General features: G+C 61.5%; 56 protein-coding genes, 1 tRNA gene, 2 pseudogenes and 1 riboswitch (1 of these 60 running past the window's edge). Of the genes and pseudogenes, 15 read left to right on the top strand and 44 right to left on the bottom strand.

What is annotated here, in order from left to right; all coding sequences use genetic code 11:
• Window positions 1-70: 70 nt before the first annotated feature.
• From FF80_RS05400 to FF80_RS20825, 11 genes are all read right to left on the bottom strand, one after another.
• On the bottom strand, window positions 71-679 hold the full coding sequence (locus FF80_RS05400; RefSeq protein WP_052153208.1) for an urea amidolyase associated protein UAAP2: 609 nt from the start codon (window positions 677-679) through the stop codon (window positions 71-73).
• A gap of 11 nt (window positions 680-690) precedes the next feature.
• Complete coding sequence (locus tag FF80_RS05405) at window positions 691-1,488, bottom strand: urea amidolyase associated protein UAAP1 (RefSeq protein ID WP_035098343.1); 798 nt, start codon at window positions 1,486-1,488, stop codon at window positions 691-693.
• Window positions 1,485-2,312 (bottom strand): ABC transporter ATP-binding protein, encoded by an 828-nt coding sequence (locus tag FF80_RS05410; protein ID WP_035098346.1) that lies wholly within the window; start codon window positions 2,310-2,312, stop codon window positions 1,485-1,487. Before FF80_RS05410 ends, FF80_RS05405 begins: the two co-directional genes overlap by 4 nt.
• On the bottom strand, window positions 2,312-3,127 hold the full coding sequence (locus tag FF80_RS05415; RefSeq protein WP_035098348.1) for an ABC transporter permease subunit: 816 nt from the start codon (window positions 3,125-3,127) through the stop codon (window positions 2,312-2,314). The genes FF80_RS05410 and FF80_RS05415 overlap by 1 nt, the downstream gene beginning before the upstream one ends.
• A gap of 47 nt (window positions 3,128-3,174) precedes the next feature.
• On the bottom strand, window positions 3,175-4,248 hold the full coding sequence (locus tag FF80_RS05420) for a putative urea ABC transporter substrate-binding protein (RefSeq protein ID WP_035098351.1): 1,074 nt from the start codon (window positions 4,246-4,248) through the stop codon (window positions 3,175-3,177).
• Between the two features lie 71 nt (window positions 4,249-4,319).
• Window positions 4,320-4,428: riboswitch (guanidine-I (ykkC/yxkD leader) on the bottom strand.
• Between the two features lie 172 nt (window positions 4,429-4,600).
• Window positions 4,601-5,047: a cytochrome c gene (locus FF80_RS05425; RefSeq protein ID WP_035098353.1), complete on the bottom strand. Its 447-nt coding sequence runs from the start codon at window positions 5,045-5,047 to the stop codon at window positions 4,601-4,603.
• Window positions 5,044-5,487: a cytochrome c gene (locus FF80_RS05430; protein WP_052153209.1), complete on the bottom strand. Its 444-nt coding sequence runs from the start codon at window positions 5,485-5,487 to the stop codon at window positions 5,044-5,046. Before FF80_RS05430 ends, FF80_RS05425 begins: the two co-directional genes overlap by 4 nt.
• The gene (locus FF80_RS05435; protein WP_035098356.1) at window positions 5,480-6,019 is read right to left on the bottom strand and encodes a methylamine dehydrogenase light chain; all 540 of its coding nucleotides are present in this window, start codon (window positions 6,017-6,019) and stop codon (window positions 5,480-5,482) included. The genes FF80_RS05430 and FF80_RS05435 overlap by 8 nt, the downstream gene beginning before the upstream one ends.
• A 20-nt stretch (window positions 6,020-6,039) precedes the next feature.
• Window positions 6,040-6,639, bottom strand: coding sequence for a methylamine dehydrogenase accessory protein MauD (gene mauD, locus FF80_RS05440; protein WP_035098358.1), 600 nt, complete (start codon window positions 6,637-6,639; stop codon window positions 6,040-6,042).
• A gap of 23 nt (window positions 6,640-6,662) precedes the next feature.
• Window positions 6,663-7,193 (bottom strand): MauE/DoxX family redox-associated membrane protein, encoded by a 531-nt coding sequence (locus FF80_RS05445; protein WP_052153210.1) that lies wholly within the window; start codon window positions 7,191-7,193, stop codon window positions 6,663-6,665.
• Window positions 7,193-8,347, bottom strand: coding sequence for an amine dehydrogenase large subunit (locus FF80_RS20825; protein WP_052153211.1), 1,155 nt, complete (start codon window positions 8,345-8,347; stop codon window positions 7,193-7,195). The genes FF80_RS05445 and FF80_RS20825 overlap by 1 nt, the downstream gene beginning before the upstream one ends.
• 157 nt (window positions 8,348-8,504) lie before the next feature.
• On the opposite strand from FF80_RS20825, the gene FF80_RS05455 reads away from it, so the two are divergent.
• Complete coding sequence (locus tag FF80_RS05455) at window positions 8,505-9,422, top strand: helix-turn-helix domain-containing protein (RefSeq protein WP_035098361.1); 918 nt, start codon at window positions 8,505-8,507, stop codon at window positions 9,420-9,422.
• Window positions 9,423-9,601: 179 nt separating this feature from the next.
• On the opposite strand, the gene FF80_RS05460 is transcribed toward FF80_RS05455, so the two are convergent.
• The 4 genes from FF80_RS05460 to FF80_RS05475 all read right to left on the bottom strand — a co-directional run bounded on the left by FF80_RS05460 (window position 9,602) and on the right by FF80_RS05475 (window position 13,926).
• Window positions 9,602-10,330, bottom strand: a complete 729-nt coding sequence (locus tag FF80_RS05460) for an ATP-binding cassette domain-containing protein (protein WP_035098363.1) — start codon at window positions 10,328-10,330, stop codon at window positions 9,602-9,604.
• Complete coding sequence (locus FF80_RS05465) at window positions 10,327-11,337, bottom strand: ABC transporter permease (protein ID WP_200877166.1); 1,011 nt, start codon at window positions 11,335-11,337, stop codon at window positions 10,327-10,329. Before FF80_RS05465 ends, FF80_RS05460 begins: the two co-directional genes overlap by 4 nt.
• A gap of 66 nt (window positions 11,338-11,403) precedes the next feature.
• Window positions 11,404-12,360, bottom strand: a complete 957-nt coding sequence (locus tag FF80_RS05470) for a substrate-binding domain-containing protein (RefSeq protein ID WP_035098365.1) — start codon at window positions 12,358-12,360, stop codon at window positions 11,404-11,406.
• A 114-nt stretch (window positions 12,361-12,474) separates the two neighbouring features.
• Window positions 12,475-13,926 carry an aldehyde dehydrogenase family protein gene (locus FF80_RS05475; RefSeq protein WP_081917283.1) on the bottom strand — a complete coding sequence of 484 codons (1,452 nt, stop codon included), beginning with the start codon at window positions 13,924-13,926 and terminating at the stop codon, window positions 12,475-12,477.
• Between the two features lie 209 nt (window positions 13,927-14,135).
• Between FF80_RS05475 and FF80_RS05480 the strand changes: the two genes are divergently transcribed.
• Window positions 14,136-14,819, top strand: a complete 684-nt coding sequence (locus FF80_RS05480) for a GntR family transcriptional regulator (RefSeq protein WP_081917268.1) — start codon at window positions 14,136-14,138, stop codon at window positions 14,817-14,819.
• A 30-nt stretch (window positions 14,820-14,849) separates the two neighbouring features.
• On the opposite strand, the gene ugpC is transcribed toward FF80_RS05480, so the two are convergent.
• From ugpC to FF80_RS05540, 12 genes and pseudogenes are all read right to left on the bottom strand, one after another.
• Window positions 14,850-15,917 carry a sn-glycerol-3-phosphate ABC transporter ATP-binding protein UgpC gene (ugpC, locus tag FF80_RS05485; RefSeq protein ID WP_035098372.1) on the bottom strand — a complete coding sequence of 356 codons (1,068 nt, stop codon included), beginning with the start codon at window positions 15,915-15,917 and terminating at the stop codon, window positions 14,850-14,852.
• 29 nt (window positions 15,918-15,946) lie between these two features.
• A complete protein-coding gene (locus FF80_RS05490) occupies window positions 15,947-16,849 on the bottom strand; it encodes a carbohydrate ABC transporter permease (protein ID WP_035098375.1) in 903 nt (300 codons plus the stop codon).
• A gap of 3 nt (window positions 16,850-16,852) precedes the next feature.
• On the bottom strand, window positions 16,853-17,752 hold the full coding sequence (locus FF80_RS05495; RefSeq protein ID WP_035098378.1) for a sugar ABC transporter permease: 900 nt from the start codon (window positions 17,750-17,752) through the stop codon (window positions 16,853-16,855).
• A 61-nt stretch (window positions 17,753-17,813) separates the two neighbouring features.
• The gene (locus FF80_RS05500; RefSeq protein WP_035098380.1) at window positions 17,814-19,103 is read right to left on the bottom strand and encodes an extracellular solute-binding protein; all 1,290 of its coding nucleotides are present in this window, start codon (window positions 19,101-19,103) and stop codon (window positions 17,814-17,816) included.
• A gap of 110 nt (window positions 19,104-19,213) precedes the next feature.
• The gene (locus tag FF80_RS05505; protein WP_052153212.1) at window positions 19,214-20,884 is read right to left on the bottom strand and encodes a hypothetical protein; all 1,671 of its coding nucleotides are present in this window, start codon (window positions 20,882-20,884) and stop codon (window positions 19,214-19,216) included.
• Window positions 20,885-21,266: 382 nt separating this feature from the next.
• Window positions 21,267-21,917 (bottom strand): annotated as a pseudogene (locus FF80_RS05510) (TatD family hydrolase); the annotation flags it as partial.
• Between the two features lie 253 nt (window positions 21,918-22,170).
• Window positions 22,171-22,935 carry an aspartate/glutamate racemase family protein gene (locus FF80_RS05515; RefSeq protein ID WP_035098382.1) on the bottom strand — a complete coding sequence of 255 codons (765 nt, stop codon included), beginning with the start codon at window positions 22,933-22,935 and terminating at the stop codon, window positions 22,171-22,173.
• A 47-nt stretch (window positions 22,936-22,982) separates the two neighbouring features.
• Window positions 22,983-23,510: a 2-oxo-4-hydroxy-4-carboxy-5-ureidoimidazoline decarboxylase gene (gene uraD, locus FF80_RS05520; protein ID WP_052153214.1), complete on the bottom strand. Its 528-nt coding sequence runs from the start codon at window positions 23,508-23,510 to the stop codon at window positions 22,983-22,985.
• Window positions 23,507-24,628, bottom strand: a complete 1,122-nt coding sequence (locus FF80_RS05525; RefSeq protein ID WP_244445713.1) for an ABC transporter ATP-binding protein — start codon at window positions 24,626-24,628, stop codon at window positions 23,507-23,509. The genes uraD and FF80_RS05525 overlap by 4 nt, the downstream gene beginning before the upstream one ends.
• A 29-nt stretch (window positions 24,629-24,657) precedes the next feature.
• Window positions 24,658-25,731, bottom strand: coding sequence for an extracellular solute-binding protein (locus FF80_RS05530; RefSeq protein WP_035098384.1), 1,074 nt, complete (start codon window positions 25,729-25,731; stop codon window positions 24,658-24,660).
• Window positions 25,732-25,759: 28 nt separating this feature from the next.
• A complete protein-coding gene (locus FF80_RS05535; RefSeq protein ID WP_052153215.1) occupies window positions 25,760-26,557 on the bottom strand; it encodes an ABC transporter permease in 798 nt (265 codons plus the stop codon).
• Window positions 26,554-27,477, bottom strand: coding sequence for an ABC transporter permease (locus tag FF80_RS05540; RefSeq protein WP_035098387.1), 924 nt, complete (start codon window positions 27,475-27,477; stop codon window positions 26,554-26,556). Before FF80_RS05540 ends, FF80_RS05535 begins: the two co-directional genes overlap by 4 nt.
• Window positions 27,478-27,622: 145 nt before the next feature.
• Between FF80_RS05540 and FF80_RS05545 the strand changes: the two genes are divergently transcribed.
• Window positions 27,623-28,564, top strand: coding sequence for a LysR family transcriptional regulator (locus FF80_RS05545; RefSeq protein ID WP_160172794.1), 942 nt, complete (start codon window positions 27,623-27,625; stop codon window positions 28,562-28,564).
• A gap of 348 nt (window positions 28,565-28,912) precedes the next feature.
• Here FF80_RS05545 and FF80_RS20830 read toward each other — a convergent pair whose 3' ends face one another.
• From FF80_RS20830 to FF80_RS05580, 7 genes are all read right to left on the bottom strand, one after another.
• Window positions 28,913-30,637, bottom strand: coding sequence for a formylglycine-generating enzyme family protein (locus FF80_RS20830; protein WP_052153217.1), 1,725 nt, complete (start codon window positions 30,635-30,637; stop codon window positions 28,913-28,915).
• A complete protein-coding gene (locus tag FF80_RS05555; protein WP_035098518.1) occupies window positions 30,634-31,017 on the bottom strand; it encodes a VOC family protein in 384 nt (127 codons plus the stop codon). Before FF80_RS05555 ends, FF80_RS20830 begins: the two co-directional genes overlap by 4 nt.
• A gap of 8 nt (window positions 31,018-31,025) precedes the next feature.
• Window positions 31,026-32,399 (bottom strand): ABC transporter substrate-binding protein, encoded by a 1,374-nt coding sequence (locus tag FF80_RS05560; protein ID WP_052153218.1) that lies wholly within the window; start codon window positions 32,397-32,399, stop codon window positions 31,026-31,028.
• Window positions 32,399-33,238, bottom strand: a complete 840-nt coding sequence (locus FF80_RS05565) for an ABC transporter permease (protein ID WP_035098388.1) — start codon at window positions 33,236-33,238, stop codon at window positions 32,399-32,401. The genes FF80_RS05560 and FF80_RS05565 overlap by 1 nt, the downstream gene beginning before the upstream one ends.
• Window positions 33,235-34,245, bottom strand: coding sequence for an ABC transporter permease (locus FF80_RS05570; RefSeq protein ID WP_035098389.1), 1,011 nt, complete (start codon window positions 34,243-34,245; stop codon window positions 33,235-33,237). Before FF80_RS05570 ends, FF80_RS05565 begins: the two co-directional genes overlap by 4 nt.
• A 75-nt stretch (window positions 34,246-34,320) precedes the next feature.
• Window positions 34,321-35,886, bottom strand: coding sequence for an ABC transporter substrate-binding protein (locus FF80_RS05575; RefSeq protein WP_035098390.1), 1,566 nt, complete (start codon window positions 35,884-35,886; stop codon window positions 34,321-34,323).
• A 238-nt stretch (window positions 35,887-36,124) separates the two neighbouring features.
• The gene (locus FF80_RS05580; protein ID WP_200877165.1) at window positions 36,125-36,982 is read right to left on the bottom strand and encodes a rhodanese-like domain-containing protein; all 858 of its coding nucleotides are present in this window, start codon (window positions 36,980-36,982) and stop codon (window positions 36,125-36,127) included.
• Between the two features lie 53 nt (window positions 36,983-37,035).
• On the opposite strand from FF80_RS05580, the gene FF80_RS05585 reads away from it, so the two are divergent.
• Window positions 37,036-38,898, top strand: coding sequence for an ABC transporter ATP-binding protein (locus tag FF80_RS05585; RefSeq protein WP_152558283.1), 1,863 nt, complete (start codon window positions 37,036-37,038; stop codon window positions 38,896-38,898).
• A gap of 1 nt (window position 38,899) precedes the next feature.
• Here the strand turns inward: FF80_RS05585 and FF80_RS05590 are convergent, their stop codons facing one another.
• Window positions 38,900-39,571: a GntR family transcriptional regulator gene (locus FF80_RS05590; RefSeq protein ID WP_052153219.1), complete on the bottom strand. Its 672-nt coding sequence runs from the start codon at window positions 39,569-39,571 to the stop codon at window positions 38,900-38,902.
• A 161-nt stretch (window positions 39,572-39,732) separates the two neighbouring features.
• Here FF80_RS05590 and FF80_RS05595 point away from each other — a divergent pair, with 161 nt between their 5' ends.
• From FF80_RS05595 to FF80_RS05625, 7 genes are all read left to right on the top strand, one after another.
• Window positions 39,733-40,395, top strand: a complete 663-nt coding sequence (locus FF80_RS05595) for an aspartate/glutamate racemase family protein (RefSeq protein ID WP_035098391.1) — start codon at window positions 39,733-39,735, stop codon at window positions 40,393-40,395.
• A 3-nt stretch (window positions 40,396-40,398) separates the two neighbouring features.
• The gene (locus tag FF80_RS05600; RefSeq protein ID WP_035098392.1) at window positions 40,399-41,754 is read left to right on the top strand and encodes an amidohydrolase family protein; all 1,356 of its coding nucleotides are present in this window, start codon (window positions 40,399-40,401) and stop codon (window positions 41,752-41,754) included.
• 11 nt (window positions 41,755-41,765) lie between these two features.
• Window positions 41,766-42,692 carry a dihydrodipicolinate synthase family protein gene (locus FF80_RS05605; RefSeq protein ID WP_035098393.1) on the top strand — a complete coding sequence of 309 codons (927 nt, stop codon included), beginning with the start codon at window positions 41,766-41,768 and terminating at the stop codon, window positions 42,690-42,692.
• Complete coding sequence (locus tag FF80_RS05610; RefSeq protein ID WP_035098394.1) at window positions 42,692-43,420, top strand: SDR family oxidoreductase; 729 nt, start codon at window positions 42,692-42,694, stop codon at window positions 43,418-43,420. Before FF80_RS05605 ends, FF80_RS05610 begins: the two co-directional genes overlap by 1 nt.
• Before the next feature lie 2 nt (window positions 43,421-43,422).
• Entirely contained in the window at window positions 43,423-44,550 is a 1,128-nt protein-coding gene (locus FF80_RS05615; protein WP_035098396.1) for a PatB family C-S lyase, read from the top strand.
• Window positions 44,551-44,582: 32 nt separating this feature from the next.
• The gene (locus FF80_RS05620; protein ID WP_035098528.1) at window positions 44,583-45,458 is read left to right on the top strand and encodes an MBL fold metallo-hydrolase; all 876 of its coding nucleotides are present in this window, start codon (window positions 44,583-44,585) and stop codon (window positions 45,456-45,458) included.
• A gap of 249 nt (window positions 45,459-45,707) precedes the next feature.
• Window positions 45,708-46,079, top strand: a complete 372-nt coding sequence (locus tag FF80_RS05625) for a nuclear transport factor 2 family protein (RefSeq protein ID WP_052153221.1) — start codon at window positions 45,708-45,710, stop codon at window positions 46,077-46,079.
• A 285-nt stretch (window positions 46,080-46,364) separates the two neighbouring features.
• Here FF80_RS05625 and FF80_RS05630 read toward each other — a convergent pair whose 3' ends face one another.
• The 5 genes from FF80_RS05630 to FF80_RS05650 form a co-directional block, all read right to left on the bottom strand.
• Window positions 46,365-46,964 (bottom strand): MBL fold metallo-hydrolase, encoded by a 600-nt coding sequence (locus tag FF80_RS05630; protein WP_035098397.1) that lies wholly within the window; start codon window positions 46,962-46,964, stop codon window positions 46,365-46,367.
• A 13-nt stretch (window positions 46,965-46,977) separates the two neighbouring features.
• A complete protein-coding gene (locus FF80_RS05635; protein ID WP_035098399.1) occupies window positions 46,978-47,379 on the bottom strand; it encodes a DoxX family protein in 402 nt (133 codons plus the stop codon).
• A 111-nt stretch (window positions 47,380-47,490) separates the two neighbouring features.
• Window positions 47,491-47,937, bottom strand: a complete 447-nt coding sequence (locus tag FF80_RS05640) for an SRPBCC domain-containing protein (RefSeq protein ID WP_035098401.1) — start codon at window positions 47,935-47,937, stop codon at window positions 47,491-47,493.
• On the bottom strand, window positions 47,934-48,263 hold the full coding sequence (locus tag FF80_RS05645; protein ID WP_035098531.1) for a metalloregulator ArsR/SmtB family transcription factor: 330 nt from the start codon (window positions 48,261-48,263) through the stop codon (window positions 47,934-47,936). Before FF80_RS05645 ends, FF80_RS05640 begins: the two co-directional genes overlap by 4 nt.
• A 178-nt stretch (window positions 48,264-48,441) precedes the next feature.
• A complete protein-coding gene (locus FF80_RS05650; RefSeq protein WP_035098402.1) occupies window positions 48,442-49,161 on the bottom strand; it encodes a WYL domain-containing protein in 720 nt (239 codons plus the stop codon).
• Between the two features lie 103 nt (window positions 49,162-49,264).
• Between FF80_RS05650 and FF80_RS05655 the strand changes: the two genes are divergently transcribed.
• Window positions 49,265-50,239: an alpha/beta hydrolase gene (locus FF80_RS05655; protein WP_052153222.1), complete on the top strand. Its 975-nt coding sequence runs from the start codon at window positions 49,265-49,267 to the stop codon at window positions 50,237-50,239.
• A gap of 51 nt (window positions 50,240-50,290) precedes the next feature.
• Window positions 50,291-51,016, top strand: a complete 726-nt coding sequence (locus tag FF80_RS22170) for a pentapeptide repeat-containing protein (protein ID WP_160172795.1) — start codon at window positions 50,291-50,293, stop codon at window positions 51,014-51,016.
• A gap of 37 nt (window positions 51,017-51,053) precedes the next feature.
• On the opposite strand, the pseudogene FF80_RS22175 reads toward FF80_RS22170, so the two are convergent.
• The 4 genes and pseudogenes from FF80_RS22175 to FF80_RS05675 all read right to left on the bottom strand — a co-directional run.
• Window positions 51,054-51,233: pseudogene (locus tag FF80_RS22175) on the bottom strand (nucleotidyltransferase); the annotation flags it as partial.
• Between the two features lie 5 nt (window positions 51,234-51,238).
• Window positions 51,239-51,622, bottom strand: a complete 384-nt coding sequence (locus FF80_RS05665) for an S-4TM family putative pore-forming effector (protein WP_280113891.1) — start codon at window positions 51,620-51,622, stop codon at window positions 51,239-51,241.
• A 646-nt stretch (window positions 51,623-52,268) separates the two neighbouring features.
• A tRNA-Arg gene (locus FF80_RS05670) sits at window positions 52,269-52,345 on the bottom strand.
• Window positions 52,346-52,409: 64 nt separating this feature from the next.
• Window positions 52,410-53,447 (bottom strand): LacI family DNA-binding transcriptional regulator, encoded by a 1,038-nt coding sequence (locus tag FF80_RS05675; RefSeq protein ID WP_035098407.1) that lies wholly within the window; start codon window positions 53,445-53,447, stop codon window positions 52,410-52,412.
• 225 nt (window positions 53,448-53,672) lie between these two features.
• Between FF80_RS05675 and FF80_RS05680 the strand changes: the two genes are divergently transcribed.
• Window positions 53,673-54,917, top strand: a complete 1,245-nt coding sequence (locus FF80_RS05680; RefSeq protein ID WP_035098411.1) for an ABC transporter substrate-binding protein — start codon at window positions 53,673-53,675, stop codon at window positions 54,915-54,917.
• 185 nt (window positions 54,918-55,102) lie between these two features.
• Window positions 55,103-55,769, top strand: partial view of a sugar ABC transporter permease gene (locus tag FF80_RS05685; RefSeq protein ID WP_244445719.1) — the 5' portion only. It continues 161 nt past the right edge of the window; 667 of the gene's 828 nt are visible here — the first part of the coding sequence; it begins with the start codon at window positions 55,103-55,105; the stop codon falls past the right edge of the window.

Here is a 55,769-nt window from a genome sequence, read left to right on the forward strand (position 1 = left end):
GCGCAGCACCCCCACCCTCGGTCCCTCCCCTCGAGGGGGAGGGAGGCGATGGGGCCGAGGGACACGTTGGTCATTCCGCATCCCCCGAAATAACCACCTTGATCGGCGTCGGGTTAAACCCGTTGCAGGGGTTGTTCACTTGCGGGCAGTTGGAGATGACGCAGAGGACGTCCATTTCGGCACGCAGTTCGACATGGTCGCCGGGGGCGGAGAGGCCATCGACGATGGTCATCGCTCCGGAGGGGTCGATGGGCACGTTCATGAAGAAGTTGATATTGGGGACGATGTCGCGCTTGCTCATGCCGTGCCTGGTGACTTCGAGCAGGAAATTGTCGCGGCAGGCGTGGAGATATCTGGTGTCGTGGCCGAAGCGGACAGTATTGCTTTCGCAGGAGCAGGCGCCTGCAGAAGTGTCATGGCGGCCGCAGCTATCGGCCGTCACCACCAGCATGACATTGCCCTCATTGCTGATGATGCGCGTGCCGATGCCGACATAGGCGCTGCCCTGGACACGCAAAGTGTCTTGCCCGCTATAGCGCTCGGAGAAATCACTGGCCTTGTAGAACAGGGTATCGACGGCCTGCTGGCCTTCGCTGTCGATGATGCGGATGGTCTGGCCCTTGCGGACAATGCCAGACCAGGGCTTTTCGGCGGGGATGAAGTGTTCCTGAGTGCTCATCGATGTTCCCCTCAAACCAGCTGCATGGCGTTGTTTTCAAAGCCGCGCGCGGCTTCGGCGGTGGCGGTGCGGCAGAGATCGTCGACAAGCAGGGGCAGGCGGAAGCGGGTGATGGTCACCGGATTGGGTTCATAGGCGGGGTTGGGATCGAGCGGGTGCGGGCAATTGGAGAGGGCGATCACCAGGTCCATCTCGGCGCGCAACTCGACATAGTCGCCGGGCTGGCGCATGTCCTCGCGCCAGACGAAGGTGCCGCCGGCATTGACGCGGACGGGGGCGAAGAAGGTGAGCGCCGAGGGAATGTCGCGACGGTCCAGCCCCAGCTTGCCGGCGACGAGGACGAAATTGTCGCGCGTATTGCGGGTGTCGCCGGGATAGCGGGCATTGGAGGTGGCGTTAGAGCCACCGACCAGGCCGTCATGGGCGGAGGAAGCGGCCTCGGTGACCGAGAACATGACGCGGCCCATGTCTGAGAACAGCACACGGCCCTTGGCGATGGCGGTGGTCCATTGCACTTTGACCGTATCGGGCAGGTTGAGGCGCTCGCTGGTGTCGGCAAGGCTCCAGGCGATCATGGCCACGGTCGACGGGCCCTGCTCCTGAGAGATGCGGATGGTCTCGCCGGCTTTCAGATTAGTGGACCAATACCAGCCGCCGGGAATGGTTTCGGCGTGGATGGGATTGGCAATCGGTGTTGCCGGAATTGCGCTGGGGGCGGGCAAAGCCTTGGGGGCATTCTGTAGGCCCTTGCGCTGGTGTTCTTCATAGCGCGCGCGGTCGGCGGCGATCTGGTCGGGCGTACGGCTCATGGAGTGTCTCCTTGCGTTGGCGCCAGGTCGTCCTGGACAAGACCCAAGGGCATGACCGGGTCGTCCCGGTCGGGTGCGAAAATGGAGGGCTCGCCGGCAATGCGCGGCGGCCAGATATCGATGTCGCGGCTGAGCAGGGCGCCGTAGCGCTCCCGCTCCTCGGGGCGGTCGCGCGGGCGCTCGAAGGCGATGACGCGGGTGCCCAGGGTAAAGGCCTCGCGCATGTCATGGGTAACCATGACGACGGTCAGCTCGGTTTCGTGCCAGAGGCGCTTCATCAGCACATGGATTTCGGCACGGATGCCGGGATCAAGCGCACCGAACGGCTCGTCGAGCAGCAGCACTTTGGGCTTCATGATCAGCGCCTGGGCGAGGGCGAGGCGCTGTTGCATGCCGCCGGAGAGCTGGGCAGGATATTTGTCTTCGGAACCGGCCAGGCCCACATCGGCGATGAGCTGGCGGGCTTCCTCGATGGCACTGCGCTTGCTGGCGCCGAACAGGCGGGCGGCGATCTTGGAGCCGGTAAAGGCCTTGCCGAGCAGCACATTGCCAAGCACGGTGAGGTGTGGGAACACCGAATAGCGCTGGAAGACGACGCCGCGATCGGGGCCGGGCTCGGCCACCAGCGGGACGCCATCGAGGGTGATGGTTCCGCGCGTGGGCGCTTCCTCGCCCAGCAGCAGTTTGAGGAAAGTGGTCTTGCCGCACCCGGAAGGGCCGACCAGGGCGACGAAGGCGCGGGAGGCAATGGTCAGGCTGACCTTTTCCAGTACGATCTGGTCGCCATATTCCTTCCAGACATTGTCGAGAACGATAGTGCTCATCACTGCCGCTCCAGATTGGACCAGGGGAAGATGGCGATGCGCAGCCGATCGAGCGCAAAATTCATGATGATGGCAAGCAGCGTGATCCAGGCCACATAGGGGAAGATCACGTCCATCGACAGATACCGGCGGACGAGGAAGATGCGGTAGCCGAGCCCGGAATCGGCCGAGATGGCTTCGGCGGCGATGAGGAACAGCCAAGCGGGTCCCAGTTGCAGGCGCAGGCAGGTGAACAGCCGCGGCAGGACCTGCGGTAGCACCACGCGCAGGGCGATCTGCCAGGACGAGCCGCCCAGCGTTTCGGCCTTGATGATCTGCTCGCGTGGCAGCTCGACCACCTTGAGGGCGAGGTCGCGGATCATGGCCGGGGCGACGCCGATGACGATCAGCGAGATCTTGGCGGCTTCGCCCAGGCCCAGCACGATGAAGAGAATGGGCAATAGCGCCAGCGGTGGCACCATGGAGATTGTGGCGATGAACGGGGCCAGTAGCGCTCGGACATAGGGGAACATGCCCACGATCATTCCGAAGAGCAGGGCGATGGCGGTGGAGATGCCCAGCGCCCAGAGCAGGCGGGAGAGGCTGGCCGTGGTATCGGCCCACATCAGATATTCGCCGGTCCGCGTATCGGGCGTGAAAGCCATGCGGTTGATGGCGTCGGTGAGGCTTGCCAGCGCGGGCAGCAATTTGTCGCTGGGATTGTCGGCCAGCCGCGCCGCCGAGCCCATGCCATAGGCAATGACCAGCAGCACGAAGGGCGCGAGCATGAGCATCAACCGTACGGCCGGCCCGGGTTTGGTATTGATCCAACGCATGGTGTGGGCTCCGTCTGTGGGCCGGCCAGAGGCCGGCCCGTTCCGGTTCAGAGGGCGCCGTCGGCGGCCATGCTCATGTAGCTGGCGGTGAATCGCAGTTTCACATTGGCGGCGTCGCCCAGCACGGTACCGTCGGGCAGTTCGATGCCGATGACGTCAGCCGAGGGGGCGCCGGAGCCGAGTAGGCCCTTGTCGAACAGGAAGGTGCGGACGCGCTCCATGGTGGTGGCAAGCTCGGGCGCGGTGGTGAAGGCGACGGCCTCTGCTGGCGTGGGGAACAGCTTGGTGGCGGCGAGCTGGGCCTCGAAACCGGCTTGGTCGGTGCCCGAGGCAACGCCCATAGCCTGCCGTGCGGCGGCGCCTTCCGGCGTGTCGGCGCTCATGACAGCCATGGTGTCATACCAGATGCCGACCAGCGCCTTGCCGAAATCGGGATTGGCCGCGAGCACGTCGGTATTGGCGACCATCAGGTCGATGATTTCGCCGGGAATGTCGGCGCTGTTGAACACATTAGTGGCGTCAGGCAAAGCGAGGATTTCGGAAACCATGGGGTTCCAGGTGACCATGGCGGTAACGTCCGGCGTCTGGAAGGCGCCGACCATGTCGGGGTCGGAAGTGTTGACCACGTTGACGTCGCGTTCGCTCATTCCGGCGCTTTCAAGTGCCCGGGCGAGCAGGTAATGCGATACGGAGAATTCGACGAGATTGACCGGCTGCCCCTTGATGGCGGCCAGCTCGGTCTCGTCCTTGAGGATGACGGCGTCATTGCCGTTGGAGAAGTCGCCGATAATGACTGCGGTGGTGTCGACGCCGCCGGCAGCAGGAATGGAGAGGCCATCCATATTGGTGAGGGTCACCGCGTCATAGGCGCCGGCGGTGTATTGGTTCATCGACTCCACATAGTCGTTGAACTGGGTCACCTCGATAGTGATGCCGTATTTGTCGGCCCATTTCTGCACGATGCCATTGTCGGCGGCGTAGCCCCAGGGCATCCAGCCGACATAGATCGACCAGGCGACCTTGAAATCGGTCTTGGCTTGAGCGAGAGCGGGCAGCGTTGCGCCGAAACCCAGTGTCGAAGCCAGCAATGCCGTAACGAGAAATTTGGACAGTTTCGTCATGTCAGATCCCCTTTGCGTAGTCACAAAAAGGGATCGGCAGAAACCATCGAGCCAATCCCTTGGCTTACGAGGTCTCCCGGGCTTTTGTCCCGCCGTGTCCGGCACGATTGCTCCCGTGCCGGCGGGTGGCTCTCGGACCAGACACGTCACCACGACGCCGGAACCCTAGCACCCAACTCGCCAGACATGATGCAAGGCACGTGCCAAGTGTTTCTGGCCTGATATTGGGGGATTCTGAGCCGGTTCTGCTGGTCTGGCGGCTAGAACATCGGCTTGCTGCACACCGATTGGGCAGGTGGTGTGCGGTCGGCGATATTCTTGGCAATAGTGTCGGCCCGCAACAATTGTCCTGCTAAGGCCAGGGATAGCCAGCCGTAGCAATGCCTTGTTGGGTGAGGGTTTCGACCAGTTTGCGCCTATAGGAGACGACGTCGCCAATGGACTTCGTGCGCAGCGTACTGACCTCGACCCCCGTGAAGGGCACGAAATCAGCAGGCACGGATGCGCCGCCCCAATTGTCCATGATGTAGTTGAGCACTGCCGCGATTTCGTTATCGGACAGGCTGGCGCCGATCACGCCGGGCACATGCATCAGATAGGTACGGCCGGTTTCATCGCGGGTAAAGGCGCCCACCAGGTTGCGAAAATCGGGGATGCCGCCCACCGGATGGCCCGATCCATCCATGGCATGGCACCCCGCGCAACGCAGGACGTAATTGGCATGGGGCGAGCGCTCCTGCCCGGCTGCGGGCGTCGCCGCCAGCAAGCCGAGCAAGGCAAGGGCGCGCAGAGATTTCATTGGCTACCCTTGCGCATCGCCCGCAATTCAGCGTGGCTGGGCACTGCCGCGCGTAGTTCGGCGACCAGCGCGGCATCGACCGAAGGCGGCAGGCCATTGATATCGGCCAGCAGATAATTGGCGATGGCGACGATTTCCTCATCGCCCAGCCAATTATGCGTCGGCATGGCAAGACCCACATAGGTCTGCCCGGCGGCTTCGATCTTGCCGGTGAGCCCGCTCAGGATCACCCCGGTCAGATAGCGCCCGCTTTGATCGCCCAGGGTCTGCCACAATGCCGCGTCGTTGAGCGGTGGCGCCAGCCCGGGCGAGCCGCTGCCATCGGCCATGTGGCAGGCGCCGCAGGTGTCGGCGAAGGCTGTCTGCCCCGCCGCATCCTGCCCATGGGCAGGCGCGGCGAGCAGTACAAGCGCCAGCGTCGCGACTAGGCCTTTACGCATCGGCAAGTCCGACCAGCACGGCTACCGTGCAGTGATAGCCCTTGGAATCATTGGCCATGCACCAGTTGATGTCGTTGTAGAGACCCATGCGATAGCCGGGGCGCTCGCCTTCGGAGGTGAAGCAGAACGAGCCGGCGCAGGTCGCCTTGCCGCAGCAATCATTGTAGGAGACGAGATAGTCCTTCTCGTCATTGGGATTGCGGCAGGTGCCCACCCAGGAGACCTTGGACGCTTCCGAGCCCGGCGGGCATTGGTTGAGCGTGCCGCCGCACTCGTTGCAGAGATTGCCGTCCAGCGCACAGTAGCGCCAGTAATCGCAGGAGGTCTGGTCGCCGTCGGGAGAGGCGCCCTCTTGCGCAAAGGCTTGGCCGAAATTGCGATCGAAGGGCAGCATGGGCAAGAGGCTTCCCCCCAGCATGGCGGCGCCCGCCTTGGTCAGAAAGCTCCGCCGGCCAGTGCCCTGGGCGATGCGGCGGCTGCTCTTTTCGGCACCCCGGTCGAGCCATTCAAAGATAGTGTCGATCATTGCCATTGAAGGTACTCCTTAGGGGCTCAGCTATTGGCGGGGGCAGGGCTGTCGAGAAAGCTCTGGATCGAGTCGACGCCCATTTCCTTGGCGTTGAACAGGCTTTCCAACTGCTCGCGATTGTTGACCAGGCCCTTGGCGCGGATGATGCCGCGATTGTCGAGCAGTACGGCAAAGGGCAGGCGGGAGACGCGATAGGACACGCCCAGATCGCTCGACACCACATAGGGGAAGCTGGCAAGATCCGCCGTTTCGATGAAGCGCTGATGCTTGGCCACGTCGCCATCGCTGGCCAGCACCACGTCGAGCCACTTGTCTTCCGCCTGTCGCACCGAGCGCAGGATGGGCAGGAGCTTCTTGCAGACCGGGCAGGTAGGCGAGAGGAAGAACACCAGCGTCGAACGGTCGGGCCGCGGACCGATCGCCACAGTGCCGCCCGTCAGGCTGGGCAGGCTGAACAGCGGGGTCATATCGCCGATGCGCGGACCGGCGTCATTGACCAGCGCGCCCATGGGCGAGACGCGTTCATAGAGCACGCCAATCTGGCGGGCCATGGCGAACAGCGCGACGATAAGGCAGAGCACGACGACCCAGAGGACGCCAACTGCGAGGATGAGTGCATTCATTTCCATTGTCCTTTTCTCGCGCTTCAGCGCCGCAGCCGCATGACGGCGGTGGTGGCCATGATCTGTTCGATCAGCAGATAGCCCACCCACAGGATAAAGCCGCTGACCAGCGCGGCCGCTGCCTCGCTGAGCGAGAGTGCATAGGGTGAGCCGACGAGGCACAGTGCGGCAATGGCGGCGAGCACGCCATTGCGTCCCACCAATTGCCAGCCCAGTGGCTGCACCGCGCCGCCACAGCCGCATTCGATGCGGTCCCGGCCCCGATTGATGTTGATGCCCATGCCGGCCGCATAGAGCCCGAGCAGGGCAATGGCGAGCAGGGCGCCAGCCACATTGCCGCCCGGCGTGAGCAGCACGACGACCACCAGGACCTCGAGGCCCACCAGCGCCATCGCGACAAGGTTTACCCGGCCAGCGGGCATCAGGTCATAGTCGGCAACGAAGCCGGTGAACGCGGTGAAGTCGGAGAGCTTGTGCCAGGCCGCCCGGGCGAACAGCAGGGCGATGAACGCCGTTGCTGTCGCCGCGACCAGGCTTGTCCACGCCGCCTCCATCACGGACCTGCCACGACAACGGTGGCAAAGCCGGTACCATCGCCCGAACCGGTTTCCTTGAGCGCAAACCTGGCATCCGGATCAACGGCATAGCGCACGACTGTGCCCTCTTCCTCGTTGAGGCCGAACAGCACCGGTGTTTCCCCATCGGTGACCTTGATCGAGATCAGGCCGTGTGCCGGAGATTGATAGAGCGCCTTGCGACCCGCCACGTCATAGGCCCAGATTTCCTCGGACGCATTCTTGTGGCTGCCATCATAGGCTTCGGCATGCATGGTCACGAACAGCACGCCATTGGCATCGTTGTAGCTAAGCAGATTGTAGCCGCCCGGCGCCCAGCCTTCCGGCTGGCCCTCGGTGATTGAGAACTTGTCGGTCGAGGTGATGGTGCCGGTCGTATCCGACAGCAGATAAACATTGCCGTTATACGAGATGAAGGCCAAGTCGCTGCCGATGCGGTCGGACGCGATAAAGATCGGGTCGGTATCGGCGTCGAAGATTTTCTCGCTGATGGTCTTTTCGGCCGCGGCGCCATCGGTGCCAACATCAAAGCTGGCAAAGGTGCCGTCACCGCAGATGGACGAGAAGCTGTGGCCCTCGAGCGAGGGGTAAATGCCCCAGCAACCCGGCGTCGCCACTTCCTGCACCACGCTGCCGGCCGCCACATCCACCACGGTCACCGAGGTCGCCGGCGTCGCATTCTGAACATAGACGAACTTGCCATCGGCGCTTTGCGCGAGCAGGGGTTCATACGCCGCCACCATGGCGGCCTTGCCAGGCAGCAGGATTTCCTTGGTGATCGAGAGCGTGTTCACGTCGTAGACGTTGAGCACCTGTTCGATCGGGCCATAGGTATAGCGCTTCATGAAAGTCGATTGCGCATAGGCCGTCTTGCCATCGGGCGCGACCAGCAGCTGGATGATGCCGCCAGCGGTCATATTGCCTTTGTTGGTCAGGTCATCGGCCGAGTAGACCTCGATCGAGCTGGCGCCGCCCCATTCCTGCTTACCCACGAAAATATTGGGCCCCGGCTCGATGGCTTCCTTCACCGAGAACGTCTCGGGGACGAATTCGGCCTCCTGCGCCATCAAGGGAAAGGTCAGCATGGTGGCGCAGCACAGCGCGCTGGCGGCAAGCAGCTTGGGTTTGATCATGCCATGGGTCTCCAATCGTCGGAGGCCAGACTAGGAAGACGTCATGTCCCCGGCTATCCACTCCAAGTCGATTGAATGACTAATTTATAGGCAATTGCACTGGTTGCTCAGTCTATGCGCGCCTGCTACGGATAGTGCGCAGCCTATAGCGATCATCATGACCAAAGCCTTCGCCGCTGAATTTTTCGACGCCACCGAACAGGAAACCGCCTTGCCCGGCTGGGAGCAGCGCTTCGTGCAACTGGCGTCGAAGCGCTATCATGGGCGGGTCGATTATCTGGTGATGCCGGGCATTTCGGTGATGCGCGAACGCGTCAACACTACCATCGCCCAAACCATCATGACGCCCAGGGACAGCGTCACCTTCGCCTTCACCGTCAACGACGATGCGCATTGGCAGATCAATGCGATGCCCCTGCGTGGTGTCACCTGCAGCGTCATCACTGGCGGGCTGGAATGGGTCGCCGTTTGCCCAGGCGGCTATGACATTGTGCTCGTCACCATGCGCGCTGACCAGCTCGGCTGGGAGGTGCAGCCCGGTTTCAATGTTCTATCGGGCCCTGCGATGAAGGCGTGCCTGCATTGGCTGCTCGGTCTGTTGCCCAATGCGGCAGGACCGGCGGCATCGGCCGGCGAATTGACCGAACTACTGCCCGAAATCCTTATCGAGCAACTCGCCGGTCTCTACTTCAACTCCACCCAACTGGCATGGCCCGGACCCGGCACCAGCCCGGATTATTCCGCCTTCAGGCGCCTGCAAGGCTGCATGTGCGGGGAAGGGGATGTGCCCCTGTCGATTACCGCGCTCGCCGCCGCCACCGGCATGACGCACCAATCGCTACACGAGACGGTGCGTAACACCTTGGGCATCAACGCCAGTGTGTGGCTCAAGCAATTGCGCCTCGACGGCGCCCGCCGCGATCTGCTGCAGGCCGGGCGCACCGGCCGCACTGTTTCGGAAATCGCCCTGCAATGGCGATTCTGGCATCTGGGCCGCTTCGCCAAATATTACAGCGCCCAATTCCACGAGACGCCGTCGGAGACATTGCGGGGCACAAGGATGGTGCGAGCCTAGGCGCTTGAGATGTTTCCGGTGCCGCCATCCAGCCCAGCCACAGCGCCGGCGCGAGCCTCCTCGCCGACGGTTCGACCTATTTCGACGACGAAGTCCTTGGTTTCATCAACGATGAGGCCGCCGGAAGAAATCCGGCGCCTCAAGGCGGCATCCCGTAACAAGGCCAAATAGCCCCCGCATTAGGTCAGCACCACGTGCTGGGTCAGCTCCTCAATCGTGGTGTCGGCCTTGGCCACGTCGAACACCTTGGTGCCGTGGCTCATGATCACGAAGCGGTCGCAGACCTGATAGGCGTGATAGAGATTATGCGTGACCAGAACGCTCGACACCCCCTGCGCCTTGAGCTTGAGCACCTGATGCAGTAACGCCTCGGTCTCGCGCACCGAAAGCGCCGAAGTCGGCTCATCGAGCAGCAGCACCCGGCGCTTGAAGAACACGGCGCGCGCAATGGCGACGGCCTGTTTCTGCCCTCCGGAGAGATCGCCGACCAGCTTGTCGGGGCTCTCGATACCCGAAATATGCACCGCGCTTTCCAGCACCTGCATGGCGATGTCGCGCATCTGCTTGAGATCGAGGAAGCCGAAGCGGGTGGTCAGCTCGCGGCCCAGGAAGATATTGCGCGAAATCGAGAGGCAATCGACCAGCGCGGTATTCTGGTAGATGGTCTCGATACCCGCTTCGGCACTGTCGCGGCGGCAGGTGAAGTCGTGCCGCTGGCCATCGACCGAGATATAGCCGGAATTGGGCCGGTGAATCCCCGAGAGCAGGTTGACCGTGGTCGACTTGCCCGCGCCATTGTCGCCGAGCAGGCCCACCACTTCGCTGTGGCCGACTTCGAAGCTGAGATCGGTGAGGGCTTTGAGCGGCCCGAAGGTCTTGTTGATATTGTGCAGGGCCAAGAGACTCATGCGGCGGCTCCTCGGCGATCGAGCCCGTGATTGAAAATCGAGGCCACCACGATCAGCGTGGCGATGAACATGTCGAGATAGAAGCCGGGCGCCCGCATCAGCAGCAGCACGTCGGTAATGGTGAAAATCAGCATCACGCCCAGAAACACCCCCAGGATCGAGCCGCGCCCGCCGCGCAGGGAGAGCCCGCCGATGACGCAGGCTGCAATAGCCTGCAGCTCGAGCCCGGCGCCCTGACCCGGCTGCACGGAGCCGACGCGCGTGGTAGCGAGGATGCCGGCAAAAGCCGCCATGAAACCGGCAATGGCAAAGGCCATCAGCTTGATGGCATTGGTATTGACCCCGATAGCGGTCGCGGCCGAACGATTGCCGCCGGTGGCAAAGACATGGTTGCCGAAGCGGTGCCGGTGCAGCATGGCCCAGAAGACGAGGCATAGGCCGACAAACCAGATAAAGGCGGCGTTGATGCCGAGCAGCGTGCCGGAAAACAGCGCGTTGAACACCGGGTTGGGATCAAAGCGCACCTGCACAGCGCCATTGAGCAGCAGCACCGCGCCGCGCCAGAACAGCAGGCCGCCCAGCGTCACGATGAAGCTGGGCAGGTTGAAGCGCAGCGTCAGCGCGCCATTGAGCAGGCCGATGGCAGCGCCGATAAGCAGGCCCGCGGGCGCCGCAAGAAAGGCATCGACGCCATTGCCGACCAGCATGGCCATGACGATGGCGGTAAAGGTGTAAACCGAGCCGATCGACAGATCGAATTCCCCGGCAATCATCAGCACGCCCGCGCCGAGCGCCAGGCAGCCCAGCACTGGCACCGAGCGCATCATGATGCCCATATTGGCCGATGAGAGGTAGCGGAAGTCGTCGGGAAACAGCAGCCCGGCGGCGATGCAGCCGATTTGCACGGCGACAAAGACCAGCAGGATGGCGCCTGCCGGCATGGTCAGCAGCGCATGCAGGTTCTGGGCAGTCGTTCGCCTGGGCCAGGCGGCACGATGATCGATCATCTCGGTCACGGTCATATCCGGTTGTGAAAAAGGAGAGGCCCCAGCCCGAAAGCCGGGGCCGGCCGATCAGCGATAGGTGCCGATAAAGGGCTTCACGACGCCGATGCGTTCCTGATTGAGGAAGGCACCCTGGCCGGTATCGACATCGGTCGGGGTCAGCCCATACCGGGCGGCCATGGCGATCTGGGCGATCGGATAATAGCCCTGCAGATAAGGCTGCTGGTCCATGGTGGCGAACATGGCCCCGGATTCCACCGCATCAACGATTTCGACCGCCAGATCAAAGCCGCCGAACGGCACGTCGACACCGGCATCCCTAATGGCGCCGGCGCCAACGGTGGAGGTGACCGAGCCGGTGCCGAACACCGCCTTGATGTCCGGATTGGCGATCAACGCCTGGGCCATGATGTTCTGCGCCTCGGCCGGATCGAGGCCGGCGCGCACGGTTTCCACCGTGATGCCATGCTCGCTCATGGCCTTTTCGATGCCGCCGCCACGGGCCACCGCAAAGCTGGCCTCGGGAATTTCGCGCGGATTGAACACCACGTCGCCTTCCTTGAGATCGAAGGCCTCGATCATGCGATTGCCCAGTTCATATCCCGAGGCAAACTCATCCATGCCGACATAGGCCTGGCGGCAATTGCCATCGGCGCCCTCTAGGTCGTCATTGTTGAAGCCGATGACCACGATACCGGCTTCGACGGCGGCGCAGATGCTGTCATCAAAGGCGTCAGAGCTCGAGATGGCGACAGCGATGCCATCAACGCCGGTGGCCACCGCGCTCTCGATCAGGTCGTTCTGGCGGACCGGGTCGTTATTGGCATATTGCACGTCCAGATCGACATTGAAGGCGGCAGCCGCGTCTTGCGCGCCCTTCACCACCGGATTGAAGAACTGCACGCTGGGATCGAGATAGATGATCATGGTTGCCTTGACCGGATCATCCTGAGCCGCGGCGCCATTGATAGTGGCGAACAGGGCGCAGCCGGCTAGCAAAGCGGCTTTCGACTTGGTCAAATTCATCGCTTAATCCTCCCTTGGATATGTGACGGGTCCTCCTCAGGTCCCGTTCCGGACGGCGCGTTCCGACCAAGATTGCGCCGCCCGAATGCGTGTCTGCCCCGCTTCAGCTCTTCCTCAATGCTGGAACCAGGGTTGGCCCCGCCCAAGTGTCATGTGCAGACCTTTGAATTGGGAATATTCGTCAAAACCGAAGCGCCCGAGTTCACGCCCGGTGCCGCTTTTCTTGTAGCCGCCGATGGGCAGCTCGGGCGTGCCGTCGATCACCGAATTGATCCAGCACCGTCCCGCCCGCAGCTTGCGCGTGGTCTGAATGGCGTTTTCGAGGTCGCGCGACCAGACGCTGGCCGAGAGGCCAAATGGGGTGCCATTGGCGAGAGCGACAGCTTCCTCGGGCGTGTCGAAACCAATGGTGGCGAGGACCGGTCCGAAGATTTCCTCCTGGGCGATAGCCATGTCGGGGCGCACCTTGTCGAAAACCGTCGGTGCAAAAAAGTTGCCCGATTTGGCATCGACCATGTCGCCGCCCAGCAGCAATTCGGCGCCTTCGTTGACGCCGGCGGCCACGTAGCTGGCCACCTTTTCGAGGTGGTTGCGGCTGACCATGGCGCCGAAGCGCGTGCCGGCGCCAAGCGGATCGCCAAAGGGCAGCTTGCGCGAGAGTTCGAGCACCCGCTCAAGCAATGGCTGGCGGACTGAATTCTCAACGATCAGCCGGCTGCCGGAAATGCAGCACTGCCCGGCATTGTGATAAACACCATAGGCAATACCATCGGCCGCAGCGTCCAGATCGGCATCGGCAAAGACGATCTGCGGCCCCTTGCCGCCTAGTTCGAGGCCCACCCGCTTGACGCCCGCCGCCGCCAGACCGGCGAGTGTGGTGCCGACACGAACCGAGCCGGTAAAGGCCAATACGTCGACCCGCGGATCTTCGGCCAGCACTTGCCCCACGGCAGGGCCATACCCGGTGATGACGTTGAACACGCCGGCCGGCAGGCCCGCCTCAATAGCCAGCTCGGCGAGACGGATAGTGGTGCCGGAGGTGAATTCGCTCGGCTTGACCACGACGGTGCAACCCGCGCCCAGCGCCCACGGCACACGTTCGGAGACGATGATGAAGGGGAAATTCCACGGCGTGATGATGCCGACCACGCCCGCCGGCTCCCGCAACACCAGGCCAAGACGGGATGCGCCAATGGCATTGTGGGTGGAGCCCTCGAGACCGCGCGACTGACCGGCGGCATAATTCCACAGGTCAGCGCAATAGCCGATCTCGCCCTTGGCCTGTTCCAGTGGCTTGCCGGTTTCAAGGCATTCGATCAGGCCCAGTTCATCGACATGTTCGAGGATTTTGGAGGCAACAGCATGCAGAATTGTCGAGCGCTCCGCGCCGCTCATCCGCGGCCAGGCACCAGTGTCGAAGGCCCGCCGCGCCGCAGTGATGGCAAGTTCGGCGTCGGCCGCGCCGCCCGCCGGCCATTCGCCGACGACCTTGCCGCGATGGCCGGGGCTTTCGCGGGTGATGGTTTCGCCCAACTGCGCGTCGACCGACCGGCCATCGATCAGCATGCGATAGGCGCGTTTACTCGCCAGCCGCGGATCACTAAGGTTCGGCGCGACGAAATTGTCCTGAAAGCGTGACTGCATGGATATCGCCATGGCGGGCTGAACCCCACCTCCTCGAATATATTCGGACGTTTCTATACGTCCTGTATGGAATTGTATGGTACCGTATGGCGCATTGACATGAGCTGTCAATGGCGTGGGCGAGATGTAATATGACTCTTGAAATGCAGGTGGCTGAGAGCGGTGAAAGTGCCGCCGCCTCGATCGAAAAAGATCTGCGGCGCGCCATCATCGAGCTGGAATTGTTGCCGGGATCGCGTCTCAGCGAACAGGATATTGCCACCCGCCTCGGCGTGTCGCGACAGCCGGTGCGCGAGGCGCTGATCCGCCTGGCCAATTCACGGTTGATCGAAATCCGCCCGCATCGCGGCACGGTCGTGGCGCGCATCTCGGCCAAGGAGATGACCGAGGCGCTGTTCGTCCGGCAGGCGGTGGAACTCGCCGTGGTCGCCAAGGCGGCACAGAGCTTTGACGCCTGGCAGCGCAAGCGCATCGCCAGCCTGTTGATCAAGCAGGAAGAAGCGGCGGCCAAGCTCGACCATGCCGGCTTCCGCGAGCATGACGAGGCGTTTCATTTCGCCATCGCCCAGGGGGCCGGAGTCGGCATCGCCTGGATCGCCATTGCGGACATGAAGACGCACATGGACCGGGTCTGCAACATGACGCTACAGAGCCAGGCCGACATGGCGCGCCGCGTGCGCGAACATCAGGAGATCATGGCCGCCATTGATCGACACGACGTCGAAGGCGCCCAACGCGCCATGGCCCAACACCTGGGCAGCATCCTAGATGACCTGCCGGACCTGGAAACCAAACACGCCAGCCTCTTCATCTAGCTGAGGCGGCGACCGGCTTGGGGTATCCGGCTATTCCACCGCGCCTAAACGCTGGCCCTCTGCATCGAAGTAATGGGCGCCACTGGCATTGATGGTGAGGGTTACATCCTCGCCATTGCGGGTTTTGGCGTCGCCGGCGCCTTGCACCAGCACAGTTTGCTCATTGGCGAGGCGGACATAAATGAAGACCTCGCTGCCCAGATATTCCACCAGGGTCACCTTGCCGGGAACGGTCAGATCGCCTGATGTACCCAGGCTGAGTTGTTCAGGGCGGATGCCGATGCTGATGGGGCCATTGGCAGTGATGCCTTGGGGCAGGGCGAGGCTGCCCAGGCCCGCAATGTCGGCCTTGCCGCCTGCGGCCTGGGCGTCGAGCATGTTCATCTTGGGTGAACCGATGAAGGTCGCGACGAATTTATTGCGCGGGAAATTATACAGCTCGTAGGGCGTGCCGACCTGCTCGATACGGCCCTTGTTGAGCACGACGATACGGGTGGCCATGGTCATGGCCTCGGTCTGGTCATGCGTCACATAGATCATGGTGGTGCCCAGCCGCTGATAGAGGCCGGCCAGCTCGACCCGCATCTGCACGCGCAATTCGGCATCGAGATTGGATAGGGGCTCGTCGAACAGGAACAGCTGCGGTTCGCGCACGATTGCGCGGCCGATGGCGACGCGCTGTTTTTGTCCGCCGGAGAGCTGGCGCGGCTTGCGCTCCATCAGTGGTTCGATCTGCAGAATACGGGCTGCGTCGGCGACGCGGCGCTCGATTTCGGGCCTGGGCATTTTGAGATTGGATAGACCAAAGGCCAGGTTCTTGCGCACGCTCATATGGGGATAGAGTGCGTAGGACTGGAACACCATGGAGAGGTTCCGCTGGGAGGCGGGCAGGTCGTTGACGATTTTGTCGCCGATGGCGATGACGCCGTCATTGATGTCTTCGAGCCCGGCAATCATGCGCAGCAGGGTGGATTTGCCACAGCCGGAGGGGCCGACCAGCACGAGGAATTCGCCTGACTGAACTTCGAGGTCGAGGCCATGGATGATGGGCACATTGCCATAGGATTTCTTGACGTCGCTGAGGGTGACAGAGGCCATTGGTTTGGTCCTTGATGGGTATGCGAGCGCTATTTCATGCCGCTCATGGCGATGCCGCGGATGATGAAGCGCTGGAAGATGACGAAGAACAGGATGATGGGCAGGATGGAGAGCACCGACATGGCAAACATCTGGCCAAATTCGGAAACGCTGTCCTGGCTGAGGAACATCCGCAGGGCGAGGGGGACGGTGTAGTCCTTGATATCGTTGAGATAAACCAGCGGCCCCAGGAAATCTTCCCAGGTCCAGATGAAGGAGAAGATGGCCGCAGTGGTCATCGCCGGCAGCGACAGCGGCAGGATGATGGCCCAGTAAATCTTGAAGGGGGAACAGCCATCGATCATGGCCGCCTCATCCAGTTCGCGCGGCAATTGGCGGAAGAACTGGATCATCAGGAAGATGAAGAACGCGTCGGACGCGAGGAACCTTGGCACCACCAGCGGCAGATAGGTATTGACCCAGCCCAGCTGCAGGAAGGTGAGATATTGGGGGATGAGCACGACGTGATAGGGGATCATCAGCGTCATCATCATCAGCGCGAACCAGATGGTCTTGCCGGAAAATTCGAGCCGGGCGAAGGCATAAGCGGCAAACGAGCATGAGATGACATTGCCGATCACCGAGAGCACGGTCACTACGGCCGAATTCCAGAAGAAATTGGTGAAGCTGACCGGCAGAGCATTCCAGCCGCTGGTATAGTTGGACCATTGCGGATCGCTGGGGGTGAGCCCGAGCTGGCCGAAAATCTCGTCATTGGGTTTGAGCGAACTCGCCACCATCCAGAGCAGCGGATAGATCATCACGAAGGATGCCGCGATCAGGAAGACGTGCTTGAGCAGCGCCGCGCGTTTGGCGCGGACGGCGCGATCAGCGCGGAGCTGAGCGGAGACGGCGGTGAGATCGGCGAGGCGCGTGGAAGTTGCGTCGGTCATGGCCTAACCCCTCTCATTTTCGTAATGGACCCAATATTTCGAGGTCCAGAAGGCGATGGCCGTGAAGGCGGCAATGATGATCAGCAGCACCCAGCCCAGCGCCGAGGCATAGCCCATGCGGAAATAGCTAAACGCCTCGTTGAACAGGTAGACCGTGAAGAACAGCAGGCTATCGAGCGGAGCCCCGGTGCCGCCTGAAATGATGAAGGCGCCCGAAAAGGATTTGAACGCTTCGATCATCTGGAGCACCAGATTGAAGAAGATGACCGGAGCCAGCATGGGCACGGTGATGGCGAAGAATTTCCGGCTGGGCGTGGCCGCGTCGATCTCGGCCGCCTCGTACAGGTCCTGCGGGATGGCGCGGAGCCCTGCGAGGAAGATCAGCATGGGCGAGCCGAATTGCCAGATGGCGAGCACAACCAGCGTATAGAGCGAATAATTGGGGTCCGAGAGCCAATAGGGACCCTGGATGCCGAACACTGCGAGCGCCGAATTAATCACGCCATCGGCGTTGAACAATTGCCGCCACAGGATCGCCACGGCAATGGAGCCGCCCAGAATGGAGGGCAGGTAAAACAGGGCGCGATACCAGCCGACGGCGCGAATGCCCTTGTCCAGCAACATGGCCACGATCAGCGCGAAGATCAGCTTGGCCGGCACCGAAAGCACAACGAAGAGGAAGGTAACCTTGAGCGACTGCCAGAAACGATAGTCGAACTCGAACATATATTGGAAGTTTTCGAGCCCGACCCAGACTGGCGCATTGACCGCGTCATAATCGGTGAAGGCGAGATAGAGCGAAGCCAGGATCGGAAAGATCGAGAGCAGGAAAAAGCCGATCAGCCAGGGTGTGAGAAACACATAGCCCGGCCAGCTGCGGCGTAATTTGGATCGAATAGACATTCCTGTCATCCTTGCGTCGTGAAGCAATGGCCCGCCGGGAACGCCCCAGCGGGCTAGTTAGTCAGCGGGCGCGGCGGCGAATGCCTTCGGCTTCGCGGCGGATCTGGTTGGCGACATCGGGGATGGGCGCCTGCTCGAGTAGCACGGCCACCGCGACACGCTCGAACATGGCTTCGATTTCCTGCGCGCCGGAGGGCGGCGGGGGCGCCAGATCCATGGTCTTGCCCTGGATGCCGTCAAAGAAGGCGACCGAGGTCGCTTCGATTTCGGTGAGCTTGGGCTGCAGTGCCGCGCGCACCTGGGCATTGGCGGGAATGCCGCGCTCAAGGCCAAGCACGGCAGTCATCTCCGGATCGTTGACGAAGGCGCTCATATAGGTGGTGGTCGCCTCGGCATCGACCGTGTCACGGCTGAGGCAGATGAACTGGCTGGGCTGGATGATCGAGCCGGGGATCATTTCGGGAGTATTGGGGAACATGGCCGCGCCAACCTTGTCCTGCATGAGGTTTTGCACGCCCACCATCTGGTTGCTCCAGGCGTAGGAAATCGCAGTCTGGCCGGTGACGATGCCCCAATTGGAGAGTTCGGCCCCGACCAGACCCGCCGAGACCTGACCCGGCGGGGTGGCGCCGGCCGCACGCAGGTCGGCCCAGATAGCGAAATAGTCGGCAATGGTTTCGGCGGAGGCGCCGAAATTGCCCTCGTCGTCGAACAGGCGCTCGCCGCGCTGGTGCACGTAATCAGAGAAGTTCTGGTAATCGGCGGTATTGTCGTCGGTGCCGAAGACGCCGGTGGCCTTGGTGACTTCGCCGGCGACGCGCTTGAGATCGTCATAAGTCCAGCCGAAGGGATCGAAAGTGATGCTGGCGGCGTCGAACAGGCGCGTATTGTAGAGCGAGACGTGCGAATTGGCGCCGATCGAAAGGGCATAGAGCTTGCCGTCGACGCGGCCGGCCGAGAGCGCGCTTTCGTCGATCTGGGAGATGTCGAGTGATTTGCCGATATGCTCGTCGAGCGGCAGGATGGCACCGCGATTGATATATTCAAACATCACGCCATAGCCCATCTGGATGGCGTCGGCCATGTTGCGGCCGGCAATCTGGGTGGTGAGGCGGGTGAAGTAATCGGCCGAGCCGAGGGTTTCGCCGGCCACCACGATGCCTGGATTCTTTTCGTTGAATAGGCGGATGACCTCGAATGTGCGCTTGTCGCGCTCCGGATTGCCCCACCAGAAATGGCGGATGCGGCGATCCTGGGCAAAGGCGGAATTGCCCGTGGCCGACAGGATTGCCGCTGAGCCGGCAGCGGCGGCGGCGGTGCCGAGAAATTTGCGTCTGTTGAATGTGCTCATGGATACCTCCCATTGTGAGCTACGTACCTCATTGTCGGCGTGCCCCGATCCCCGGAACGGGCCGGCAATGGCCGAAAATGCTGGGTCTGATGGCCGGTTTCGGCGCGTGATTAATAGGTCGGGTGGACCAGTCCCGGATTGTGCAGGCGGGTGAAAGCTCCGTTCTCAAGGTGCAATTGCTCATTGGCGGCGGCGGTGAAGTCGAATTCTCCATCTCTAGTATGGAGCGTGCCCGCGATGGTGTTGACGCTCATGCCGATCAGGCCGGTAATGGCGCCGGCGCGGTCGGTGATGATGCGGACGCCCTTGGGCGCGCGGAACAGCACTTCCCCATCGCGATAGGCGATGGAATGAGTCTGGGTGTTGACCAGCTCGAAATGGTGGCCGTCGACGGTGCGCGCATAGGCGGTTTCATGCGCCACGTCGCGATGCTCAATCTGGTGGGGGACGAGGCCGGTGAACCACAGTGTGCCATCCGGGCGCGGCTGGATGCCGCTGAGCCGTTCGACGAAATCGAGCAGGCACAGGATCGAGGGGGAATAGGCCTCGGTGAAGCCCTCCCGCCCCGTGAAGGGGTGCAGCGTCTGGGCAAAGCGAGTGGAGCGGAATTGCGCCGACAGGATCGGATAGAGAATCCAGGTCAGCTCGACATGGCGGCCATGATGGTCGAAGGCATGCGGGGTGCGGATCAGGGTTAGGAAGTTGGTAGGGCCGCACCAGCTGTTGTAGTCATAGGCCGGGTCGAACCGCGGATCGTCGAGGGCGATCGAAGTGAGAGGGTATTTGGCGAAGAATTTGCGCGTGTTGAGCAGATAGCGGCTCAGCGCCTCGGCGAAAAAGGCGTCGTCCCCCACTTCGCAGGCCAGAACCCGCAGCAGTACGTCCGACTGGACGCGGACGTGCTGGCCGTTGCGGTCGCGATCGTAGAAGAAGCCATCTTCGGCGTGGAAACACTGCTCGAACAGGGCCGCAATGCTCTGTTCGGCCCTGGCGCGCCAAGGGGCCGGGTCTTCGCCCAATTCCTCGGCCATGCGGGCGAGATAAAGGCGCTGGCAGGCAACGTTGGCGGTCAGGTCCGGCGCAATGAAGGGCAGTACCGGATTGTCGGGATTATATGCCTTGGTGTCGTTATTGAACGGGGAATCCGGCACATGCCAGAAGCGGGCGGACAGATCATGGCCGGTGTCGAAAGCGCAAAAAGCTTCGACGGCGCCGGTCTTGCGTGTGTCGCGCCATTTGGCCAGCCAGGCATCATAGGCAGCCATGGAGCGGTACATTTTGGCGAGGTACGCCTTGTCGCGGCCGTTGAGGCTGTAATGGGTCCAGACCGAGCGGGCGAGGGGGGACACCAGCTGGATCTGCGAGAAAACTGGCCCGTCCGGCGTCAGCTTATAGGGCAATAGGCCATCTTCACGCTGATGCTCGGCAAAGGCGGCAAAGGTGGCGGCGGCGATGGAGGGCACGAAACGGGACAGCAATTCGGCATTGATCGTGCCGGTGCTTTCCAGCCAACAGCCGTGATAGATCCCGCCCTCATGCAGGATGGGTTGTTCGCTGCCGGTGGGCTTGATGCAGGCTATAAGCTCGGCAACCGCGTCGTAGAAGCGGTTTTCCATGGCCGGTGAGGACGCGGTGAAGGCGACGCCAGAGCGCGCGAATTCGGCAAGAATGGCGGCTTCCCACGGGTTGTTGTGCGCCGTTACCCGTTGCGTCACATCGATCGCGCGCAGCTTGTTCAGCAGCGGAGAGGATTGGGTGTGACTACCGGCGCCAAAATCCATGCGTCGTTTCCGGCAAATACCGGTCCCCTCCCAGGCGTCCGTTGTGGATCGGCCTGCAACACTACCCGGCGGACCGGGTCAAAAGCGGGAGCGATGGAGGGGCAAGGACCAATCCATCAACCGTGACCGCACAGCTGAGATCGACAAGGGGTCCTGCGGAAGGTCGAAACGAGCAATGGTCCGTGTTTATCCGGTCAAACCAAAGACGTTCCGCGTAGCGCACGCTTTACCAACATACCGTGGCTGGGCTTGCTTGAGCCCATGACGTGTCTCCGGCCATTCAGCGGGAATTTATCCGCCTTCGATACTTGTATGGTAGTTTTGGCCGCGGAGCTTGTCAATCAAAGGCTATGATCGAGGCGGGCGCCCCTACTCGCCCTCGTCAGTGGGCAACAGGAGGCCGGGCAACCTTGGCAAACAGGCGGTAGAAGTTGTCCGTAGTATAGCCGGCGACATCCTCGACTCCATCGCCGCGCAGTTTTGCGAGCAGCTCGGCTATCTTGGATAGGTTGGCCGGCTCATTTCGATCGGTCTCGAACGGCGCTGGGGGCATCGAAGGCGAGTCGGTTTCGAGCAGGATGCGGTCGCGTGGAAGGCTGCCCGCGGCCTGGCGGATTTGATCGTTGCCTTCATAAGTCATGAGGCCGCCAAAGCCGAAATAGCCGCCGAGGTCCAGGGCGGTCTCCATCAAAAGCGGTCCACCTGAAAAGGCATGCACTACAAACGGAAATGGCCTTGCGACGGTGGCTTCTCGCAGCATGGCCGCCATGGTTTCGTCTTCGCGCACCGAATGGATAACCAGTGGCAATTGCGTTTCCTGAGCCGCCGCAAGATGAGCGGCGAAGACGGCGATTTGATTTGTCCAATCAGCCGTCCCATAAACCCGGTCTAGCCCCGCCTCGCCAATCCCGGCAACCTTGGGATGGCGGGTGAGTGCAACGATCTCTTCGGTCGTGACGTCTTTCTCCTCGTCGGAAAAATGCGGCAGCGTGCCCACCGTACAATAGACATTGTCGTGCATCTCGGCGACGGCACGGACCCCGGCCGAAGTCGCGCACCTTTATACCAGTGGTGAGATAGGTTTCGATGCCGATTGCTGCCGGCCCGCGCCATTACCGCTGATCGATCATGGGCGAATTCATCGAAATCGCGATGCAGGTGGCTATCGACAAACATGGATACTCACTCGGCCTTGTTGCGCTGGAACGGCTGCCCGAGCGCGGCTGGATCGCGTACTTTCCCGGCAAATCCGATCAGCACCACGATGGTCAGCAGATAAGGCAGCATCACGAGGACCTGGTAGGGGATGCCGGTGCCCGGGGGACGCCTGAAAACAGACGTCCCCATTGACTCAAAAGAGCGGGGCCTCGCGCGGTGATCCGCAGGGCGTCCCATACCGCTGTGGCCACGGAATCGAACACGGCAATACCGAGCTCTTCTTCCAGCGCCGCTGCAATGCCCGCGCCCACCATGTTGGTACAGAGGATGGCAACCACCTGACATCCCGAGGCGGCGACGGCGCGCACCTGTTGGGCAACTGTTGCCTCGCTGATCCGGGAGAAGCTGAAATTGTCCTGGATGGACAAGTGCCGCTCATCGGTGATGGTAAGGCCGGCGGCGGTCCAGTTCGTGACGATGCGGTGCTGGATCTCATCGAGGTATGGCGTGACCAGGCCGATCTTGCTGTAGCCAGACTGCGTGAAGGCGTCGCGGATGGCAAGGATCGAAGTTCCGGCAGGGATGCCGGTGCGCTGGGTGATCTCGGCGCATAGGCGCTCGTCCTTGTCGAAGCCCATCCAGGCGGCGGACGTGCCGCTCCAGACGATGACATCCACTTTGGCATCGGCGAGCAGTTGCGCAGCATCCAGGATTGTCGAATTGTCGAACTGGGCCAGCGCGTCGGCCGAGAGCGCAATCTGGGTGACACGAAATCGACTGAAGTGAACACTGACACCCGGAATGGCCGACAACATGCGGGTTGTTGCCGGCTCCAGGATCGTATTGGAGGACGGAGTGAGTACACCGATCCGCAGTGAATTGATTTCTGGCATCACCGATGGCCTCGCGGGAGCATAACAAGCCTGTTCATGTAATGACCCTAATTGGAAAGGCGGGCCGCCAACCGGTGCCGGGAGATTTTGCCGATCTCCGACAAAGCCTGGCTCAGCTCGTTTTGGCGATCATTGTCCAGGCGTTGCATGAAGACGGACAGCAGCGAAGCATAGTCATGTTCCGCAACCCGGATGATGAACGGAAAGCCGAACTGCGACCTGTAACGCGCATTGAGATCGATCCACCGTGCCGCCTCGCCCTCGGGCAATTGCCCCAGGTTGAGGCGCCCCTGTTCGGCGGTCGAGTGGCTTGTCATCGTCCCCGCGCGCGCTTCACTGCCAGCGATTTCCGGATGGCCCGACAGAAAGGCGACAAGTTCGGCTTCGGGCAGGGCCTCCGCCTGCCGCATAATGGCCTGATGCAGCGCATCCAGATCGGCAAAAGGGCGCGCGTCCGCCGCTCGGCGCACCAGGTACTGAGCGTGCTCGAGAACACCGCCAAGCAGGTCGGCAAACTCGTCGGTCGTGCACGTGTTCAGTCGGACTAAATCCAGCACCGGCAGGTCGATGGTCATGCGCGCGACACCACGATGGTGCGGTCGGCAGGCCAGGTCATGCGCCATATCTGGCCGGCCGCCGGCACGGCAGACCCGGTCATCGCGACCGGTATGGTGCAGACAAAATCGGCCCCTCCCGGCACGCGAAGATGGATCGCCAGGTTCTGGCCCTTGAACACCGCCTGCGTCACGAGGCCTTCGAGGCTATTCGGGCCCGACGCGGAAGCCCCAGAAGGAGCAAGGGTGACATGTTCAGGCCTGATGGAAACCGTGACGGCATCCCCCAATGCGAAGCCATGCCTGGTGGTCGAGTGGATGGATTGCCCCTGATCGGTTTCAAGGACAGTGACATCCCCGTCGCGAGAAACGATCCGCGCGTCGACGAGATTGGAGGTTCCGATGAAGTTGGCGACGAATGCGGAGATTGGATGTTCATAGACCTCGCGCCCAAGGCCGACCTGTTCGATCCTGCCGCCCCGCATGACCGCGATCCGGTCTGCCAGCGTCAAGGCTTCTTCCTGGTCATGAGTGACGAGAACCATGGTCAGACCAAGCTGGGCGCATAGTTGCCGCAACTCCAGTTGCATGGATTCGCGCAATTTCTTGTCGAGGGCACCCAAGGGTTCGTCGAGCAGCAGAAGTCGTGGCCGATAGACGATGGCGCGGGCCAGAGCCACGCGTTGCTGCTGGCCGCCGGAAAGCGCCTTGGGCAAGCGGTCGGCAAGTGCTTCGAGCTGCACGAGGCGCAACGCTTCTCGGCTTCGCTCGGCGATCTCCGCTTTGGCAACGCCCCGCATCGACAGGCCGAATGCCACATTGTCGAGTACGCTCATATGCGGAAACAGTGCATAATTCTGGAACAGCATGCCCAGATTGCGCCGGTGAACTGGCAGCGACACGATCGAGGTGCCATCGATGAGGATCTCACCGGCACTTGGGGTGATCAGCCCGGCGATCATCCGCAGTGTCGTGGTCTTGCCACACCCGGAGGGTCCCAGCAGCGCCAGGATTTCCCCCGGCGCCACTGCAAGGTCGATGGCATCCACACCCACGGTTCCACCGGAATAGACCTTTGACAGGCCTTCGAGCTGTACATGGGCGCCCCGGATCTGCGCGTCACTGATGTTGATTTTCATGTCATGCTTCTCCGGGGCGGATGTCGGCGTCAGACCGAGAAAATGCCGTTCAGTTCCTCGGTCCAGGCAGCGCGATTGGCGTTCACGAATTCCCAGTCCGGCGTGAACAGGCCGGCGCTGTCCATCGCGGTGTCGGGATAGACCATGTACTTGCTGGCCTCTTCCGAGAACTCGATGCCGGCGACCGGTGGAGCGGTCAGGGCGAATTCAGAAAAGGCTTTCTGCACGTCGGATTCGAGCATGCGGTTCATGAAGGCGACGGCAAGGTCCTGATTGGGACCATCCTTGACCAGCACCTGGGAATTGTTGCCGGCAAAGCTGCCCTCCTTGGGGAAGCTCATGGTCACCGGCGCGCCTTGGGCGGTGTAGGGATAGACATATTTTGAGAGCTCGAGGAAACCGATATCGGCCTGCCCCTGCGCAACTTCGCCAACCGCTACCGGGCCGTTGTCGAAAATATTGAGCACGTTGGGCTTGAGCTCGGCGACCTTGTCAAAGGCATTGCCGATCTCATACTGCGCCTCGGAGAAGGGCTTGCCGGTCTTGAGGGCGGCAGCAACTATGAGGAAAAAGACGGAGGGCGTGTTCTTGGGGCTGACGAGCTTGATCTTGCCGGCCCATTTCGGATCCCACAGGTCGCCATAACTGTCGGGTGGCGTAACGCTGGTATTGTGGAAGAGGCTCGCGACCGAGATGGCCAGGCCCGTGCCATAGCCGCCGAAATTGAAGCGGTCGAACAGCATTTCGGACGCTGGCATCTGGTCGAGCGGCAATTCGGCAATCAGCCCTTCGTCACGGGCGATCGGAATGGCCACGTCGTCGATGAACATCACCGAGAACTGCGGATTACTGCGCGTTGCGCGCATTTTTTCGACATTGGCGAGGGTGAAGCCTTCCTCGGTAATGACGGTGCAGCCGAAATCGGCTTCGAACTGGGGCACGATCGAACTGCGGACATATTCGCCCTGCGCACCGCCCCAGATGCCCACCTGGATTTCCTTGCCTTGGGCCCAGGCATTGCGGGTGAGAATAGTGGGGGCAGCCAGGAGGCTGGCGGTGCCAAGCGCGAGTTTTCCGAAAGTCCTGCGGTTCATCGAAGTCATGGTGAATTCCTGTGGGTGAGAGGGGAGGTCAGGTAGCGAGCCGGGCGATGCTGATGCCGAAGACCTTTTCGATGACGACCACGAGAAGGAGGGCAAACAGGATGACCAGGGTGGAAATGGCGGCGATCGAGGGATCGATGGACCGCTCAAGCAGGCCGTGCAGATAGAGAGGGATGGGGAAGTGCCTGCCGTCGGCGAGCCACATCGAGATGGGGTAATCATCGAACGAGACCACAAAGGAGAACACCGCTCCTGCCAGGATGCCCGGCCGCACCTGTGGCCAGACGATCTTGGTCAGCACCTTGTGGGGCGGCGCGCCCATTACGGCGGCGGCATCCTCCAGGTCGCGATTGACCAGCACGAAACTGGCCGTCACCGAGCGGACCACATAGGGCAGGCACACGACGGCATGGCCGATCACCAATTGGGTCAGGGTGTCGCCCCAGCCGAGGCTGCTGAACATCTGCAGCAGGGCGACGCCGGTGACGATCAGCGGGACGATGACCGGTGACAGCATCAACCCGATAATAGCCGAGCGTCCGCGAAATTCGTATCGCACCAGGGCCGCGGCAGCCGGCACGCCGAGCAGCAGGGCGGTGATCGTGGCCAGAAAGGCCAGTTGCAGCGAGAACAGGAATGAGGTCTGCGCTTCGGGGCCGAACAGCACGCGCTCGAACCAGCGCAGTGTGAATCCCTGCGGCGGGAAGGTCAGGAAGGGCGTGTCGGAAAAGGCCATCAGCATCGGCACGGCCAGCGGCGCGACAATGACGAGAAGCAGCAGCAGGACCAGGATGCGGATCGGCAGGCTGATGACGGAGTCGGTCATTTTGCGCCTCCGGTCCATCGGGAGAAGCGGCGGCTGAGGAGGCCGATAAAGACCAGGTTGACCGCGAGGACTACGATGATCAGCAGGGTCGAAATTGCGGCGCCGAATGGCCAGTCGCTCAGGGTGAGCACCTGCTGTTCGATGAGCGTGCCCAAAAGCGGCGAGAAGTTCCCGCCTAAAATCTGGGGCATGACATAGGCGGCGGCCGTCAGCGAAAAGGCCAGCGAGGCGCCGACCGCCAGGCCGGGGAGGCTGAGCGGAAAAGTGACGCGCAGGAAGGTCATCATCCTCGATGCGCCGGCCACACGCGCGGCCTCTTCGACCGAGGGATCGATGCGGCCGATGGCAGTGGCGATCGGCATCACCACGAAGGGCAGATAGACGTGGACGCAGGCGATCAGCACCGCCCATTCGGTGTAGAGCAGGGCCGGCGGGCTGGCCGAAAGGCCAGTAGCCTTGAGCACATAGGCCAATGCCCCAGCATTGTTGAGAATGGCAGACCAGCCATAGGATCGCACGACGACATTGACCAGCAAGGGAGCGACCAGAGTGATGGTCACCAATCGGGCGAGACCTGGCCCGCCCCGGGCGATCGCGATCGCCAGCGGGTAGGCGAGCAGTACAGCAACGACACTTGATGCCGCTGCCAGCCGCAGGGTGCGCAGAAGAACCCGAAAATAGAGATCATTGCAGAAGAGGCGCAGGTAGTTGTCGAGGGTCCAGCCCTCGATCAACACGCCCTCGACTCGTTGCTGCGTGACGCTGAGGACAATCATCTGCAGCACCGGCCAGACAAAGAATACTGCCAGAAATGCCGTCGCGGGCAGCACAAGAGCGACCCCCGATGCCTTGCCGCGCAGCAATTGCGCAAGCATGGCCGGCTCAATCCTTGGCAGGGTCGGGGTGGCGGCGACGTTCATCGGGGATAGCTCCAAGTCTGCAATAGCTGCATTCTTGAAGGCATCATCGGCAAGAGGACAATTGCCGTCCAGCAGAGTTTAAGCAATCATCCATGCGAAAAATTAGGATGGTGCGACAATGCCCAATTATCTAGTCCCGGCAAGTTTGCGCTATATCGATCAGGTGGCACGCTCCGGGTCGATTCAGCGCGCCGCCAAGGAAATCAACGTCGCGGCCTCGGCGATAAACCGGCAAATCCTGCTGCTCGAGCAGGAACTGGGCGTAGAACTGTTCGAGCGTCAGGCGCGCGGCATGCGGTTGACCGCCTCTGGGGACGCTATCGTGACACTAACGCGGAAATGGCGGTCGGACGAGCGGCGGCTGGCCGCTGAAATCAAGGAATTGCAGGGCGTCAGTCAGGGACATGTGCGACTGGCAGCCATGGACAGCCACGTCAACAGTTTCCTGCCGACGCTGGTCCGGGAATTGTCGATAAGCCATCCCCAGATCTCGCTCGATATCGAAGTGGTCAGTACCGACGACGCAGTCGCGGCTCTCCTCAATCAGACGGCAGACCTGATCATTGCCTTCAATCTGTCGCCGCGGCGCCAGATCCACACCCTGTGGCAGACCGAACTACCCTTCGGATGCGTGGTGTCGCCCACTCATCCCCTGACCGGCAGCAAGACCACAAGTCTGCAGGAAGCGGTCCAATATCCCATCGCCCTGCAAAGCAAGGCGCTGCTCATCCGGCGCTACCTCGAGTCGCGCTACAGCTGGCTGTTTTCCGAAGGACAAAAACGCATCGAGACCAATTCGCTGCAATTGGTCAAACTCCTCGCCAAAAGCGGTGACTATGTCGCCTTTACCTCTGAGCTCGACGCTGCGCCAGAATTGCTGGCAGGAGACCTGGTCTTCATTCCAGTTCGTGACCACGGCGCCGAGCCGCAAACGATCAGCATCGCCATGGATGGGAGCCGATCCCTGTCCCGAGTAGTGCGCATCGTCGCCGAACTCACCAAAGAGGTCGCCGAGAAGTGCCTTGAGAATGTGAGGGTTCAGGCATCGATTAATCTCGTCGCATCGATTTCGTCCGCCAATACTTGACGCCGCATTCCCGCCGTAGGCGATGCCGCAGATATCGAAGCAATATATCGGCAAAGTAATTGTCAGACTCTGCGGCCGACAGCTTTTAGGAAACTCATGAGGCGGTCTCAACGACCGATTTGGGGCGCGTTGCGGCCGGGGCAGATAACGCCCCCATTTGGCCTTTCAATGCCCGCTGTTCTTCGCCTGAAGGCGGACGCCCCACTCTCGCCAACCATGCCCTAACCGTTTCCATGGTTTCCGCTCCCAATCGCCTCAAGCAAAAGCGCTCCACGACGTTGGTAGCTGGTAGGTGCACAGCGGCGACTAAAGGTTGTTGCCCATCCTGCAGACTATTGGCTAGTCGTTTCATCCGCAGTTCAAACAACTGACGACAATACGGAAGCCGTTGCCGCGCCAGAAGCCGTCGGGTTCGAGACTCCCGCGATAGGAGCAGCAGGCTTTGTGGCGCGTGCTAGAGAAACAGCCGCCGCGCAGCACGCGACGGATGCTGGGGCCGGCCGAGAGGTCTTCGCGGCCGTCATCGGCATAGGGATAGGTGAAATGGGGCGTGCTCATGTCGTCGCCCCAGAGCGTCGTGGTCCATTCCCAGATCTGGCCAGCCATGTCGAGGCAGCCGTAGGGGGACTGGCCGGTGGGAAACAGGCCGGTGGCACAAGGAGCGTTGAAGCCGGTTTCTTCGGAATTGGCAGCGTCGCTGTCCCAGCCATGGCCCCAGGGATAGACGATCTCGTCGCCGCCGTCGGGCATATCGCCGCGCGAGGCACGTTCCCATTCCGGTTCGGTCGGCAGACGCACGATCTGGTCAGGACCAATGCGGCCTTCACTACGCCACTGGATGGTGAGCCAATCGCAATAGGCGCGGGCGTCGTGCCAGGTGAGGTCGGTGGCCGGGACGTTGCGCCTGTGCGGATTATCGGCGTCGGGTGACACCCATTTGCGGTCCGTTGCGGCGATGAAGCGGGCATAAAGCGCGTTGGTTACGGGATAACGGCCGATGCTGAAGGTCTCGACGCCGACCTGATGCACGGGTTGGGAATTGGGATGGCTGGTCGAGCCCATGGTGAACCGGCCGCCCGGAACGGCACAAAGGGCCTCCAGGTCGCGCGGGTCTCCTTGAACGGAGAGTATGCGAGCGGCGCGATTGCGGTCCATTGGCGCGAGGCGACCCGCTTCGATCAGGTTTCGCAGGCGAGTGAGGACCGACGGATCATCGGGGACAACGTCCGCGATCAGCAGGGCGCCGCGCAGGCTGGCGTCGCTATCGCCGGCCATCAAAAGTGGCGCAATGGCCGCAGCGCGCTCAGGTCTGCGTCGGAGAAGGCTCGCCAGACTGGGCGTCCAGACCGTGCTATTGGAAAGAAACAGTTCTGCCACCGCGGCATCATCGAGACCGGTCAAATGGCGCCCGGCCAGAAGCTCATCAATGGCACGATTTGCCGAAGTGCCCGCCAAAAGGGCGCGAAAGCCGGCCTCGGCACCTTCAGGAACCTGCCGCAGCCAGACATCCACAATGTCTTCTGCGCTTTGGGCTGGCCCGCTCACGGCGAGGGCAAGCCCAAAGAGGGCTGGGTTGCCGGCTGCCTCAGAAAGCGCAGCGGGGGCGGTGATGCCCTGAGCCTCAAGAAAGGCAGCGCGCTCATCGACGTCAAGCAGCATCAGGCTGTGGACGGCAATGTCAGAGGGGATTTTCCAAGCGTTGACCACGGCAGCATCGCCCAGCAGCACGACCGGGCGATCGCCGATGGCTCTGAATAGTGGCGCCAGCAGCGCACCGTCGATGCGATCCAGGCCGTCGAGGATCAGAGCGCCGGTTTCGGGCAGGTCGATGCCCGCGCCGAGATCAATATAGCTCGCGCCCGTCTCGGCGGCCACGTTCTTGGCAAAGATGGTCTTTCCGGAGCCGCGCCCACCCAGGAGCAGCAGGCGCGGGAACATGTCCACAGCTTCGCGCGCGGTGAAATAGACAGGCGGCTCGGGGGCCGTCTGTGGTTCGCGCAGCGAGCGCAGGCCTTTCGCGGCCTTGTCCTCATGGGTGAAATTCACTCGGAGCGTGAAGTGGGGCGCGATCATTGAAAGAGCCTGGCGACGTCGGGATTGTGGAAGCGCTGGATTTCGATGGCGTAGCCGGCGGGGTCTTCGAAGAAGAAGTGCTCGCAATAATTGCCGCGCAGCATTTCCGAGAGATTGGCGACGCCAGCGGCCTTCATGCGCGCATGCCAGCCTTCGACATCCTGCGCCACGATAGTGAGCAGCACGGCGCTCTTTTCCTGGTGCCTGAGGTGACCACGATTGCCATCGACGATCCCGAAATAGCTATTGGGCGCGATGCGATAGATGCGGGCGAGGCCCTGGTCGAGCACGAGTTCGAAGCCGAGCACGTCCTCGTAAAAGGCAGTCACCGCATGGATATCGGGGTAGTAGAAAAAAGTGATGGAATAGTCTCTGGTCATATTGGTGCTCATTGGACCGTGAGGATCCCCTTGTGATCGATGCCCAGCCCCGCAATGCCGGGGCGGGCCGCGAAAATATCGGTTGGGTGGAAGAGGTAGAGCCAGGGGGGATTGGCGTTGAGGCGCCGCAGGGCGGCTGCATAGGCGGCCTCGCGAGCGTCGTCGGTGACGGCGCTATTGGCCGCCTGGATCAGGTGTTCGGTGTCGGGATCGTCGAAGCCCTGCCACCAGACGGCCTTGTTGCGGGCCGAAATCTTGTCGTCAAGCACGCGGAACGTGCTTTGCGGCGAGGAGTCGAAAATGGCCATGTCGCCCATGGATTTGCGACCGATCTGGCGGGCATATTCGGGGCGATCGGGTTCGGTCTCGATGGTGACGGTAAGGCCGATCTCCTGAAGCGCAGCGGCGACGAACTGGCTGATCTGCGGCGAGCGTTCGGGCATATAGAGCGGCGTGCGCAGGGTGATGGTGCCGGGACCGCCGGCCTTGTCGAGCAGGCGCCTGGCAGTGTCGGGATCATAGGCGATTGGGGCGATCGGCTCGCTCATGCCCAGGTGAAAGGGGCTGACGGCGGTCGACGCTTCGGCGCCCAGATCGTGCACGATCTCGGTGATCAGGCGCTTTTTGTCGACGGCATGGTTGGCCGCGAGCCGGGTTTCGGGGGAGGCGAAGAGACCGGTGCTGCAATTGAGATAATACATCACCGAGAGCGTGTTGACCGCCTTGCCCCATTGAAAGCGCGGATCGAAATCCACCCTGCCGTGCATGCGCTCGAGGTTGAGCGCGGCATCGATCTGGCCGGATTTGAGCCGGGCATAGCGCTCCTCGGCGCCGGGCACGCAATGAGCGGTGATCGGGCGCAGATCTTCGGCCAAGGGTTCGATGCGGGCGAACTCGCCAGCGGCGAATTCGACGACGCGATAGGGGCCGGTACCGAGGACGGCCTGGCCGGCAGCGTTCTGCCGGCAGATGAAGAATTCCGAAAAGATGTCGAGAATGTCGGCCAGTGGCTCGGGGTTATCGACGGTGAGCGTGTCGCTGGTTGGCGCGCTGGTCGTGGCATGTGCCAGATAGCGCGAATAGCTCCACTTCATGCCGAACATGTCGACGGAGTTGAGAATGCCGTCGATGAAGGCGATGATGTGATCGGATGTGCAGGCGACACCATCGTGGAAGGTTGCGCCGGGGCGGATGGTGAAGGTCCAGCGCCGGCCGTCTTTGCTATGCGACCAGCGCGAGAAGAGCGCCGGGGCAACTCGGCCGCCCGGCTGCCAGCGCAGCAGCGGTTCGAAGACCAGGTTCTTGAGCGTCAGGATCGAGGTATCGTCCGTCACCCTATTGGCGGGCAGGAAATCGAGCTTTTCGAGGGCGATAGTCAACATCAGTCGATCTCGTTGCGCCGGCGCGGATTGAACCAGTCGGCCAGGCTGTCGCCGATCAGGTTGAAGCAAAGCACGGTGAAAAGGATCGCCGTGCCCGGCGACAGTGCAACCCAGGGACTTTCGCGCAGATATTGCAGATTGGCTGAAACATCGGCGCCCCATTCCGCGAGCGGCGGCTGTGCACCAAGGCCGAGGAAGCCGAGGCTGGCGGTCTGGAGGATTGCGCTGCCCAGGCTCAGGGAGGCCTGAACGAGCAGGGGGCCGAGGCCATTGGCAAAGACGTAGCGCCACAAGATGCGGCGGGTCGGCAGGCCGAGCGAGACGGCCGCCTCTACATAGGGCTTGACCGAGATGGCCAACGCCTGGCTGCGCGCGACACGGGCAAATTGCGGGGCGAGCGTGATGGCCACGGCGAGCATCGCATTGTTGAGGCTCGGGCCGAAGGCGGCGGCAAGCGCGATGGCCAGCACCAGCGCGGGGAAAGACAGCATGGCATCGACGATGCGCATGATGACCATGTCCACCGGACCGCCGGCGAAACCAGCCAGCGTCCCAAAGAACACGCCGATCGTAAAGGAGATGGTGACGACGCCGATGCCAATGGCAAGGGTGAAGCGGCCGCCATGCAGCACGCGGGTCAGCACATCGCGTCCGAGGCTGTCGGTGCCCAGCCAATGGGCCCAACTGGGGCCCTGCAGCTTGTTGAGCACATCGAGCTTGGTCGGCCCATAGGGGCTGATCATGGGCCCAAAGATCACTGCCAGGATGATGGCGAGGAGGACTAAGCCACCGAGAGTGGCGAGACTGTTCTTGCGCAGGAAATGGAGAAGTGCAGTCATTTCATCCTCTTGCGCACGCGGGGGTCGAGTACGCCATAGAGCAGATCGACCAGCACCGACGTCAGCATGAACAGCAGCGAGAACACCAGAGTTGTGCCCTGGATGACGGGATAGTCGCGGTTCTTGATGGCTTCGAACATGAAACGGCCAATGCCCGGCCAGGCAAAAATGGTTTCCGTGAGGATGGCCCCACCCAGCATCTCAGCGAATTTGAGGCCCACGACGGTAATGGCCGGCAGCAGCGAATTGCGCAGGCCATGCTCCAGAATGACCTGTGAGCGCGACAGGCCCTTGGCGCGGGCGGTGCGGATGAAGTCTTCCGACATGACTTCGAGCATGGTGTTGCGCACGAAACGGCCCAGCGTGGCGGCAAGAAACGCGGCAAGCACTGCGGTGGGCAGAACCAGATATTGGATGGCGCTCCAGACCACGTCCCATTGCCCGGTAATGATGCCATCGACCATGGCGAAACCGGTAATGGGCTGCATGATGATATAGGGGCTGAGGCGCCCCGAAACGGGCAGCCAGCCCAGATAGGTGGCAAAGATCAGCTGGAGGATGAGCGCAAGTAGGAAGGCCGGCATCGACACGCCGACCAGCGAAAAGACGCGGGTAAAGTGGTCGAACAGCGAATTGGGGCGCGTGGCCGAGAGCACGCCGATCGGTACGCCAAAAACGATGGCGACCAGCGTGGCACAGATGGCGAGTTCAAGCGTCGCGGGCAGGCGGAGCAGGATTTCCTGCAGCACGGGAGCACCGCTCTTGAGCGATGTGCCCATGTCGCCCTGGAGCAGGCCCAGCACGTAATTGACGAATTGCAGGTAAAAGGGCTCATCGAGACGCATCTGCGCGCGAAGCGCTGCAATCTGTGCGTCGGTCGCGCCGGGGCCGAGCAGCGTCACGGCCGGATCGCCAGGGATCAGCCGAACGAGGGAGAATACGATGACCAGGACCAGGATCAGGACCGGGATCAGCGCCAGAAGGCGGCGCACTAGAAAACTCGCCATGTCCATTTCTCCACGACACGAAAGTCTCCCGCGGCGCTGAGGGAGAGGCGCCGCGGGAGGCCGAGCAGGTTAAGCCTACTCTTTGGAAACGCCCCAATATTCATTGAGCGGGGGTGCGCTGTTGATCACGAGGCCTTTGACATTGGCACGGGTGAACACGATCAGCTTGGGGCTGAACAGGTAGGCACCCGGCACCTTGGCGGCGATCTTTTCCTGGATGTCGAAGTAGAGCTGCTTGCGCTCGTCCTGGTCGACGGTCTGTTGTGCCTTGAGGATCAGGGCGTCGAGCTCCGCATCTTCGGGCATGCGGAAGGTCATCGCCGTGTCTGCGAGACTCGACAGGTAACCGATGGTGATATGGGCGTCTGGATCGTTGTACCAGGGCTGGCGGCCGTCAAGGGCGACGTCGAACTGGCCGGCGGTCTGCAGAGCGCGATAGGCCGGGAACTCGGTCTGGGCGATGGTGGCATTGATACCGATATCAGCCAGGTTTGCCTGAACGAAGGTCGCGACAGCACCCCAGAGCGGACCCTGGAAGCTATAGAGGGTGAGATTGAGGCTCGACGGATCAATGCCGGCCTCGGTCAGTAGCGACTTGGCCAGTTCGGGGTCATAGGTCGGGGCTTCCGCTGCCATCTTGGGGTTGAAGGCCCAGCTATTGGTGGTCAACGGACCATAGACGCGCTCTGCCGTGCCACCGAAGACGCCCTGAAGCAGGCCGTCATAGTCGATAGCGTGTACGATGGCTTCACGCACCTTGATATTGGCGACCGGGCTATCGGGATTGTTGTTGTTGAATTCGAGCTGGCGGATGATCTGGCTGGGCGCTTCGAGAATGGCAACGTCCGCGTTGGATTGAAGCGCGGCAACGTCTTCTGCGGCAATGGCCGAGAGCTGACCCTGCTGCTGAACGACGTCGACCCCGCCATTTTCGAGCTCTAGACGACGGGTCGAGGCATCGGGAATGACGCGATAGATGATGCGTTCGAGCTTGGGCGCGCCGCGGAAATAATCAGGATTGGCATCGAGCACGATATTGGTATCGGCCTGATAGCTGGCGAACCTGAAGGGGCCGGTACCGACCGGATGGGTGGCAAAGCCTTCATCGCCATATTCGGCAACGGCGGCCGGGCTGACGATGGCGGCCTGCGGCTGCGCCAGGATCGAGAGGAATGCCGGATAGGGTTCGCTGAGAGTGACCTTGACTTCGGTGGGCGAGACCACGGCAATGTCCGAGATCAGGCTGAAGGTCGCTTCGACATAGGTGTTGATCGCCTTGGTGCGTTCCAGCGAGAATTTGACCGCTTCGGCATCGAAATCGGTGCCGTCGTGGAATTTGATGCCCTCGCGCAGCTTGAAGTCGAATTCGGTGCCATCGGGCGAGACGGTCCAGCTGTCGGCCAGGCGGCCTTCGAGCTGGGTGAAATCGGGCGCGGTCCAGGCGACGAGGGTGTCGAAGACGTTGAGAATGACTTCGCTGCCGATCGGTTCGGCCTTGTTGGCGCCGGGCTCGAGACCAACGGCATCGGACGGCACGGCGACAACCAGCGTCTTCGCCGGATCGCTGCTCTGCGCATAGGCGCTGCCTAGCGCGAGCGGCAGGGCGATGGTCGCGCCCGCCAGGAGGTTGCGTAACTTCATCGGTGACCCTTTCGCGGTCTGAACTAGCACCAGCGAGACTGTCATATCTCGCTTGGTATATTACGAAATATCCTACAGCTTTGACCCTGTAAAGCAGCGTTGCTGCCTTTTTGGTGTGTGGCGGAAAGTTGCACAATTAATATGCGTAGTGACGGCGTGGTGGAGTGCTGTCTTGGCGAATTTGTCGGCATAATAGACATTTTCATCCAAGGGGAGGCCGAAAGGGCCGGAATTATTCCTAGCCCGGTCGACCACCACGGATGACTGGTCTGGCCGGATCGGCAGCCCATTGCGACCAGGAACCGACATATAAAGCGGCCTCGATGCCGATGGCGGCGAGGGCCAGAACGGTGTGGGCTGCCGACATGCCGGCCCCGCAATAGGCGCCAACCGGCTTGCTGCCATCGGCCCCGGCAGCTTCATAAATGCCGGTCAGCGCGTCCTGATCGGCGAAGGTGCCGTAATCGGTGAGGTTGTCGTGGGCCGGGGTGCTGATCGCGCCGGGAATGTGGCCACGAGCCGGCGCGCCGGCAGGCGTTGGGCCTCCGACATAGTTGGGGCGGATGCGGGCATCGAGCAGAATGCCACTGCGGGCAAGCGCGGCGGCGCCGTCAGCATCCAGTTCTGGCATATGGCTCGGAGACAACACGATATCACTGGGGGTGGGCACAGGTTTGTCGGCCGTGCTCGGCAGATTCGCCTTGAGCCAGGCCGGCATGCCGCCATCGAGCACGCGCACATCGGGCAGACCCGCCCAACGCAATGTCCACCAGGCGCGGGCGGCTACCATGCTGCGATCGCTATCATAAATGACAATGGTGGCTTCCGGCCGCAGGCCCCAGCGACGGGCCTTTGCCTGTAATACGGCTACTTCGGGCAGGGGACGAGCCCCCTCTGTTGGGGAACTCGGGGACTGGAAGTCCTCATAGGCTTCGGTGTCGATCGCCCCGGGGATGCGTCGGTCGCGAATGGAATCTGCGCCCGTATAGGGATTGATCGACTGCACAGCCAGAATGATCAGATCGCGCCCCTCACTCATCATGGTATTGAGTTGGGCCGGCGTCAGCAGGACGCGGCTGCGCAGGGTGTTTGTCACGGTGCATCTCCAGTTATTGGAATATCACGTAGCATATTACGTTGACATTTGTCATGTTCGGCGTTGTGTTACAGGCGACCCGTATCAGGAATGCTCTAGTGCCGATCCTTTCCGTAGAACACCTCACCACCCAGTTGCGCCGAGAAGGCATGTGGAACACGGTCGTCAACGACGTGAGCTTCGATATCGGCGCCAATGAGACCGTGGCTGTGGTGGGAGAATCCGGCTCGGGCAAAAGCGTGACCGCGCTCTCCATCATGGGGCTCCTGCCGCCGCGGGTAAGCAAGGTGTCTGGCCGCGTGCTGCTCGATGGCGAGGACCTGCTGAGTTTTGATGAGAAGCGCATGCAGTCGGTGCGCGGCAATCAGATCGGCATGATCTTTCAGGAGCCCATGACCAGCCTCAATCCGGTGCTGAGCGTGGGGCGGCAGATCGCCGAACCGCTGCTTCGCCACCGTGGGATCAGCCGTGTCGAGGCGCGGACGCAGACCATTCAACTGCTCGACCGTGTCCGCATTCCGGCGGCGACGCGGCGGTTCGACGAATATCCCTATCAGCTATCAGGCGGCATGTTGCAGCGCGTGATGATCGCCATGGCACTGGCTTGTCGCCCGCGCCTGCTGATTGCCGACGAACCCACCACGGCGCTAGACGTTACCATTCAGGCGCAAATCCTCGATCTGATCAAGGAATTGCAGCGCGAGGAGAATATGGGTGTGTTGTTCATCACCCACGACATGGGCGTTGTGGCCGAGATCGCCGATCGCACCGTGGTGATGTTTCGCTCGCGGGCACTCGAAACCGGCGCGACTGAAGACATCTTTGCCAATTCGACGCAGAACTATACACGCGCGCTGCTGGCTGCCGTGCCGCAGCTCGGCTCGATGGCCGACATTACCCATCCGACCGCTTTCCCCATTGTCGATGTTGCCACGGGGGAAACCACACCGGCGCGCGAGAGTGGCGATACCGTGGTGCCCGGCAAGCCGGTGCTCGAGGTCAAGAACCTCGTGACGCGGTTCGACATCCGCTCGGGCCTGTTCGGCAAGGTCATGGGCCGCGTGCATGCGGTAGAGAATGTCAGTTTCTCGCTGCAGCCGGGCGAGACCCTGGCGCTGGTAGGGGAGTCGGGATGCGGCAAGTCCACCACCGGGCGCTCGGTGCTGCGTCTGGTCGAAGCGACCAGCGGCTCCATCCTGGTGGCTGGCGAAGATGTACGAACCATGTCCAAGCGAGCCCTCGACGCCAAGCGCCGCACCATGCAGATGATTTTTCAGGACCCGTTTTCGAGCCTAAATCCGCGCATGCGGATCGGCGATGCCATTGCAGAGCCGCTGCTGAGCCATGGATTGGAAACGCCAGCCATGGCGCGTCACCGGGTGGTGGAACTGCTCGAAAGCGTAGGCCTGGGCGCCGACATGGCGCGGCGTTTCCCGCATGAGTTTTCGGGTGGTCAGCGCCAGCGCGTTGCCATCGCGCGGGCATTGGCGCTCAATCCCAACCTGATCGTGGCCGACGAAGCGGTTTCGGCCCTGGATGTGTCGGTCAAGGCGCAGGTGATCAACCTGATGCTCGAGCTGCAGGAGCGGCTCAAGCTCGGCTACCTGTTTATCTCCCATGACATGGCGGTGGTCGAGCGCATCAGCCATCGCGTGGCAGTGATGTATCTTGGCGAAATTGTCGAGACTGGGCCGCGGGCGGAAATCTTCGGCAATCCGCAGCATCCCTATACCAAAAAGCTGTTGGCGGCTGTGCCGATCGCCGATCCGACGCGTCGCCATCTGCGTCGCATGGTGGGCAATGATGACATCCGCAGCCCCGTGCGCGCGGCCGATTATGTGCCGCCGCAGCGGCAATATCGCGAGCCGACGCCCGGCCATATCGTGCAGGTGCCGGGCGCGGAATGGGCTGCCTGAGCTAGAACGAAATCCCGCTGTCGGATTTGTCGAGCAGGGCGCGCAACAGGCCCTGGCGCGTATTCTCGTTATGCTCAATCATCGCGGCCCGGGCCGCTTCCGGGTCGCGTTGTCGCAGGATCGCGACGATGCGGTGATGGTCGTTGGTCGTTTCCGGATTCACGTCGCGGACTTGCGCGCCCATGTAGAAGAAGCGGCCGCATTCCTCGAGGTGACTGACCACGAGACTTAGCAGCCGCGGATTGCGCGAGCCACGAGCAATGGCGGTGTGGAAGTCCTCATTGGCGCGCACGAAGCTTTGGGTGCTGACATTCTCACCGCGCACATAGCTGGCATCGGCCAGGGCGTCGAGCTGTTCGAACTCATTGTCGGTGAGGTTGACCGAGGCAAGGGCGCCCGCGGTACCCTCCAGCATGGCGCGGACGGCAAAGAGATCGTTCATGTCCTTGACCGTCACGGAGGTGACGCGATAGCCGCGGCGGGGAAAGGCTTCGACCAGCCCCTCCACGCCAAGTCGGCCCAGCGCTTCGCGCACCGGCGTTTTGCTCATGGCAAGTTCGTCTGCCAGTTCGAGTTCGCTCATTTCGCTGCCCGGCGGCAATTGCCCCGTGATGATGCGGTGGCGCAGCTGCTGATAAGCCTGATCGGTGAGGGAGGTCTTCGTTTTCGTCAACGGCTCTATGCTTCCCAAGGCAGGTCTGTGCGGCGCCGAATCTTATGGCTCTGCCTCAATATAGGGCAGGGGTGCCAAAATTGGCCACGTAAGCTGCACATAACCCTTTTCGTGTCGTATTTCGTAGTATATTACGTAGAATATTCTAGCGCAGGTGCACCGTGCCGTCGATCCTCGTCATCAATCCGAACAGCTCACCCTCGGTTACGCGCTCGATGCAGGACTGCCTCGGCATCATCACCGAGCGGAGCAGTTACGATATCCAATGCGTCGAGCTGCCCAAATCCCCGCCGGGCATCGAGACCGATGAGCATGTCGGCATGGTCATTCCCAATATCATCGAAAAGATCGCCGAGAGCGACGCCAGCGCCTATGTGCTGAGCTGCTTTTCTGATCCGGGCATCGAACAGGTCCGCGCATCGACCGACAAACCGGTCGTCGGCATTGCCGAGTCGGCCTATCTCGCGGCGTTGGGCCTGGGCAGGACGTTCGGCATAGTCTCGCTGGGGCCGTCTTCGATCGGCCGCCACAAGCGCTATCTCGATGCGCTGGGCCTGTCGCGCCGGCTGGCGGGTGATCGTTCCATCGACATGACCATTCCCCAGTTGATGGCCAATAACGTGGTTGAAACGGTTGTTCGCACCGGCATGAAGCTGCGCGATGAAGATGGCGCCGATGTCGTCATTCTCGGCTGCGCCGGGCTCGGCTCCTACCGCGCAGCGATGGAAGAGATGCTCGGCCTGCCTATCGTCGATCCGGTGCAGGCAGGCGTCGCGCTGGCTGTCACCAATCTCGACCTGAAATATCGTACAAGGGCTCGTTGACCTATGGACCAAGTGATCCGCGGCACCATCGTTACGCCAGTCGGCCCGATCGAAAATGGTTGGCTCGCCATCAAGGACGGCAAGATTGCCGCCATTGGCGAGCGTAACGCGCCCGCTGCCGCATCTACCCACGATGCCGGGGCGGCCTATGTCATTCCCGGCATTATCGATGGCCAGACCCATGCCGGCAGCTATGCTGGCTTGCCTGGCATCGGCTCGACAACGCGCTCGGCAGTGGCCGGCGGCATCACCACCATCGTCGACATGCCATATGACAATCCCGCTCCGCTCAACACCATCGAGCGGCTCGGGGAGAAGAAGGCCGCCGTCGCTGCGCATGCCCACGCCAATGTCGCTCTCTATGCGACGGTCATGCCCGGGCAGGATATGTCCTCGGTGCAGCCGCTGATCGATGCCGGGGTCGTTGCCTTCAAGATTTCCGGCTTTGAATCGAGCCCCACGCGCTTCCCGCGCATTGCCGCCGATCAATTGCTCGATCTCTTCGAGGCGCTGGCGCCCACTGTCGTGCCGCTTGGCATCCACAACGAAGATCAGGAAATCGTCCGCGCCCGCATCGCCCGTGCCAAGGCGGCCGGGCAGAATGGCATCGAAGCACATTCATCGAGCCGTCCGCTGGCGGCCGAACAGGCTTCCACTGCACATTTCCTGGAGCTCGGCGCGCTTTCGGGCGCGCATGCTCATATCGTGCACCTGACCTCGGCGCGTGGTTTCCATCTGGTCGAAAACTATCGCCGCGACGGCTTCCGATCGACCGGCGAGCTGTGCGTGCACTATCTCTGGTTCGATCCGACGATCGACAATGCGCTGGGCGCGCGCATGAAGGTCAATCCGCCGATCCGCCCGGGACAGATCGAAGCGCTCTGGGCCGATGTCGTCGCTGGTCGCGTGGCCTTTGTCAGCTCGGATCACTCGAGCTGGCCGATCGACAATAAGTTCACCCCCTCGATCTTTGATGCCGGGGCAGGGGTGCCAGGACTCGAAACCCTGCTGCCCGCCTTCTATACCGGCGCGGCTCAGCGCCAGCTCGATGCCTTGCGTCTCACCGTCGAGCAGCTTGCCGAACGGCCCGCCAAATTCTTCGGTCTCTGGCCGGAAAAGGGCGTGTTGCAGCCGGGCGCCGATGCCGACATCGCCATCCTGTCGCTCGAGCCGCAGGTCTGGGACGAAACCATGGCGCATGACGAGCTCAACTGGAGCCCGTTCCATGGCCGGCAGTTCGCATGCCGCGTGGCGGGCACCTATGTCGGCGGCAAACTGGCCTGGGATGGCCAGGCGGTCGTCAACCAGCCAGGCGATGGCAAATATGCGCCGCGCCTTGTCTCTCACTGGTTCCAATAGCAGGACAGTTCATGCCTCAGATTACCACCGAGACGAAGGGCGTCTTCGTCATTGCCGTTACCCCATTTACCGACACCATGGCGGTCGATACGGCCAGCATCGATTCCATGGTGGATTTCTACTACGACAAGGGCGCTGACGGCCTGACCATTCTGGGCATGATGGGAGAGGCACCCAAGCTCACCCAGAGCGAAGCGCTCGACATCTCGCGTCAGACGCTGAAGCGTTCAGGCGACAAGCCGGTGGTCGTCGGCGTCTCGGCACCGGGTCTGGCGGCTATAGGAGAGCTGACCAAGGCGGTGATGGACATGGGCGCGGCAGGCGTCATGGTGGCGCCCCCCGGTTCGCTCAAGACCGACGACCAGATTTTCACCTATTACCAGAACGTCCTCGATGCCATCGGCAGCGATGTGCCGGTCGTGTTGCAGGATTTTCCGCTGGTCACCGGTATTCACATTTCGTCCTCGCTGCTGGGACGGATCGTCGAGGCCATGCCCTCAATCGTCATGCTCAAGCATGAAGATTGGCCCGGCCTTGCCAAGATCTCCGACATTCGCAACGCCGAAGCCAAGGGGCGCCGTCGCCTGTCGGTGCTGTGTGGCAATGGCGGCATGTTCCTGACTGAGGAAATGGAACGGGGCGCCGACGGTGCCATGACCGGTTTTGCTTTTCCCGAAATGATGGTCGACGTCGTCCGCCTGGTCGCCAATGGCGAAATGGAGCGTGCACAGGATCTGTTCGACGTCTATCTGCCGCTGGCGCGCTACGAGCAGCAGCCGGGCCTGGGCCTTGCCGTGCGCAAGCACACCCTGGCCAAACGCGGTGCCATTGCCAGCGCCACCCAGCGTCGTCCCGGTGCCCCGCTCGCGCCCAGGGCCGTTGCCGAGGTCGAGCGCCTGATCGCGCGCCAGACCCGCAAGCTGGAGGCCTTGTCGTAATGGATTTCGGACTTTCCGGTAAGCGCGCGCTGGTCCTCGGCGCCAGCCGTGGCCTCGGTGCCGCAATTGCCGCTGCCCTTGCGGCCGAAGGCGTCACCGTGCTCGGCGCATCGCGTTCGGGCGACTATACCGTAGATCTCGCTGACAAGGCCTCCGTTGCGGCCCTGATTGACAAGGTCAGGACCGAAGGGGGCGTCGATATTCTCGTCAACAATTCGGGTGGTCCCAAGGCCGGTCCGGCCCAGGGACAGGCCACCGCCGATTGGGTCGCCGCCTTCGAGACCATGGCTACATCGCTCTATGCCGTCACCGATGCCCTGCTGCCTCAGATGATCGAACGCAAGTTTGGCCGCATCATCACGGTTGGTTCTTCGGGTGTGGTTGCGCCGATTGCCGGCCTCGCGCTCTCCAATGCCGTGCGCGGCGCCATTGCCGGCTGGTCCAAGACCCTGGCGGCGGAAGTGGCCAAGCATGGTATCACCGTCAATATGGTGCTACCGGGCCGCATCGATACCGATCGCGTGCGTGAACTCGACCAGGGCAAGGCCGGCCGCACCGGCACAAGCGTCGAGGCGGTGCAGGAAGCGTCGCGCAACGATATTCCAGCCGGCCGTTATGGCCGTCCCGAGGAATTCGGCGCTGTCGTTGCTTTCCTTGCCAGCCAGCAGGCGAGTTACGTCACCGGCAGCATGCTGCGGGTCGATGGCGGCATGATCAAGGGGCTCTAGGCATGACCTATTCGTTCGACACCCAGATCGACCGGCGCAATACCGGTAGCAACAAGTGGAGCAAATATGCTTCCGACGTGTTGCCGATGTGGGTGGCGGACATGGATTTCGCGGCCGCGCCGCCTATCATCGACGCGATCACCGAGCGGCTGCGTCATCCGGTTTTCGGCTATTGCTCGGCCAAGCCCGAACTGCGCGATCAGATCGTCGCCGATATGCAGGCCAAATATGGCTGGACCATCTCGCCAGACGATATCGTGTTTTTGCCCGGCGTCGAACCGGGCTTCAACATGGCGATCAAGGCGCTGCTGTCGCCCGGCAAGACCCTTGCCATTCAGACACCGATCTATCGCCCGATCCTGATGGCCCCGCGCCATTGGGACCTGTCGCAGGTCGATCTGCAGGTCGATCGGCCCGTTGCCGAACAAGCCGCTGCGCTGGCACTGGCCGATGCCGTGCTGCTGTGCAATCCGCATAACCCGACCGGCAAGGTCTATGGCCGTGATGATCTTCAGGCTCTCGCTGCGGCCACGCGCGGCAAGCCGATCATTTCCGACGAGATCCATTGCGAGCTGCTTTACGACGGGCGCAAGCACATCCCGATCGCCTCGCTCGATCCGTCCATTGCGCGCCGCACGATCACGCTGATGTCGGCGGCCAAGACCTATAACATTCCCGGCCTCAAGGCTGGCTTCGCTATCGTCACCGACCAGATGCTTCGCGAGCAGTTCAATGCCTCGCGACTGGGCATGGTCGATAGCGTCAATATTCTGGGGCTCGAAGCATCGCTCGCCGCCTTCCGCGATTGCGCCGATTGGCGCGACGACGTCGTGGCCTATCTGCAGGCCAATCGCGACTACCTGGTCAAGGCGGTAGCCGAGCGTTTGCCGGGCGTCAGCATGGTAGCGCCTGAGGGTACCTATCTCGCCTGGCTCGATTGCAGGGCGCTGGGCCTGGACGATCCGCAGGCCTATTTCCTAGAGCACGCCCGTATCGCCTTCAGCGCCGGTAGCGACTTCGGTGCGCGTTACGGCAAATTCATCCGCCTTAATTTCGGCTGTACCCGCGCCACGCTGGAGGAGGCGATAGAGTGTCTCGCTGCCTGCCCCGCTTTTGCCAGCAGAGCCTGATCCAAGTGACGACCATTTCACCCGTGCCCTTCATGGTCGATCTTTCGGTCCGGCCGGACGTGGTTCCGTTCTTTGATCCGGCGTCCAACACGATCAGTTATCTGGTGCGCGATCCGGCATCGGCCAGCTGTGCCGTCATCGATTCCGTGATGGACTTCGACTATGCATCCGGCCGGCTGGCGCATGACAGCGCTGACCGGATCATCGCCCATATTCGCTCCCAGGGCTGGCAACTGGAATGGCTGATCGAAACCCATGTCCATGCCGATCACTTGTCGGCCGCGCCCTATATCCAGGAGCACCTGGGCGGCAAGCTCGGCATTGGCGACCAGATCCGGGCAGTGCAGGAAACCTTCGGCAAGATTTTCAACGAAGGCACGCGCTTTGAACGCGACGGGTCGCAATTCGATAGGCTGTTTGCCGATAGCGACAGCTACACGATCGGCACGATGGTTGCGCACACGCTGTTCACGCCCGGTCATACTCCCGCCGATATGGTGCATGTGATCGGCGACGCGGCCTTTGTCGGTGATACGCTTTTCATGCCCGATGGCGGGTCCGCCCGTGCCGATTTCCCGGGCGGGAATGCGCGCACGCTCTATCGCTCGATTCAGCGCCTTTTGACACTTCCGGCCGAGACGCGGCTGTTCATGTGCCACGACTACGGCCCGAACGGTCGCGCCATTGCCTGGGAAACAACTGTGGCAGAGCAGCGGGCCGGAAATGTCCATGTGGGCGGCGGGATCGACGAAGACGCTTTCGTCGCCATGCGGCAGGAGCGCGACAGGAGCCTCGCCATGCCACGGCTCATCTTTCCCTCGCTACAGGTCAACATGCGCGGCGGGCACCTGCCCGAGGCCGACGACGATGGCAAACGTTTCCTGAAGGTGCCCCTCAACGGGCTTTGACCAGCATAAAGGTTGTCCGTTTGGCCACCATCTCGACAAATTCGTTGAAACCAGTATGGTGACCGCATGACCTTCGTTGTTCACATCGCAGTTGCGACCAGCGGACGATTTAGTCGCCCGACCTGATACTTCAGGTCGGGTTCGTCTGAGTGAACCGATGCCAACAGGCATCTTCAGTTTAGAGTGCACTTGTGCCTAGCCGGATAGTCCGGCGGCAGGCAGTGCGCTTCTGGAAGAAGGGCGATATCTGTGACGCTGCCTACAATCATTCAAAGCTACCTTGATGCCTATAATCGCAAGGACGTCGCCGCACTGGTGGCGTGTGTTGCCGACGATGTTGTATTCGAAAACGTCTCCAATGCGGGACAGAGTGTGAAGATCGAAGGCAGCGTCGCTTTTGCCGAACTTGCAAAACAAGCGTCGACCATTTTCGCTACTCGCCACCAAGCAATCAGGAATGCAGTTGTCGCTGGCGATCAGGTCGCGTTGGAGGTGGATTGGACCGGCACGCCAGCCATTGACCTCGGGCCTTTGAAGGCTGGCGAACAAGTCTCCATGCGTGGCGCTTCGTTCATAACGATCTCGGGCGGAAGGCTAGCGCGCATCGTTGACTTGAGCTGATCCGCACCCAGCAACGATCTCGGGGAGCGCGCTCCAGCAGCAAGCCTTGCTAGGATCGCGAACGGCAGCTTGTTGCCAATCTAGTCCACAAGCGGACCGGAAGCTAACCACCCCGATGCGGTCATCTGCCCGCCACGAAGGAACGGCAGGTTTCAGGAATCGCCAAGGCTGCTTGAACGGCCGAAAAAGGGCGCATCGCAGCCAAGAGCTTAGGTTCCTGCGGATCTTATCGGCAGCAAACCTTCTCCGATTACCGCGTTGCAACGCAACCTCCCCGCAACACCGTCAGCGTCCGTGCCACGGTTCACTGACATGGGTGAGCCAGACCATTTCGGGCTCAAGGGCACGGACAAGCTTCTGACCCTCCGAAGCAGGCTCCTCCAGTTCACCGAACCAAACGGCGACATCACCGCCAACGATTGTCGGGTGCTCGCCCGAGTCGATAACCAAGATCTGCAGCCCATCAGAATGGCCGGGTGCCGGGAGCAAGCGAATGCCAGGAAGAAGCTGATGTTGGCCCTCGATGACCTGATAGGAAATGCCGGCGGGATCGACCCATTCTGGAATGGTGTAGTCCTTGATGCGGCGAGCGTCTTCGAGTTCCCGGCGCTGAACGTAAATCGGCTTGCCGGCAAACAGATGATTGTTGCCGCAGTGGTCAAAGTGAAGGTGCGTGTTGACGACGATGTCGATGCTATGGGGATCGATGTCGAAGGGGTAGAGCCTGGGGTCCATGTCCGCAGCCAGCGGATGAAGGTCCCGGATGCCGGTATCGACGAGAATGCGGGCGTCCGGATGGTCGATAACATGCACATTGACTGGCATGCGCTCGTTCCCTGCCAGAAGATCGGCAACAAGATAAGGGGTGACCGTGATGTTTGTCATGTTCGGCTCCAGTTCAGGCCTGCGTTTGTGCGTGAAAGTTCGGAACGTTGGGCGAGCGTCGCTTCCGCGCCATGTTTTGGGTCAGGAAGGAGGTGACCAGAAGTGCAAGGGCGACAAGGGCAGGCACAAAGCCACCGTCACCGGCGTTCAGATGCGCCGAGACCGCCAACAACAGATGGAACAGCATGCCGGCATAGGCCAGGTCGCTGAGTTTTACAGAAGCGCGGCTGAGGATTGCCAACGGTGCGAGGATCTTGACCACGATCAGCACGACGACGAGGTAACCGGGATAGCCGAAGTGTGCGAAACCCTCCTCCACCAGCGACCGCTGCAGAATGTACATGACGGCGCCTGCTCCGTAGATCGAGCAGAGCAGCACTGTGCTGGCCCAGTAGGCGATGGTTCCCTTGGTCATTCTTTCCTCCTGCTAGGGCGTACGTGAGCGTTCGCAGAAGCGGCCCCTCGCCTGCGTTGAATTCTGAGATGAGTGGTTGGCCTAGTCGGCTAGAAGCGCTTCCAGCTTGTCCTAGACCTCGCTGTAGCCATCGGTCATGCCGCTCTTCACCGCAGCGGCGCGAGCCTCGGCACTTGGCCAGCGCATTACTATGGTCATCCTGGTGCCGCCGGATTCCGGCACAAGATCGGTGGTGACATGGGTGCCTGAGGACTCATCGCCATTGAAGTACTCGATCACCGCCAAATGGCGTGGCGCCTCCGCACGCAGCACCGGACCGGAAAAGTAGAATTTCCTCTCCTGGCAATTCCATTCGTAGCGGAAGCTGCCACCTGGTCTGGCGTCCATCTGGCAATCGGTCATCGGGTCGAGCGATTCCATCCACCGGGGGATTAGCGAAGGGTCTGTCATGGCCCGCCACACCCGCTCCGGTGGGTGGGCCAAGCTGCGACGCACCACGATATCGCAATCTCCTTGCTCGGCGATCTGAAGTTGGCTTTTTGAAACAGCTTGGTTCATTTGCCGCGGGTCTCTTCCTGAGCGATGCTGTCGAGCACAGCATCCATCTTGTTGAACTGCGCTTCCCAAAGCTCACGGTACTGGCCCAGCCAGTCCCAGAGCTCGGCGACAGCTTCTGGCTTAAGGCGTCTGGGCCTGGCGGTGCCAGCCACGCGCGTTTCGATCAGCCCAGCTTCTTCCAAGACCTTGAGATGTCGACTTATCGCCGGCTGGCTTATGGCGAAGGGTTCGGCCAGATCCTGTACAGTTGCCTCGCCTTTCGCCAACCGCGTGATAATGGCGCGGCGAGTTGGATCGGCAAGGGCTGAGAAGGAGAGATCAAGCATCAACGCACCGTCCGTTAGAAACAACCAGTTTATATAACGTATTTGTTATTTTTTCAAGAGGGCAGGGTTGGGCAGTTGCGGCGTGTGCTCAAACGGCCGCTCTTGGATGCGGCTGAAGCTGCGCCGATGGCAAGATTTTGGCGCATCAAAGACGCGCAACGCACCTCGCGATCGCAGTTTAGCGGGAAAGATCCCGAACGGGGCGAACGTAGTCCTCAAATCGCACTCGCCGTCGCTGAAAGGTGAGACTCTCATCGACTTCTGGTCTACTGATCCGGTCCATTCGAAAGTAGCGGAATTCCTTACGCGCCGGGTCCCAGGCCACTAAATACCAGAGCGGTGGCAGGACCAGCATGGCTTGAGGTTCGACACGGCGATTGGTGATGACCCCCTTCGCGTCCCGGTACCGGAAGCTGAGATACCACCGCCGCAGGAACGCAGTCTCGAACGCGGGGAGAAGTGCTGGCTCCATCGCCGCCAGATCTGATATGTCCACCAAGGGTGAGAGCTGCCCCACATAGAGGCAATCGAGAAGTCGGCGCAGGTCACGCACTTTGTCCGAAGGCAGAGCCTTCTCGATCTTGGCGAGCCCGGCGTCGGCCAGGTGGGCAAAGGGAAGATTGCTGACGGCCCGCATTGATGCGACGCTGACAAGGAGCGCAAAGACCTCGCTGACAGAGAGTTTGGCCGTGGTCTGAATTGATTGGGCATCGAGTTGCAGCCCGCCACCGCGTCCCGGCTCGGAATGAATGACGAAGCCCTCTTCACGCAACGCGCCGATGTCGCGCAATATTGTGCGCCTCGAGACACCGACCGCGGCTGCCAACTCCGCAACCGTCGATGTCCCGTTGCGTCGAAGGCTGCGTACGATTGCTTCATGTCGATGACGTCCACTCATGCCTTCGATCTAACATCCTTCAGTGCCAGTTCTTGGCACCATTGCTTCCTATCCAGCCATCGTTACGCGTTCCGCTGCCCTGAACTGCAGCCGGGAAACGCACATGGTCGATCAAGATACAGAAGGATATGCAGTGTCGATCGCAACCGATTTTCTCAAGCCGACCCTTATTCGCGTTAATGGGGTGGAACTGGAAGTCTTCGAAGCAGGACGGCAGCATGCCGGCCAACCTATCGTGCTCTGCCACGGCTGGCCCGAGCATGCCTATTCCTGGCGCCACCAGGTGCCAGCGCTTGTTGCTGCCGGCTACTACGTCATCATTCCCAACCAGCGAGGCTACGGCAACTCGTCTCGTCCCGACGCGGTGACGGACTATGACATTGATCACTTGGCGGGCGATCTGGTTGGCCTTCTCGATCACTACGGATACGAGGATGCGACCTTCGTCGGCCACGACTGGGGCGCGATGGTGGTGTGGGGGCTGACCCTTCTGCATCCCACTCGCGTCAGCAAGGTGATCAATCTGAGCATGCCCTATCAGGCTCGCGGGGACATGCCGTGGATCGAGTTCCTGGAGATGGTGCTGGGTAGCGACTACTATTTCGTCCACTTTAACCGGCAGCCGGGGGTGGCGGACGCAGTCCTCGATAAGAACACATCCCGGTTCCTCCGCAACCTGTACCGGAAGAATGTACCCCTGCTGCCGCCCGAGCCTGGCATGACCATGATCAATCTCGCGCGGGCGGAGACGCCGCTCGGCGAGCCGGTGATGAGCGATGAGGACTTGGCTGTTTACGTCGCGGCCTTCGAAGGATCCGGTTTCACGGGGGGTATCAACTGGTACCGAAACCTTGACCGCAACTGGCACCTGCTGGGCGAGGTGGAGCCAATCATCCATCAACCAACACTCATGATCTATGGCGAACGAGACGTGATCCCCCGGTCGGAGAACCTTGCGGACTTCGTGCCCAATGTAGAGGTCGTCAGCCTCGATTGCGGTCACTGGATCCAGGAGGAAATGCCGGAGGCAACCAACCAGGTGATCGTAAGTTGGCTGGCGCGGCAGAACGCCATCTGATCCTTGAATCGATCGAAATCACTCCACCCATTGGTCGGCCTCAATTCTGGGTTGGATTTTCGCAATGCTGACCTCAGTGAGGTCGATTTTAGTTATAGCAACCTCGCCGGATTTGATTTCACCGATACCAACCTTCGGGAAGCGACCGGCATCCTGGTGACCTGGGACAAAACGACGGTGTTCCCCACTAGCGAGCTGGATGGTTCTATCTTCGCACTGCCAGTCGCGTTGGAAAGGAGGATTCGCGATGACTGCCGCGCTCAGGACTGGTTGACCAGAGTTGGGCGGCTGGGAGCGGCGGAAAAAATCTTGTGGAGCGCTGACCAATTGAGAGCTGGGGCGCCGCATAACGACGCCGCTCTGCCAGTCGCACAGGATTTGTTCTGGAAGTCCGGCGCCCCCTTCCTCCAGTCGCAGCTGCTGTTTTTTCTCTCTCCCAGAATGTCCGACGATCAGATTAGAGAGATGCTAAACGCATCGCCTTCCCATAACGCTGCGAGCGGCGCTCTGGTCCGCAACGCCCTGGACATCGCTATCCGTCGACGGATGATTGGCGACGGTGACATTCGGGCCATGACTCGATCGCTGCTGCAATCCAAAGACACTGCCGTTCGAGAACGGGCTCTCAGGGTGCTCTCGCGCCATCGTCCCTCAGTTGATGATGTTTCGGCAGTTTATCGAGCGATCGAGCAGCATCCGAACTTGGGAGCAACCTACGTTCTCGAAACCGCGAGAGCTTGGGCGAGCAATATCTGGTCCAATCTTCGACCGGATTGACCATCGCCAGGATGTCTGCGTCGAACTCGCCAAGGTCCACGGGCTTGATGATCGTTTCGTCGGCCCAGGATCCTTGCTCGGCCCATCGCCTGATGGTGGGCGCCCAGTTCGAGTTTTCGACAAACGTTTTAAGCGCGTCTACGTTGTCGCTCAGGGTCTCGATGCGGGTCGCATTCAGATTGACTGCGTTCTTCAGAAAGTCAGCAAAATCCGCCAACAGCTTCAGCGGTTTCTCTCCGGATCAATTCCAGCTTCTCGCAATCGATCCGCGGCGCTGACATACATCTTGTTTTCGAGGCGTTTTCGGAGCGCACTGTAAATAAAGGGCACGGGCAGGGGGCTTCGAACGCGATATATGAAGATAGCGTCCTGCAGGCTGCGTGACTCTGTTCGGAAATAGCGGGCGTCAATTTCAGCCGCCAGCGACTCGTTCCAGAGCTCGAACGCGCGATCTTGAATGTCTCGAAGAGGACCATCGGTTTCCCATTGACGGAGAAACTCGCGACCCGTCCAAATCAGGACCGGCAAGGAAGGAGTAATGGCGACAATGGGCAGTTGGTCCGTCGGCAACCGAGCCGCGATTGCCGCGATCAAAAGCACGGCAATGCAACCAGCGCTACCAAGCCGACCACGGTGCGATAAACGGCCCGAAGGCGCCCATCATACTGTGCATTTGTGAGCTGACAGATCAGGCGAGCCTGATGTTCGGGCACCAATGAGGCAGTTACCGGGTACCAGTCGACAAGTCGGTCGTCGCTCCCCACGCGATCCTTGTAGTTGCTGGAATATTCCTGAACCGTAGCATCTTTCACTGCGGTCCCAGTGGATGTTTGTTAGAGGGCAGGTTGAGGACGTCACAATCGAAATGCTCGGCTGATCGCGCCACGGTCCGAAGCAGCCTTTTCCGGCCGCGTCCGTTGCCAGGAATCTGTTCAAACCTCATGAGCCGCGACACTCACAACACTCCGATGTGGTTTCACCCTCACTGCGTGGTCGCCGCAAGAGTCGCGCTTTGGGCTTGTGCCTCTTCGCACCAATTGATGTGACCGTGTAGTTTCCGTGGCCCAGCCCGCTTGCCGGGCAAGACGATCTCGACGTAGACCGCCACCCCGCACGTCAGTGCCGGAAATTGCGTCTTGGATCAAACCAATAGTCCGTAGGCTAAGTGCATGACCAAGCGCAAAAAATTGCCGAAAATCCGCCCCCGGCATATCCATTTGGGCAAAACCAATAGCAATTCAACATATTGAAATGGCGATCCCGGGAGGACTCGAACCTCCGACCAACAGCTTAGAAGGCTGCTGCTCTATCCAGCTGAGCTACGGGACCCGCGCGACATCCCTTTAGCCTATCATTGCGCCGGGGAAAACTGCTTTGCAGCCATTGCCCAAAGCTAGTTGCAGTCACGCGGTGGGGCGGTGCTGGCGCGGATGATGAGTTCGGATTTCAGAATGCGCCGCGCCGGCGTGCGTTCGGTTGCCGGGCCATCGAGAATGTCCAGCAACAGGGCTGTCGCAACCTTGCCCATATCATAGCGCGGCTGCCGCATCGTGGTGAGGGCAGGCAAGAGATGCTCGGCGACGGCGATGTCGTCAAAACCCACTACCGACACGTCCCGCGGGCAATCGACCCCTGATTGGCGCAGCCGGGAGATGAAGCCGATTGCCGTTTCGTCATTGCCGCAGAACATGGCTGTGGGCCGCTCATTGAGCGCCAGCCAGGATTCGGCTGCGGCTATGCCGCCGGCAATGGCGTGGTCGCCTTGCCATATCCAGTCCTGGCGGATGGGCAGGTCGGCCCGCATGAGTGCGCGCTCGAAGCCGGCATGCCGTTCGCTGACCACATTGGGCGTGGTGCGGCTGCGCACGGTGCCGATTTTTTTGTGTCCCAGCTCGATCAGGTGCCGCGTGGCGGTGTCGGCCGCATCGCGATTATCCGTCATCACCAGGTCCAGCGGTGCATCGGGAATGTCGTCGCAGGATAGTACAAGGGGCCGGTTACCCCGCACCAGCGGCAGGTCCTGCAGGGATTCCAGATCCAGCGTCGCATCGAACAGCAAAAGCCCATCCGCGCGGTTGGAATAAAAATAGTCCTTGAGACCAAGCGTCGGATCGCCGCCGAGCCTATTGGCTACCAGCACGCCATAGCCACGCTCGGCAGCATCCTGCACCACCGCGTCGAGAATCGTCGAATAGAATGGATTGCCGATATTGGGGATGGCGATGAGAATGGTTTTGGCAGCTCGCAAGCGCAGTGACCGCGCCATCTGGTTCACGGTGTAGCCGGTCTCTAGCACGGCCGCCGTAATGCGCTCCCGTGTGGCCTCCGACACCCGCTCCGGCGACGTCAAGGCGCGGCTCACCGTTGCCGACGAAACTTCAGCAACGCGCGCAACATCTTGAATTGTCGGCGTTTTCTTGAACTCGTTCATCCCCGTTCGCGCCTCTTCCTCGCTCCCTCAGACTTTGGTCTAATTCGATCTTGACAGAGACGCAACAAGTAGCCGAAGGTTATTATATCGATTGCACACCGTCTGAGGATGTGGCGATGCAATCGATTACATGCGGCCGGTCCGGACATCTTGAGGAAGATGCACCGCGGTCGGCGGCTTCGCGGGGGCAGTATGCCTCATGAGGACGTTGGGAGGATTATAGTTATGAAGAAATTTGCCGTGGCCGCCACTTTGGCGGCTGCTTTGATGTGTTCGGCTGCGCCGCAGGCTGCTGAACTCGAAGTGACCCATTGGTGGACATCGGGTGGTGAATCCGCCGCTGTCGCCGAATTTGCCCGTCTGTTTGACGCGACCGGCAATAAATGGGTCGATAGCGCACTGGCCGGTTCCGGCACGGGCGCCAACCCGGTGATCATCAGCCGCATCCTGGGCGGCAACCCCATGGGCGCCACCCAGATGAACACCGGCCGCGACGCCGAAGAACTTATCAAGGCTGGTCTGATCACCGATCTGACCCCGATTGCCGAAGAAGATGGCTGGGCCGATTTCTTTGCCGATCCCAAGCTGCTCGACGCCTGCACCTTTGACGGCAAGATCTACTGCGTGCCGATCAATATCCACTCCTGGCACTGGCTCTGGCTGAGCGACAAGGCTTACAAGGATGCCGGTCTCGAAACCCCCAAGGACTGGAACGAATACGTCGCTTCCTTCCCCGCTCTGCGTGAAAAAGGTATCATTCCCTTCGGTCTGGCCGCCGGCTGGCCGCTGAACGGCATTCCCGGCGTTCTGCTGGCCGACGTTGGTGGTCCTGAGCTCTATCTCAAGGTCAACCAGGATCACGATGCCGAGGCCGTCCGCAGCCCCGAATTCCGCAAGGTTGCCGAAGCCTGGGCCGCTGTCCGCGACGTTGTCGATCCCGCTGAAGTCGTGCCGCAGTTTTCCGACGTGGCCAACCAGCTGATCGCTGGCGAAGCCGCCGGCAACATCCACGGTGACTGGATTCAGGGCGAATTCGCACTGGCCGGCGCCGTTCCCGGCACCGATTACGAATGCCTGCCCGGCCTGGGTCTGTCCAACCGCATCGAAGGCGGCGGCGACGCATTCTACTTCCCCAAGCTGCCTGAAGGCACGGCGCAGGACGTTCTCGACGCCCAGACAGCGCTGGCTCGTCTGCTGGTCTCGCCGGAAGCTCAGGTTGCGTTCAACCTGAAGAAGGGCTCCATGCCGATCCGCACCGACATCGATATGTCGTCGGCCAATGATTGCATGAAGAAGGCCATCGATATCCTCAAGGGACCGGACGGCCTGCTGCCCGGTGGCGAAACCCTGAATTCGAGCGACACCCAGCAGCAGCTGGACGATCTCAACCAGGAATTCTTCGCCGACAAGTCCTATCCGATCGATGACTATATTGAGGCTTACGCCCAGATCATCGAATCCGCTGACTAAGCGCGTCGCGGGGCGGCCTTCGGGCTGCCCCGCTTCCGCATCTTTGTTTTTAGCCGGAGTAGGCAAGACCCATGACCGAAGCCCAGTCCCTGCACGGGGCGACTGCACTGGAGCGGACCCGTCCGCCTGGTCTGTTGTACAATTTATTCGTGCGCAATATCAGTGCCAAGCTCGCCGCCAGCCCGATGGTTGCCATCGTGCTCGTCGTGTTCATCGGCTGCACGCTGTGGACCATTTGGTTCTCCTTTACCGATTCCCGTGCATTGCCCAATGGCGCCTTTGTCGGTTTCGATCAGTATGAGCGTCTCTTCGCCACGCGCCGCTGGCGCATCTCGGCGACCAATTTGCTGACCTACGGCATTTTCTCGCTCGTCTTCACCATGGTGGTGGGCTTTGTGCTCGCCGTGCTCATGGATCAGCGCATCCGCTTTGAAGATGGTTTCCGCACCATTTTCCTCTATCCCTTCGCGCTGTCCGGCATCGTTACCGGTCTGGTGTGGCAATGGATCATGAACCCCACTTTGGGCCTGCAATCCACCATGCGCGGCCTGGGCTGGACCAATTTCACCTTCGACTGGATCACCAATACCGACATGGTGCTCTATGCACTGCTCATCGCCGGCCTCTGGCACGGCACGGGCTTTGTCATGGTATTGATGCTGGCCGGCTTGCGCAGCGTCGACGGCGAAATCTGGAAAGCCGCGCGCGTCGATGGCATTCCCACCTGGCGCACCTATCTGCAGATCGTGCTGCCCATGATGCGCGGCGTCATCGTCACCACCCTGGTGATCGTCGGCTCGGGCATTGTGCGCACCTACGATCTGGTCGTCGCGCTCACCAATGGCGGCCCGG

This window comes from Devosia sp. LC5 (assembly GCF_000735585.1).
Taxonomy (GTDB): domain Bacteria; phylum Pseudomonadota; class Alphaproteobacteria; order Rhizobiales; family Devosiaceae; genus Devosia.

What these genes read in the sequence shown, in the direction of transcription:
- FF80_RS05615 (WP_035098396.1), top strand. Translation starts at nt 43,423, where the DNA reads ATGACCTATTCGTTCGACACCCAGATCGACCGGCGCAATACCGGTAGC.
- FF80_RS05585 (WP_152558283.1), top strand. Translation starts at nt 37,036, where the DNA reads ATGTTCGGCGTTGTGTTACAGGCGACCCGTATCAGGAATGCTCTAGTG.
- FF80_RS05570 (WP_035098389.1), bottom strand. Translation starts at nt 34,245, where the DNA reads ATGGCGAGTTTTCTAGTGCGCCGCCTTCTGGCGCTGATCCCGGTCCTG.
- FF80_RS05675 (WP_035098407.1), bottom strand. Translation starts at nt 53,447, where the DNA reads ATGAACGAGTTCAAGAAAACGCCGACAATTCAAGATGTTGCGCGCGTT.
- FF80_RS05435 (WP_035098356.1), bottom strand. Translation starts at nt 6,019, where the DNA reads ATGGCAATGATCGACACTATCTTTGAATGGCTCGACCGGGGTGCCGAA.
- FF80_RS05475 (WP_081917283.1), bottom strand. Translation starts at nt 13,926, where the DNA reads ATGCTGATCGATGGCCGGTCGGTCGACGCGCAGTTGGGCGAAACCATC.
- FF80_RS05495 (WP_035098378.1), bottom strand. Translation starts at nt 17,752, where the DNA reads ATGTCTATTCGATCCAAATTACGCCGCAGCTGGCCGGGCTATGTGTTT.
- FF80_RS05535 (WP_052153215.1), bottom strand. Translation starts at nt 26,557, where the DNA reads ATGACCGACTCCGTCATCAGCCTGCCGATCCGCATCCTGGTCCTGCTG.
- FF80_RS05650 (WP_035098402.1), bottom strand. Translation starts at nt 49,161, where the DNA reads ATGAGTGGACGTCATCGACATGAAGCAATCGTACGCAGCCTTCGACGC.
- FF80_RS05645 (WP_035098531.1), bottom strand. Translation starts at nt 48,263, where the DNA reads ATGCTTGATCTCTCCTTCTCAGCCCTTGCCGATCCAACTCGCCGCGCC.
- FF80_RS05480 (WP_081917268.1), top strand. Translation starts at nt 14,136, where the DNA reads ATGACTCTTGAAATGCAGGTGGCTGAGAGCGGTGAAAGTGCCGCCGCC.
- FF80_RS05465 (WP_200877166.1), bottom strand. Translation starts at nt 11,337, where the DNA reads ATGATCGATCATCGTGCCGCCTGGCCCAGGCGAACGACTGCCCAGAAC.
- FF80_RS20830 (WP_052153217.1), bottom strand. Translation starts at nt 30,637, where the DNA reads ATGATCGCGCCCCACTTCACGCTCCGAGTGAATTTCACCCATGAGGAC.
- FF80_RS05680 (WP_035098411.1), top strand. Translation starts at nt 53,673, where the DNA reads ATGAAGAAATTTGCCGTGGCCGCCACTTTGGCGGCTGCTTTGATGTGT.
- FF80_RS05400 (WP_052153208.1), bottom strand. Translation starts at nt 679, where the DNA reads ATGAGCACTCAGGAACACTTCATCCCCGCCGAAAAGCCCTGGTCTGGC.
- FF80_RS05415 (WP_035098348.1), bottom strand. Translation starts at nt 3,127, where the DNA reads ATGCGTTGGATCAATACCAAACCCGGGCCGGCCGTACGGTTGATGCTC.
- FF80_RS05410 (WP_035098346.1), bottom strand. Translation starts at nt 2,312, where the DNA reads ATGAGCACTATCGTTCTCGACAATGTCTGGAAGGAATATGGCGACCAG.
- FF80_RS05525 (WP_244445713.1), bottom strand. Translation starts at nt 24,628, where the DNA reads ATGAAAATCAACATCAGTGACGCGCAGATCCGGGGCGCCCATGTACAG.
- FF80_RS05425 (WP_035098353.1), bottom strand. Translation starts at nt 5,047, where the DNA reads ATGAAATCTCTGCGCGCCCTTGCCTTGCTCGGCTTGCTGGCGGCGACG.
- FF80_RS05405 (WP_035098343.1), bottom strand. Translation starts at nt 1,488, where the DNA reads ATGAGCCGTACGCCCGACCAGATCGCCGCCGACCGCGCGCGCTATGAA.
- FF80_RS05575 (WP_035098390.1), bottom strand. Translation starts at nt 35,886, where the DNA reads ATGAAGTTACGCAACCTCCTGGCGGGCGCGACCATCGCCCTGCCGCTC.
- FF80_RS05565 (WP_035098388.1), bottom strand. Translation starts at nt 33,238, where the DNA reads ATGACTGCACTTCTCCATTTCCTGCGCAAGAACAGTCTCGCCACTCTC.
- FF80_RS05605 (WP_035098393.1), top strand. Translation starts at nt 41,766, where the DNA reads ATGCCTCAGATTACCACCGAGACGAAGGGCGTCTTCGTCATTGCCGTT.
- FF80_RS05460 (WP_035098363.1), bottom strand. Translation starts at nt 10,330, where the DNA reads ATGAGTCTCTTGGCCCTGCACAATATCAACAAGACCTTCGGGCCGCTC.
- FF80_RS05430 (WP_052153209.1), bottom strand. Translation starts at nt 5,487, where the DNA reads ATGCGTAAAGGCCTAGTCGCGACGCTGGCGCTTGTACTGCTCGCCGCG.
- FF80_RS05490 (WP_035098375.1), bottom strand. Translation starts at nt 16,849, where the DNA reads ATGACCGACGCAACTTCCACGCGCCTCGCCGATCTCACCGCCGTCTCC.
- FF80_RS05445 (WP_052153210.1), bottom strand. Translation starts at nt 7,193, where the DNA reads ATGGAGGCGGCGTGGACAAGCCTGGTCGCGGCGACAGCAACGGCGTTC.
- FF80_RS05555 (WP_035098518.1), bottom strand. Translation starts at nt 31,017, where the DNA reads ATGACCAGAGACTATTCCATCACTTTTTTCTACTACCCCGATATCCAT.
- FF80_RS05600 (WP_035098392.1), top strand. Translation starts at nt 40,399, where the DNA reads ATGGACCAAGTGATCCGCGGCACCATCGTTACGCCAGTCGGCCCGATC.
- FF80_RS05540 (WP_035098387.1), bottom strand. Translation starts at nt 27,477, where the DNA reads ATGAACGTCGCCGCCACCCCGACCCTGCCAAGGATTGAGCCGGCCATG.
- ugpC (WP_035098372.1), bottom strand. Translation starts at nt 15,917, where the DNA reads ATGGCCTCTGTCACCCTCAGCGACGTCAAGAAATCCTATGGCAATGTG.
- FF80_RS05620 (WP_035098528.1), top strand. Translation starts at nt 44,583, where the DNA reads ATGGTCGATCTTTCGGTCCGGCCGGACGTGGTTCCGTTCTTTGATCCG.
- FF80_RS05505 (WP_052153212.1), bottom strand. Translation starts at nt 20,884, where the DNA reads ATGGATTTTGGCGCCGGTAGTCACACCCAATCCTCTCCGCTGCTGAAC.
- FF80_RS05560 (WP_052153218.1), bottom strand. Translation starts at nt 32,399, where the DNA reads ATGTTGACTATCGCCCTCGAAAAGCTCGATTTCCTGCCCGCCAATAGG.
- FF80_RS05610 (WP_035098394.1), top strand. Translation starts at nt 42,692, where the DNA reads ATGGATTTCGGACTTTCCGGTAAGCGCGCGCTGGTCCTCGGCGCCAGC.
- FF80_RS05515 (WP_035098382.1), bottom strand. Translation starts at nt 22,935, where the DNA reads ATGCCAGAAATCAATTCACTGCGGATCGGTGTACTCACTCCGTCCTCC.
- FF80_RS05630 (WP_035098397.1), bottom strand. Translation starts at nt 46,964, where the DNA reads ATGACAAACATCACGGTCACCCCTTATCTTGTTGCCGATCTTCTGGCA.
- uraD (WP_052153214.1), bottom strand. Translation starts at nt 23,510, where the DNA reads ATGACCATCGACCTGCCGGTGCTGGATTTAGTCCGACTGAACACGTGC.
- FF80_RS05530 (WP_035098384.1), bottom strand. Translation starts at nt 25,731, where the DNA reads ATGACTTCGATGAACCGCAGGACTTTCGGAAAACTCGCGCTTGGCACC.
- mauD (WP_035098358.1), bottom strand. Translation starts at nt 6,639, where the DNA reads ATGAATGCACTCATCCTCGCAGTTGGCGTCCTCTGGGTCGTCGTGCTC.
- FF80_RS05420 (WP_035098351.1), bottom strand. Translation starts at nt 4,248, where the DNA reads ATGACGAAACTGTCCAAATTTCTCGTTACGGCATTGCTGGCTTCGACA.
- FF80_RS20825 (WP_052153211.1), bottom strand. Translation starts at nt 8,347, where the DNA reads ATGATCAAACCCAAGCTGCTTGCCGCCAGCGCGCTGTGCTGCGCCACC.
- FF80_RS05655 (WP_052153222.1), top strand. Translation starts at nt 49,265, where the DNA reads ATGGTCGATCAAGATACAGAAGGATATGCAGTGTCGATCGCAACCGAT.
- FF80_RS05640 (WP_035098401.1), bottom strand. Translation starts at nt 47,937, where the DNA reads ATGAACCAAGCTGTTTCAAAAAGCCAACTTCAGATCGCCGAGCAAGGA.
- FF80_RS05635 (WP_035098399.1), bottom strand. Translation starts at nt 47,379, where the DNA reads ATGACCAAGGGAACCATCGCCTACTGGGCCAGCACAGTGCTGCTCTGC.
- FF80_RS05455 (WP_035098361.1), top strand. Translation starts at nt 8,505, where the DNA reads ATGACCAAAGCCTTCGCCGCTGAATTTTTCGACGCCACCGAACAGGAA.
- FF80_RS05500 (WP_035098380.1), bottom strand. Translation starts at nt 19,103, where the DNA reads ATGAGCACATTCAACAGACGCAAATTTCTCGGCACCGCCGCCGCCGCT.
- FF80_RS05470 (WP_035098365.1), bottom strand. Translation starts at nt 12,360, where the DNA reads ATGAATTTGACCAAGTCGAAAGCCGCTTTGCTAGCCGGCTGCGCCCTG.